The 55294-nt window shown below is 59.9% G+C and carries 56 protein-coding genes, 1 tRNA gene and 1 pseudogene (2 of these 58 only partly in view); 21 read left to right on the top strand and 37 right to left on the bottom strand.

Translation table 11 applies throughout. The features are described 5' to 3' along the window. Positions 1–557, bottom strand: partial view of a sigma-54-dependent transcriptional regulator gene (locus ACR9ZQ_RS29870; RefSeq protein ID WP_113323764.1) — the beginning only. It extends 799 nt beyond the left edge of the window; 557 of the gene's 1356 nt are visible here — the first part of the coding sequence; it begins with the start codon at positions 555–557; its stop codon lies beyond the left edge, outside the window. Then, complete coding sequence (locus ACR9ZQ_RS29865; RefSeq protein WP_481429264.1) at positions 554–2386, bottom strand: sensor histidine kinase; 1833 nt, start codon at positions 2384–2386, stop codon at positions 554–556. Before ACR9ZQ_RS29865 ends, ACR9ZQ_RS29870 begins: the two co-directional genes overlap by 4 nt. 152 nt (positions 2387–2538) lie before the next feature. Here ACR9ZQ_RS29865 and ACR9ZQ_RS29860 point away from each other — a divergent pair, with 152 nt between their 5' ends. After that, positions 2539–3201 (top strand): sulfite oxidase-like oxidoreductase, encoded by a 663-nt coding sequence (locus tag ACR9ZQ_RS29860; RefSeq protein ID WP_439016452.1) that lies wholly within the window; start codon positions 2539–2541, stop codon positions 3199–3201. On the opposite strand, the gene ACR9ZQ_RS29855 is transcribed toward ACR9ZQ_RS29860, so the two are convergent. The 3 genes from ACR9ZQ_RS29855 to ACR9ZQ_RS29845 all read right to left on the bottom strand — a co-directional run bounded on the left by ACR9ZQ_RS29855 (position 3186) and on the right by ACR9ZQ_RS29845 (position 4830). Further along, complete coding sequence (locus ACR9ZQ_RS29855; protein WP_481429263.1) at positions 3186–3788, bottom strand: hypothetical protein; 603 nt, start codon at positions 3786–3788, stop codon at positions 3186–3188. The genes ACR9ZQ_RS29860 and ACR9ZQ_RS29855 overlap by 16 nt on opposite strands. A gap of 84 nt (positions 3789–3872) precedes the next feature. After that, positions 3873–4607 carry a CbtA family protein gene (locus ACR9ZQ_RS29850; RefSeq protein ID WP_439016454.1) on the bottom strand — a complete coding sequence of 245 codons (735 nt, stop codon included), beginning with the start codon at positions 4605–4607 and terminating at the stop codon, positions 3873–3875. A 13-nt stretch (positions 4608–4620) separates the two neighbouring features. Then, the gene (locus ACR9ZQ_RS29845) at positions 4621–4830 is read right to left on the bottom strand and encodes a CbtB domain-containing protein (protein WP_113323767.1); all 210 of its coding nucleotides are present in this window, start codon (positions 4828–4830) and stop codon (positions 4621–4623) included. 230 nt (positions 4831–5060) lie between these two features. Here ACR9ZQ_RS29845 and ACR9ZQ_RS29840 point away from each other — a divergent pair, with 230 nt between their 5' ends. Beyond that, a complete protein-coding gene (locus tag ACR9ZQ_RS29840; protein ID WP_310383371.1) occupies positions 5061–5606 on the top strand; it encodes a histidine phosphatase family protein in 546 nt (181 codons plus the stop codon). A gap of 224 nt (positions 5607–5830) precedes the next feature. Here the strand turns inward: ACR9ZQ_RS29840 and ACR9ZQ_RS29835 are convergent, their stop codons facing one another. The 3 genes from ACR9ZQ_RS29835 to ACR9ZQ_RS29825 form a co-directional block, all read right to left on the bottom strand. Then, positions 5831–6097 carry a hypothetical protein gene (locus ACR9ZQ_RS29835; protein WP_481429262.1) on the bottom strand — a complete coding sequence of 89 codons (267 nt, stop codon included), beginning with the start codon at positions 6095–6097 and terminating at the stop codon, positions 5831–5833. Positions 6098–6178: 81 nt separating this feature from the next. Beyond that, a complete protein-coding gene (locus ACR9ZQ_RS29830) occupies positions 6179–6532 on the bottom strand; it encodes a hypothetical protein (protein WP_310383375.1) in 354 nt (117 codons plus the stop codon). Positions 6533–6592: 60 nt separating this feature from the next. Then, complete coding sequence (locus tag ACR9ZQ_RS29825) at positions 6593–6835, bottom strand: DUF6894 family protein (RefSeq protein WP_113323771.1); 243 nt, start codon at positions 6833–6835, stop codon at positions 6593–6595. Between the two features lie 202 nt (positions 6836–7037). Here ACR9ZQ_RS29825 and ACR9ZQ_RS29820 point away from each other — a divergent pair, with 202 nt between their 5' ends. Then, on the top strand, positions 7038–8609 hold the full coding sequence (locus tag ACR9ZQ_RS29820; protein WP_310383378.1) for a putative bifunctional diguanylate cyclase/phosphodiesterase: 1572 nt from the start codon (positions 7038–7040) through the stop codon (positions 8607–8609). A gap of 107 nt (positions 8610–8716) precedes the next feature. Here the strand turns inward: ACR9ZQ_RS29820 and ACR9ZQ_RS29815 are convergent, their stop codons facing one another. Continuing rightward, entirely contained in the window at positions 8717–10312 is a 1596-nt protein-coding gene (locus ACR9ZQ_RS29815; RefSeq protein ID WP_481429261.1) for an inorganic phosphate transporter, read from the bottom strand. A gap of 204 nt (positions 10313–10516) precedes the next feature. Here ACR9ZQ_RS29815 and ACR9ZQ_RS29810 point away from each other — a divergent pair, with 204 nt between their 5' ends. Further along, positions 10517–11692: an acetate/propionate family kinase gene (locus ACR9ZQ_RS29810; protein WP_481429260.1), complete on the top strand. Its 1176-nt coding sequence runs from the start codon at positions 10517–10519 to the stop codon at positions 11690–11692. A gap of 72 nt (positions 11693–11764) precedes the next feature. Continuing rightward, a complete protein-coding gene (locus ACR9ZQ_RS29805; protein ID WP_481429259.1) occupies positions 11765–14152 on the top strand; it encodes a phosphoketolase family protein in 2388 nt (795 codons plus the stop codon). A gap of 70 nt (positions 14153–14222) precedes the next feature. Here ACR9ZQ_RS29805 and ACR9ZQ_RS29800 read toward each other — a convergent pair whose 3' ends face one another. Beyond that, positions 14223–14609 (bottom strand): hypothetical protein, encoded by a 387-nt coding sequence (locus tag ACR9ZQ_RS29800; protein ID WP_439016463.1) that lies wholly within the window; start codon positions 14607–14609, stop codon positions 14223–14225. Positions 14610–14767: 158 nt separating this feature from the next. On the opposite strand from ACR9ZQ_RS29800, the gene ACR9ZQ_RS29795 reads away from it, so the two are divergent. Beyond that, entirely contained in the window at positions 14768–15670 is a 903-nt protein-coding gene (locus ACR9ZQ_RS29795) for a LysR family transcriptional regulator (RefSeq protein ID WP_481429258.1), read from the top strand. A gap of 104 nt (positions 15671–15774) precedes the next feature. Then, positions 15775–15963 (top strand): hypothetical protein, encoded by a 189-nt coding sequence (locus tag ACR9ZQ_RS29790; protein WP_481429257.1) that lies wholly within the window; start codon positions 15775–15777, stop codon positions 15961–15963. Between the two features lie 5 nt (positions 15964–15968). On the opposite strand, the gene ACR9ZQ_RS29785 is transcribed toward ACR9ZQ_RS29790, so the two are convergent. The 4 genes from ACR9ZQ_RS29785 to mnmA form a co-directional block, all read right to left on the bottom strand. Continuing rightward, complete coding sequence (locus tag ACR9ZQ_RS29785) at positions 15969–16406, bottom strand: universal stress protein (protein WP_113323778.1); 438 nt, start codon at positions 16404–16406, stop codon at positions 15969–15971. A gap of 106 nt (positions 16407–16512) precedes the next feature. Beyond that, positions 16513–16764 (bottom strand): hypothetical protein, encoded by a 252-nt coding sequence (locus tag ACR9ZQ_RS29780; RefSeq protein ID WP_007827016.1) that lies wholly within the window; start codon positions 16762–16764, stop codon positions 16513–16515. Between the two features lie 89 nt (positions 16765–16853). Next, positions 16854–16930, bottom strand: a tRNA-Met gene (locus ACR9ZQ_RS29775). Positions 16931–17063: 133 nt separating this feature from the next. Continuing rightward, positions 17064–18263, bottom strand: a complete 1200-nt coding sequence (gene mnmA, locus ACR9ZQ_RS29770; RefSeq protein ID WP_037103912.1) for a tRNA 2-thiouridine(34) synthase MnmA — start codon at positions 18261–18263, stop codon at positions 17064–17066. A 255-nt stretch (positions 18264–18518) separates the two neighbouring features. On the opposite strand from mnmA, the gene ACR9ZQ_RS29765 reads away from it, so the two are divergent. Next, positions 18519–19475: a DMT family transporter gene (locus ACR9ZQ_RS29765; protein WP_481429256.1), complete on the top strand. Its 957-nt coding sequence runs from the start codon at positions 18519–18521 to the stop codon at positions 19473–19475. Between the two features lie 2 nt (positions 19476–19477). On the opposite strand, the gene ACR9ZQ_RS29760 is transcribed toward ACR9ZQ_RS29765, so the two are convergent. Both ACR9ZQ_RS29760 and ACR9ZQ_RS29755 read right to left on the bottom strand, forming a co-directional pair. After that, entirely contained in the window at positions 19478–20578 is a 1101-nt protein-coding gene (locus ACR9ZQ_RS29760) for a mechanosensitive ion channel family protein (protein WP_481429255.1), read from the bottom strand. Positions 20579–20876: 298 nt separating this feature from the next. Further along, entirely contained in the window at positions 20877–22001 is a 1125-nt protein-coding gene (locus tag ACR9ZQ_RS29755; RefSeq protein WP_481429254.1) for a TDT family transporter, read from the bottom strand. Between the two features lie 107 nt (positions 22002–22108). Between ACR9ZQ_RS29755 and ACR9ZQ_RS29750 the strand changes: the two genes are divergently transcribed. Beyond that, the gene (locus ACR9ZQ_RS29750; RefSeq protein WP_481429253.1) at positions 22109–22987 is read left to right on the top strand and encodes a LysR substrate-binding domain-containing protein; all 879 of its coding nucleotides are present in this window, start codon (positions 22109–22111) and stop codon (positions 22985–22987) included. On the opposite strand, the gene ACR9ZQ_RS29745 is transcribed toward ACR9ZQ_RS29750, so the two are convergent. Further along, positions 22979–25060, bottom strand: a complete 2082-nt coding sequence (locus ACR9ZQ_RS29745; RefSeq protein ID WP_481429252.1) for a putative bifunctional diguanylate cyclase/phosphodiesterase — start codon at positions 25058–25060, stop codon at positions 22979–22981. The two genes, ACR9ZQ_RS29750 and ACR9ZQ_RS29745, sit on opposite strands and share 9 nt — an antisense overlap. Before the next feature lie 271 nt (positions 25061–25331). Here ACR9ZQ_RS29745 and ACR9ZQ_RS29740 point away from each other — a divergent pair, with 271 nt between their 5' ends. Then, entirely contained in the window at positions 25332–25550 is a 219-nt protein-coding gene (locus ACR9ZQ_RS29740) for a hypothetical protein (protein WP_113323785.1), read from the top strand. Positions 25551–25640: 90 nt separating this feature from the next. Here ACR9ZQ_RS29740 and serA read toward each other — a convergent pair whose 3' ends face one another. From serA to ACR9ZQ_RS29725, 3 genes are all read right to left on the bottom strand, one after another. Next, a complete protein-coding gene (gene serA, locus ACR9ZQ_RS29735; protein ID WP_310383403.1) occupies positions 25641–27236 on the bottom strand; it encodes a phosphoglycerate dehydrogenase in 1596 nt (531 codons plus the stop codon). A gap of 82 nt (positions 27237–27318) precedes the next feature. Beyond that, positions 27319–28497: a phosphoserine transaminase gene (locus tag ACR9ZQ_RS29730; RefSeq protein ID WP_310383404.1), complete on the bottom strand. Its 1179-nt coding sequence runs from the start codon at positions 28495–28497 to the stop codon at positions 27319–27321. A 139-nt stretch (positions 28498–28636) separates the two neighbouring features. Continuing rightward, positions 28637–29251: an NAD(P)H-dependent oxidoreductase gene (locus tag ACR9ZQ_RS29725; protein WP_481429251.1), complete on the bottom strand. Its 615-nt coding sequence runs from the start codon at positions 29249–29251 to the stop codon at positions 28637–28639. 93 nt (positions 29252–29344) lie between these two features. Here ACR9ZQ_RS29725 and ACR9ZQ_RS29720 point away from each other — a divergent pair, with 93 nt between their 5' ends. Beyond that, positions 29345–29965 (top strand): TetR/AcrR family transcriptional regulator, encoded by a 621-nt coding sequence (locus ACR9ZQ_RS29720; protein ID WP_481429250.1) that lies wholly within the window; start codon positions 29345–29347, stop codon positions 29963–29965. A 52-nt stretch (positions 29966–30017) separates the two neighbouring features. Here ACR9ZQ_RS29720 and ACR9ZQ_RS29715 read toward each other — a convergent pair whose 3' ends face one another. Continuing rightward, a complete protein-coding gene (locus tag ACR9ZQ_RS29715) occupies positions 30018–30863 on the bottom strand; it encodes an outer membrane protein (RefSeq protein ID WP_481429249.1) in 846 nt (281 codons plus the stop codon). Positions 30864–31185: 322 nt separating this feature from the next. On the opposite strand from ACR9ZQ_RS29715, the gene ACR9ZQ_RS29710 reads away from it, so the two are divergent. Then, on the top strand, positions 31186–31800 hold the full coding sequence (locus ACR9ZQ_RS29710) for a class I SAM-dependent DNA methyltransferase (protein WP_481429248.1): 615 nt from the start codon (positions 31186–31188) through the stop codon (positions 31798–31800). A 45-nt stretch (positions 31801–31845) separates the two neighbouring features. On the opposite strand, the gene glmM is transcribed toward ACR9ZQ_RS29710, so the two are convergent. The 11 genes and pseudogenes from glmM to ybgC form a co-directional block, all read right to left on the bottom strand. Beyond that, a complete protein-coding gene (glmM, locus tag ACR9ZQ_RS29705; RefSeq protein ID WP_007827040.1) occupies positions 31846–33198 on the bottom strand; it encodes a phosphoglucosamine mutase in 1353 nt (450 codons plus the stop codon). 232 nt (positions 33199–33430) lie between these two features. Then, entirely contained in the window at positions 33431–35362 is a 1932-nt protein-coding gene (gene ftsH / locus ACR9ZQ_RS29700) for an ATP-dependent zinc metalloprotease FtsH (RefSeq protein WP_310383415.1), read from the bottom strand. A 97-nt stretch (positions 35363–35459) separates the two neighbouring features. Next, positions 35460–36862, bottom strand: a pseudogene (gene tilS / locus ACR9ZQ_RS29695) (tRNA lysidine(34) synthetase TilS). Positions 36863–36873: 11 nt separating this feature from the next. Continuing rightward, positions 36874–37872 (bottom strand): tol-pal system protein YbgF, encoded by a 999-nt coding sequence (gene ybgF, locus ACR9ZQ_RS29690; RefSeq protein WP_481429247.1) that lies wholly within the window; start codon positions 37870–37872, stop codon positions 36874–36876. A 158-nt stretch (positions 37873–38030) separates the two neighbouring features. Continuing rightward, a complete protein-coding gene (pal, locus tag ACR9ZQ_RS29685) occupies positions 38031–38558 on the bottom strand; it encodes a peptidoglycan-associated lipoprotein Pal (protein WP_113323793.1) in 528 nt (175 codons plus the stop codon). A gap of 158 nt (positions 38559–38716) precedes the next feature. Then, complete coding sequence (tolB, locus tag ACR9ZQ_RS29680) at positions 38717–40027, bottom strand: Tol-Pal system beta propeller repeat protein TolB (protein ID WP_113323794.1); 1311 nt, start codon at positions 40025–40027, stop codon at positions 38717–38719. A 20-nt stretch (positions 40028–40047) separates the two neighbouring features. Then, positions 40048–40461 (bottom strand): hypothetical protein, encoded by a 414-nt coding sequence (locus ACR9ZQ_RS29675; RefSeq protein WP_481429246.1) that lies wholly within the window; start codon positions 40459–40461, stop codon positions 40048–40050. Beyond that, positions 40462–41598, bottom strand: a complete 1137-nt coding sequence (locus tag ACR9ZQ_RS29670; RefSeq protein WP_481429245.1) for a cell envelope integrity TolA family protein — start codon at positions 41596–41598, stop codon at positions 40462–40464. It lies immediately after the preceding gene. Positions 41599–41606: 8 nt separating this feature from the next. After that, the gene (tolR, locus tag ACR9ZQ_RS29665; protein WP_113323797.1) at positions 41607–42062 is read right to left on the bottom strand and encodes a protein TolR; all 456 of its coding nucleotides are present in this window, start codon (positions 42060–42062) and stop codon (positions 41607–41609) included. Positions 42063–42076: 14 nt separating this feature from the next. Next, a complete protein-coding gene (gene tolQ, locus ACR9ZQ_RS29660; protein WP_113295393.1) occupies positions 42077–42796 on the bottom strand; it encodes a protein TolQ in 720 nt (239 codons plus the stop codon). A gap of 401 nt (positions 42797–43197) precedes the next feature. Further along, entirely contained in the window at positions 43198–43647 is a 450-nt protein-coding gene (gene ybgC / locus ACR9ZQ_RS29655) for a tol-pal system-associated acyl-CoA thioesterase (protein ID WP_481429367.1), read from the bottom strand. Between the two features lie 118 nt (positions 43648–43765). On the opposite strand from ybgC, the gene ACR9ZQ_RS29650 reads away from it, so the two are divergent. The 4 genes from ACR9ZQ_RS29650 (at position 43766) to ACR9ZQ_RS29635 (ending at position 47620) form a co-directional block, all read left to right on the top strand. After that, complete coding sequence (locus ACR9ZQ_RS29650) at positions 43766–44986, top strand: NAD-dependent epimerase/dehydratase family protein (protein ID WP_113185984.1); 1221 nt, start codon at positions 43766–43768, stop codon at positions 44984–44986. A gap of 67 nt (positions 44987–45053) precedes the next feature. Next, positions 45054–45878, top strand: coding sequence for a glycosyltransferase (locus ACR9ZQ_RS29645; RefSeq protein ID WP_481429244.1), 825 nt, complete (start codon positions 45054–45056; stop codon positions 45876–45878). Beyond that, on the top strand, positions 45875–46789 hold the full coding sequence (locus ACR9ZQ_RS29640; RefSeq protein ID WP_481429243.1) for an NAD-dependent epimerase/dehydratase family protein: 915 nt from the start codon (positions 45875–45877) through the stop codon (positions 46787–46789). Before ACR9ZQ_RS29645 ends, ACR9ZQ_RS29640 begins: the two co-directional genes overlap by 4 nt. Positions 46790–46828: 39 nt before the next feature. Further along, positions 46829–47620 carry a hypothetical protein gene (locus ACR9ZQ_RS29635; RefSeq protein WP_481429242.1) on the top strand — a complete coding sequence of 264 codons (792 nt, stop codon included), beginning with the start codon at positions 46829–46831 and terminating at the stop codon, positions 47618–47620. Here the strand turns inward: ACR9ZQ_RS29635 and ACR9ZQ_RS29630 are convergent. Next, on the bottom strand, positions 47617–48684 hold the full coding sequence (locus tag ACR9ZQ_RS29630) for an FUSC family protein (protein ID WP_481429241.1): 1068 nt from the start codon (positions 48682–48684) through the stop codon (positions 47617–47619). The genes ACR9ZQ_RS29635 and ACR9ZQ_RS29630 overlap by 4 nt on opposite strands. 58 nt (positions 48685–48742) lie before the next feature. Between ACR9ZQ_RS29630 and ACR9ZQ_RS29625 the strand changes: the two genes are divergently transcribed. From ACR9ZQ_RS29625 to ACR9ZQ_RS29610, 4 genes are all read left to right on the top strand, one after another. Next, positions 48743–49204 carry a MarR family winged helix-turn-helix transcriptional regulator gene (locus ACR9ZQ_RS29625; RefSeq protein ID WP_481429240.1) on the top strand — a complete coding sequence of 154 codons (462 nt, stop codon included), beginning with the start codon at positions 48743–48745 and terminating at the stop codon, positions 49202–49204. A 66-nt stretch (positions 49205–49270) separates the two neighbouring features. Further along, a complete protein-coding gene (locus tag ACR9ZQ_RS29620; protein ID WP_481429239.1) occupies positions 49271–49858 on the top strand; it encodes a 5-formyltetrahydrofolate cyclo-ligase in 588 nt (195 codons plus the stop codon). Positions 49859–49861: 3 nt separating this feature from the next. Continuing rightward, a complete protein-coding gene (locus ACR9ZQ_RS29615; protein WP_481429238.1) occupies positions 49862–50686 on the top strand; it encodes a TIGR00282 family metallophosphoesterase in 825 nt (274 codons plus the stop codon). A gap of 96 nt (positions 50687–50782) precedes the next feature. Next, on the top strand, positions 50783–51628 hold the full coding sequence (locus ACR9ZQ_RS29610; protein ID WP_310383445.1) for an MBL fold metallo-hydrolase: 846 nt from the start codon (positions 50783–50785) through the stop codon (positions 51626–51628). A 29-nt stretch (positions 51629–51657) separates the two neighbouring features. Here the strand turns inward: ACR9ZQ_RS29610 and ACR9ZQ_RS29605 are convergent, their stop codons facing one another. Further along, complete coding sequence (locus ACR9ZQ_RS29605) at positions 51658–52161, bottom strand: pyridoxamine 5'-phosphate oxidase family protein (protein WP_113323807.1); 504 nt, start codon at positions 52159–52161, stop codon at positions 51658–51660. Positions 52162–52334: 173 nt separating this feature from the next. Here ACR9ZQ_RS29605 and ACR9ZQ_RS29600 point away from each other — a divergent pair, with 173 nt between their 5' ends. Next, a complete protein-coding gene (locus ACR9ZQ_RS29600; RefSeq protein WP_113323808.1) occupies positions 52335–53081 on the top strand; it encodes a YebC/PmpR family DNA-binding transcriptional regulator in 747 nt (248 codons plus the stop codon). A gap of 72 nt (positions 53082–53153) precedes the next feature. Here the strand turns inward: ACR9ZQ_RS29600 and ACR9ZQ_RS29595 are convergent, their stop codons facing one another. The 3 genes from ACR9ZQ_RS29595 to ACR9ZQ_RS29585 all read right to left on the bottom strand — a co-directional run. Beyond that, positions 53154–54155, bottom strand: coding sequence for an LLM class flavin-dependent oxidoreductase (locus ACR9ZQ_RS29595; RefSeq protein WP_481429237.1), 1002 nt, complete (start codon positions 54153–54155; stop codon positions 53154–53156). A 100-nt stretch (positions 54156–54255) separates the two neighbouring features. Further along, on the bottom strand, positions 54256–54750 hold the full coding sequence (locus ACR9ZQ_RS29590) for a GNAT family N-acetyltransferase (RefSeq protein WP_310383451.1): 495 nt from the start codon (positions 54748–54750) through the stop codon (positions 54256–54258). A 7-nt stretch (positions 54751–54757) separates the two neighbouring features. Then, on the bottom strand, positions 54758–55294 hold the 3' end of the coding sequence (locus tag ACR9ZQ_RS29585; protein WP_481429236.1) for a methyl-accepting chemotaxis protein. It continues 1779 nt past the right edge of the window; the window shows 537 of its 2316 coding nt (coding positions 1780–2316); its start codon lies off the right edge, out of view — the gene reads right to left on this strand; the stop codon is at positions 54758–54760.

The following is a 55294-nucleotide window of genomic DNA, read 5'->3' as shown; positions in this document are numbered from 1 at the left end:
AGCGCCCGCGCCACCACTTCCTTGCCCGCACCAGTGTCGCCGACAATAAGCGTGTCGGCATCGCTCGCCCCGATCGCACGGATGCGATAGCGCAGGTCGACCATGATCTGCGTTCGTCCCGGCAGGCGCGCCTCGATATCGTCGCGCTTGCCGGCCACCGCCTTCAGCAGCCGATTTTCCAAGACGAGGCTGCGCCGTTCCATAGCGCGGCGGATGACGCCCGCGAGCATCTGCGGCGTAAACGGCTTCTCGATGAAGTCATAGGCGCCCTCGCGCATCGCCTTGACGGCAAGCTGTACATCGCCGTGGCCGGTGACGAGAATAACCGGCACTTCGGTATCGAGTTCGCGGATCTTCTGCATCAGCGTCATGCCGTCCATGCCGGGCATGCGGATATCGGTGACGACGACGCCGGGAAAACTGTAGCCGATCAGTTCCAGCACGTGGTCGGCATTGGAAAAGGTCTCGACGCTGAAGCCGGAGAGTTCCAGCGCCTGCGCCGTCGAGCGGCGCAGTTCCTCTTCGTCATCGACGAGCAATATCTTCTGTTCGTTCATTCCGCCGCCTCCGGCATCATGCCAGCTGCCGCAGAAAGCTCGATACGGAACACGGCTCCACCCTCCGGATGGTTGGAGACGGTCAGGCTGCCGCCAAAATCCTTGATGATGTTATAGGAGATGGAAAGCCCCAGCCCGAGCCCCTTGCCGACGCCCTTAGTGGTGAAAAAGGGGTCGAAGATGCGCTCGGCAATCGCCGCCGGCACACCTGGCCCATGATCACGCACGGTCAGGATTACCCTGCCGGCCTCTTCGGACGCCGAAACCTCGATGCGCCGATCCTCCAGCCCCTCGACGGCATCAGCCGCATTCGAGATCACATTGACCAGCACCTGCTGCAGTCGCACCGAGCCCGCCTTGACCACCGGCGGCCGCGCCCCGAGATGCAGCCGGAGATCAGCCTCCGCAGCCTTGAGCCGCCAGGCGATGATCTCCAGCGTATCGCGGATCGCCTCATCGAGCGGCACGGGGCCTAGCTTCTCATTGGGCTTGCGCGCGAAATTGCGCAGATGCCGACTGATGGAAGCCATGCGATCTATCAGTCCGCCAATGCGCTGGATGTTGTCCTGCGCTTCGGCCGTACGGCCGCGTTCGAGCAGGACAGAGGCGCTGTCTGTATAGGTCTTGGCGGCGGCAAGCGGCTGGTTGAACTCGTGCGAAAGTGCTGCCGACATCTGACCGAGACCGGCAAGCTTACCCGCCTGGATGAGATCAGCCTGTGTCTGGCGCAGCTGCTGCTCGGTCAGGCGCCGCTCGGCAATTTCCTCCTCAATGCGGCTGTTGACGCGGGCAAGATCGGCCGTACGCTCATCAACCCGCCGCTCCAGCTCGTTCCGCGCCTCGGCCTGCAGCTGCAGGCGCTCGGCAAGCCGCATGCGTCGTTGCCGAAGAATGGCAAATGTCAGAGCGGCAATGCAGAGAATGAGGAAGACGACGACCAGCGCTGTACGGGCTTGCGCTCGGATGGAGCTCGTGTCCATCAGCACGTTCACCGTCCAGTCCTCGGCCGGCATGTAGTGCGAGAGCACGAGATATTCGCTTTGCCCGCGATCGCTGGCGAGCGTCATCAGGTCATGATCTTCGAAGCGATGACGGATGACCGGCAGTTCCACCAGTTTCGCGTTGGCATAACGTCGCGATGCCTCGGTGCGCGCCACCCGATCCGAACTCAGCGGCAGGATCGCCCCATAGAGCCAGTCCGGACTGTCGGACATGAAGATGATACCCTCGGGATCGGAGACGAAGATGCGGTACTCGCCGCCGCTCCAGGAGGATTCGATTACGTCGATATCGACCTTGAAGACAATGACGCCGCGGATTTCGCCATCCACCCAGATCGGCGAAGAGAAATAATAGCCGCGCTTCAGCGAGGTCGTACCGAGGGCATAGAAGCGGGCCTGATGCCCGCCGATCGCCTCCTGGAAATAGGGGCGATAGCTGAAGTTCTCACCGATGAAACTGCCGGGGCCATCATAATTGCTGGCGGCGATCGTCTCGCCATCCGGACGCACGACATAAATATCGGATGATTTCAGCAGCCCGTTGATTTCCTTGAGGTAGAGATTGGCATTGTCGCGCAGCGAGCGATCATCCGGCCGACTCACCAGCTCCTTGACATCGTCATGATCGGCGATCAGCGCCGGCAACGCCTCGTAGCGGCTGAGATGGCCACTCAGCGCCGAGGCCGCAAGCCGGAGTGCCGTGCCGGCCTGCGCCGAAGCCTCGCCCATATAGGCGCGCGTAGCGACCGCGCTCCCGTAATAGAAGAAAGCGAAAATCAGCAAGGGTGCGGCGCAGAGCGCCGCAATGACACGATAGCGCGAAGACAAAGTCTCGCTCCTCCCTTTCCGCCTCCGCTCCCCGTGGAGGCATACCCCGACGGCTTCAAGTGTAATGAGCGCGGTGGAGATTTCCAAGAGGCGCCGAAACTTGACACGTATCAGGCGCGGATGTCTGATTGCTGCACCGCAAGGAGACCGCTATGAGCGATGACCAGATCCCGGAAGACAGCAAACTCACGACGTCCAAGCGCCGCTGGGCGGTGGAGGGAAAATTTCTGACCGGCCGCATCAGCCGTCCGGAAACCGAGCGCCTGCCGCCGGGCCAGCATCTGGTCAAGAACTGGCCGGTGCTCGACCTCGGCCAGCAGCCGATCATTTCTATTGATAGCTGGCGGCTGGAAGTTCACGGTCTGGTCGAGACACCGCTCGACCTTAGTTGGGCCGCCTTCCAGGCGCTGGAACAGAGCACAATGATCACCGACATCCATTGTGTCACAACATGGTCGCGCTACGACAACAAGTGGAAGGGTGTTTCGACCCGAGACCTGCTTGATCTCGCCATGCCGAAAGCCGAAGCCGGTTACGTCATGCTGACAAGCTATGACGGCTACACGACCAACCTGCCGCTATCCGATTTCGCCGCCGAAGACGCCATTCTCGCCACCTCATGGGAAGGCCTGCCGCTCACCCGCGATCACGGCGGACCTATGCGTCTCGTCGTACCGCATCTCTATTTCTGGAAAAGCGCCAAATGGCTGCGCCGCATCGATCTGCTGCCGGCCGACAAGGCCGGCTTCTGGGAAAAGAACGGCTACCATATGTATGGTGATCCGTGGCGCGAGCAGCGCTATTCCGAGGACTGAATCCGAAGAAGCCGCCTGAGAACAAAGAACCCTGCGGCGAGGATCGCCGCAAATCCGGTCAGCGAGGCCATGCTCGCCGGATGCAGCGGAATTTCGCTCCAGTGCGGGCGCAGAACATCGGCCGTGTTGAAACCCTCACCACTGAAGCGGCAGGTCACCAGCGAGAGCCCGCGCCTGACCATATCGACATCAACAGCCGATGCGATTTCACCGGCCACTACCGCCTCCTGTGGCATGTCGCGCATGGCGAGCAGCACCGCCTTGGTCGCGGCGAGATAGGCATGGGCGCATTCGTTGAACGGACTTTCCTCATCCGTCACGCTACCGGGCATCCGACCCCAGAGACAGTAGGAATACTGGATTTCGGCATAGTTCAGGACACGCCGGAAAGGTTCGTTCGTATCGACCGCGCTTGCGGCGAGATCCATGATACGGCCGCGATAGTCGGCAATCACAGCCATTTCCCCGTGAGATATTTCGGGCACCGGCAGGCCGGCACGGCTGCCCTCGCCGCCTCCATGCGCGGATGCGCTACCAGCGATCAACAGGGCAAGGCCGAAACAAAGGAGATTGAATCCGTTTTTCACAATAGTCCAACGTCCCGACGCAGCAGCCAAGAGCCGATAGGTTTTGCAAGGAAAGAGGGAGCGGCAAGCCCCCTCTCCCGACCCTTATCGATAGGCCGGACGCAACCCGCTCTTCGCCCCGAGGCGCTTCTCCGCCAGCGCGCCGAAAGCGAGACCGAGCACTAACCAGAGGATCATATGCATGCCGAGCGTGGTCGTGCGGAAGCGCCATAGCACCATCGCCGAGAAATTCTCCGGCACTTCATTGATCGGAGGCAGCAGATATTCCACCAGACCGATGAAGACGACGAAGAGAATACCCGCAACGACCGCCGCATTCCATAAGCCGTAGCGCGCTCTCAGGCTGCGGGCAATTGCGACGGCCGCGATCAGCGAAGCAACCGAGACGACAATCATCAGGAAGAACAGCTCTGTGCGCACGCCGATCGTATCCGAGTTGCCGACAGCCGGCGGATTGGCCGGATATTTGATAGCCGGAACGATGACGATGGCGACGAAAGCTGCGATTGCGATAACGGCCGAGGTGCCGCGTGCCGAAAGGCTGCTGAAGCGGCCGTGCACGAAGGCGAAGACAAGCGCAAACAGCCCGCCAATGGCAACGCTATAGGCCATGACACCGATAAAGAGCCCAGGCCCCGCCTGGGTGGCGCGGCTGACGATTTCCGGTTCGGCTGCCGCACCGGCCGCCTGCGATGTAGCCTCTTCAAAGGCAATCGCCGCATCGACCAGCGGCTCACCGAAGACGCGCGCAAAGGCAAAAACCAGGATGCCAGCAATCAGGCCCGCGATCATGCCGCGAAGCAGAAGATTTCCAACCATGTGAGGCACTCCCTTAGTGGCAGGGGAAGCCGAGGAGGTGACGGGCGTCATGCACGAATTCGTGCACATACATGCCGTTGAAGAGCGCCATCGCGCCTTCTTCGGTGCCAACGAAATAGATGGCGATCAGCATCAGCAGGCCGCCGAAGATCGCCCATGGCAGAATCTGGCCTACGGGAATTGGGGCGGGTGACGCGACGGGCGCGAAAGTGGTGTCAGACATGTATTCCTCCTGGAATGACGCGTTCAGTCGAGAATCTTGCGTGCAGTTAGGTCTGACTTCCAACGCGAAGAATTTCGACACGCTGGTCACAGTGGCGCGACCGCGCCGGACTCTCACCGGCTTCCAAACCCGCAACGTCACGGTTATATCTGCACGCCAAAGACACTGTCAACGAAACTTCATATGCGGGCGGCGGCGATCCCGCCCCATCTCCGCAAGGCGCGAAAGACGTGACCACCCGCCTCACATGGATCTGCCACGGCGCGACAGCAGCCAATCGTACCGCCTCCTTTCCGGCGGACGAACCGCTGGAGGAAAAGGTGCTGAGCGATACCACGCTGCCGGCGCCGGGACGGGCGGATAGGGTTTTCACAAGCCCGGCCCTACGCGCCAGACAGACCGCCGAAATGCTGGGCTTCGACGCGACCGTTGCCCCGTCGCTCAGGGATTGTGACTACGGCCGCTGGGTCGGCAAACCGTTGGTCAGTCTCCACGCCGAGGAGCCTGAAAATCTTGCACTCTGGATGTCCGATCCCGAAGCGACCCCGCATGAGGGCGAGAGCCTGCAACAGCTTGGCAAGCGAATCGCCGGCTGGATGAACGAGGAGATGCCGCTCGGCGGCCATATCATCGCAGTCACCCACGCAGCCGTCATCCGCGCCACGATCCTGAATGTGCTGAAAGCACCGCCGACCGCCTTCTGGACCATCGATGTCCAGCCGCTTGGGATAGTGCGTATGACGCATGACGGTCGCCGCTGGTCGCTGCGTTTCTGAATAGTCCTCGTAAATTAGTCCAGTCTTACACAAGCAAACACAGTCATACATATTGAACCCGGAATCCCGGGCTCTACGTCCTTCCCCGAGGAGACGAAAAATGACCTATGACTGGAGTGGGGAGCGCACGTGGCGTATTCGCATCGTGCGTGTCGCAACTGTTGTCGCCGTTCTCGTCGGCGTCATGATCAGCCTGCCATTGCTGATCAACGTCGTCTGAACTGTCAGAGTACGTCAAAGGCGAGCGTGCTGCGGCTGCTCGCCTTTCTCTTTGCCAATCTATTGCGGAATCTGAATGACAGCGAAGAACAGACCGAGTTGGCCGAGGTTAGCAGGAAGCAACGCGGGCAAGTCTCGGCATCCCGCAGGGTGGAAAGCAGATCGGCTACCGCGCTGCGCACGCGACGTATCTGCGCCACATCATCGGAATAGACGTTGTTTTTCCGCACGAGCCAGAGCGGCGCTCCGATAATTTCCATCAGGATCAGCACGCCGAGCGGCGGTAAAGGCGCCCCACGATCAAGCCGATGATCGCGGGGCGCTTTCAGGCATAGCGACCATAAAAGGGTAGATCAGTGTTTGCTTCCCTTGGGGATTGCGGTGTTGGTGACCGAGACTGGATCGCTGGCGGGGAAGGTGCCTTCCAGCCCTTCGTCAAGCTGCTCTTCCATCGTTCCCGTGTCACCCGCCGCACGGGCACTCCGGAGCACGCTGGCGCCACCATCATCGTCGTCCCGGATCTTCGCCGTGGCAAAACGGCTCATCACTTCCCTCGCCTTTTCGACCGCATTCAGCCGGTTCAATTGCTGGCCGGGGACGTTCTTGATCTGCACGGAGACGACTTCGCCGCCGTCGCCCACGAACTCGACCGTGAAACCGCCTTTGCCGCCGTAGGCGGGGATGACCTGGGTGCCGACAAGTTGCATGAGATTGTCCTCTCTCGTGAATGTTCGCGGAACACGGCTTCGACGCAATATTGGTTCCGCTCAGGCCGGCCGGATGTAATCCACTTTCAGTTCCAGCCGCAGTCGCACGATCGGAGAGTGATCACCGTTCTGCACTTCTATGCCCAGCGATCCGCCCGGCCATTGCGGCAAACCGTCGAGCGCCATTTCGGCCAGCACATGCTTTGCCTCTTCCACGGCGGCGAAAAGATCGGGAAATTCGAACGGCAGATCGCCGGGAACCGTGCCGTCATTGTCTATGGTCTTGAAATAGAAGAGGGACATCTGCCTGCATCCGTTGCGAAAGCATAAAGCGGCAAGCGGCCAAAGGTTTCAAATCGCCGGTAAAATTCGGTGTTCCGCACACTCGCTTCCGATGAAAGTGCTACCGAATGCATGGCATGGTCTCCAACAATTCGCCTTCAGGTTTCAATAAACATTTCAGACTTTCATGATATTTCCGCCCCGGGTGGAGATGGAGAAGCTCATGCCGGAATTCTTCAGGAGCAGGGCGGGAAGGCAATGTCTGACGATCATGGCGCTCGGTGCAGTGCTGTGGATTTCGGCCACCCTGCTGGATGTCGATAACTGGCTCGTTTCCTTCATGAGCACCTTCGAGAATTACGGTGCCGATAAGTTCGTGCTGGCCCTCGGCATCGCCGGCGCGATGAGCTTCATCTATTCCGTGTTGCGCATTGCCGACCTTCGCAAGGAGATGCAGCTTCGCGACTCCGCCCAGGCGCGCGCCGACTGGACCGCCACCCACGATCATCTGACCAAGCTTCCGAACCGCTACGCCTTCGAACGCAAGATCCTGCCCAAGCCCGCCGATAAGGACGGCAATCTTCCCGAAGAGGCCAAGAGCAACGTCACTATCTTCTCCGTCGATCTCGACGGCTTCAAGAAGGTCAACGACCTCGTCGGCCATAAGGGCGGCGACGTTCTGCTGGTGGAAGTGGCCAAGCGCATTTGCGCGTTGGGCAATGCCGACTGCGTCTACCGTTTCGGCGGGGATGAATTCATCATCATCGCCCTCGGCATGACAGCGGCGCGGGAGGAATGGTTTGCCAAAGTGCTCATCCAGGCGGTTACCCGCCCCATCCTAATCGATGGCTTTGCCGTAGAGGTTGGCGCCAGCGTGGGCTACGACCGCTGGAGCGAAGGCGCAGAGCCGCTGGAGGATGCCGCTCACCGCGCCGACCTCGCCATGTACGAGGCGAAATCGCGCGGGCCCAATCATCAACTGATCTTCGAAACGTCCATGCAGGACAAGGTGGCGGAACGCGCATCGCTCGAAACCAAGTTGCGCGGCGCCATTCAGAACAAGGCGATCAAGACCTACTATCAGCCGCTGATCGATCTCAGGAGCGGCAGGCTCTGCGGCTTCGAGGCGCTGGCCCGATGGACCGACGAGGACGGCATGAATATTCCGCCTCCGGTCTTCATCGGCATCGCCGAAGAAACCGGCATGATCACCGAACTGTTCGAAAACCTTCTCACCCAGGCCTGCAGCGATGCCCTCGCCTGGCCTGACGATGTAAGGCTTTCCTTCAACGTGTCACCCGTGCAGATGGAGGATAAACTCCTTCCCTCGCGCATCTTCAAAGTGCTCGCTGCAAGCCGCCTGCCCGCCAGGCGACTGGAAGTTGAAATCACCGAAAACGCGCTGGTCCAGGATCCGGCGATCGCGGCCCATATTCTCGATGAGTTGCATAAAGCGGGCGTACAGATCGCGCTCGATGATTTCGGCACGGGCTATTCGAGCCTTGCTCAGCTCGCCCGTTATCGCTTCGACAAAATCAAGATCGACAAGAGTTTCATCGCCACCTGCCGGGAGGACGAGAAGCAGGAAAAGATCGTCCGCGCCATGCTCGCTCTCGGAAGAAGCCTCAACATCAAGACAACGGCTGAAGGCGTCGAGGAGCACGCCCAGCTCGCCTATCTACTGCAGCTTGGCTGCGACATCGGTCAGGGCTATCTCTTCGGCAAGGCGATGCCCGCCGCGGAGGCGGGCATCTTCATCGAAAGCCAGAATACCAATCTGGCCTCTACGGCCTGAATAAAGCAATTCCAGCAAAAGTGTGAAGCGGTTTTGCGTCCGGAATTGCGTGAAAACAAAGAGATAAAGCATTTCCGTGTTTCGAAGAAAAACGGAAATGCTTTAAACTAGAAGACTTGCCGCAGGATCACGAACAGCAGGAAGGCGATCGCGATCGAGGCCGGCAGCGTCAGCACCCAGGCCATGAGCATGTTGCGCACGGTGGACCATTGCAGGCCCGAGCCGTTCGCAGCCATCGTGCCCGCCACACCGGAAGACAGAACATGCGTGGTCGAAACCGGCAGGCCGAGATGGTCGGCCGAGGCGATCGTCACCATGGCGACGACTTCCGCGGCGGCACCCTGGCCGTAGGTCAGGTGCGTTTTGCCGATCTTCTCACCAACCGTCACGACGATGCGCTTCCAGCCGACCATGGTGCCGAGGCCGAGCGCCAGCGCAACGGCGACCTTCACCCACAAGGGGATGAACTTCGTCGCATTGTCCACCGCCGCGTGATAGCCGGTGACGGCCTTGAGATCGCTGGCATCCATCGGCAGCAGCTTCTGCTTGTCGATGAGCTTCAGCGCCTCGCCGATCAGGTAAATGTCGTTGCGGACGTTGCTGACGAGATTGGTCGGAACGGCTTCCAGCGTCGGGAAAGCGGCGACTTCGGCGCTCGTCTGATGGATATACTGCTGCAGCGCCGGCGTGGTCGCATCCGTCCAGACCTTGTTCTTGACGGCATTGCCGACTTCAGCCTTGAAATCGGTAACGGTCACACCCGGCTTTATATATTTGCCGAGCGCCGTTTCCACCTGCGCCGAAGCCGACTTGTAGGCTTCGAGATAGTTGACGTCAGGCGTGCGGTTCAGCGCAAAGGCGGTCGGCACCAGACCGATCAGGATGAGCATGATGAGACCCATGCCCTTCTGGCCGTCATTCGAGCCATGGGCGAAGCTGACGCCCGTGCAGGTAAAGATCAGGATGGCGCGGATCCATAACGGCGGCGGCTGGTTGCCCTTCGGCTCCTGATAGAGCTCGGGTTTGCGCACCAGGAACTTCATAACGACGAGCAGGATGGCCGAAAGGCCGAAACCGATGATTGGCGAAATCAGGAGTGACAGGCCAATGTTGGTCGCCTGCGACCAGTCCACACCGCTGGTGGCCGAGCCTGCCGGCGCCAGGAACTGGTTGGCGAGGCCGACACCGATGATCGAGCCGACCAGCGTATGCGAGCTCGATGACGGCAGGCCGAGATACCAGGTACCAAGGTTCCAGACAATCGCTGCTATCAATAGAGCGAAGACCATGGCCAGACCCGAGCCGGAGCCGACCTGCAGGATGAGCTCGACCGGTAACAAGGCCAGGATGCCGAAGGCGACGGCGCCCGTCGACGTCAAGACACCGAGAAAATTGAAGAAGCCCGACCAGATGACGGCAAATTCCGCCGGCATGGAGCGCGTATAGATAACGGTCGCCACGGCATTGGCCGTATCGTGGAAACCGTTGACGAACTCGAAGCCGAGCGCGATCAGCAGCGCAAGGCCGAGAAGCAGCCAGGGAACGGCAACTGCGGCGGTCAGATCACGGGCGAGGGCATAGCCGACATATCCGAGACCGCAGACCACAACGAGCCCGAACACCGGCAGGAACCATTTGCCGGCGGAGTTCGAATGATGCAGCGGATGGGAAGCGTCGCTATGGCTGGGGGCAATGTCGGCCATGGCATAGTTCCTTGTTCCATTTGCAAATTGCCGTTTGTTAATAAATCCCTAGCGTGAAGCTCTCATGACGCGACCATTCCCGCCATCCGGATCCGGAACCGAATCAGCAACCAAAAATTGCCTGCCGGGACGCAAAAGACTTCCCACCCGGCACGATGACGCTAAGTTCGTCACCGTCACGCTCGCAGGGGAGCATCAAGCAAAATGCCGTCGACCGACCTTCTCCTGACCTTCAATGCCGGCTCGTCGACGGTGAAGATCGGCATCTTCGCAATCGAGGATGCAAAGGTGCGCCGCATCGGCAAGGGCGTTATCGACTTGCGAGCCGAGCCCCTCGCCTTCAGCATCATGGAAGGCCCGAAGACCTTCGATACGCCGCTCAAGGCCGAGCTTACCGACGATTTGCACGCCGTTATCGACGAAACGTTCCAGTTGCTCTCGGAGCATTTCGATATCGGCGCCGTCCGCGCTGCCGGCCACCGCGTCGTCCATGGCGGCGACCGTTTCACCGAAGTGACAGCGCTTGATGACGCCGCAATCGACGCAGTCGATGCGCTGACGCCGCTCGCTCCCCTTCATCAGCCGCAGGCGCTCCGCTTCATCCGGGCACTGAAGCACCTGAAGCCGCATCTGACTCAGACGGCCTCCTTCGATACCGCTTTTCACGCCACGCAGACCGAACTCGTTCGCCGCTTCGCCATCCCCCGCGCGCTTCATGACGAGGGCATCAAGCGCTACGGCTTTCATGGCCTCTCCTACAAATTCATCGCAGGGGAGGTAAGCCGCAGGCTGTCGAACAAAGCGAAAATCGTCGCCGCCCATCTGGGTAGCGGCGCAAGCCTCTGCGCTCTGGAACAGGGCATCAGTCGCGATTGCAGCATGGGCTTTTCCACGCTGGACGGCATTCCCATGGCCACAAGGCCCGGCTGGCTCGATCCCGGCGTGATCTTGCATCTGCTGCAGCAGAGGAAGCAGTCCGCCGATCAGGTGGAACATCTGCTCTACCATCGCTCCGGCCTGCTCGGCGTCTCCGGCATCAATGCCGATACCCGCGATCTTCTCGAGGATGACCGCGCAGAAGCCCAGGAGGCGCTCGACCTCTTCACATTGCGCATCGCAGGCGAGATCGGCCGCATGTCGGTGACGCTCGGCGGGCTCGACGCCATCGTCTTTACGGCCGGCATCGGCGAGCATCAGCCGCAGATCCGCGCAGCAGTCCTCCAGCGTCTGGGTTGGCTCGGCCTCGCAGTCGATGAAAAGGCGAATGCCGCCAACGGCTTCACGATCACGACACCCGCAAGCCGCATAACGGCGCATGTCATTGCCACCGACGAGGAACAGATCATCGCGCAGGAAACGCTCTCTATTCTTCGCTCCTGATGATCCAGATCAAATGCACGCCAGCGCCAGCCGCTAGAATTGACGTTGAACAAGTTTAAACGGGAGAAATCCATGGAAAAGCATGTCTCAACTCCAGCAGTTCTGTCAGACGCCGAACTCACACTCATCGACCGCTACTGGCGTGCCGCCAATTATCTCTCGGTCGGCCAGATCTATCTCCTGTCCAATCCTCTCCTGCGCCAGCCCCTGCAGCCGGAACACATCAAGCCCCGCCTGCTCGGCCACTGGGGCAGCACGCCCGGCCTCAACTTCATCTATGCGCATCTGAACCGCGTCATCCGTGCCCGCGACCTCGACGTCATCTATATGTGCGGTCCCGGCCACGGCGGACCGGGCATGGTCGCCAATACCTATCTCGAAGGCATCTACAGCGAGATCTATCCCGACATCGCCGAGACCGAGGACGGCATGCGCAAGCTCTTCCGCCAGTTCTCCTTCCCCGGCGGCATCCCGAGCCATGCAGCGCCGGAAACGCCCGGCTCCATCCATGAGGGCGGCGAACTCGGCTATGCGCTCGTCCATGCCTACGGCGCAGCCTTCGATAATCCCGATTTGATCGTCGCCTGCGTCATCGGCGACGGCGAAGCCGAGACCGGGCCGCTGGCGGCAAGCTGGCATTCCAACAAGTTCCTGAACCCCGCCCGCGACGGTGCCGTCCTGCCGATCCTGCATCTCAACGGTTACAAGATCGCCAATCCGACCATCCTCGGCCGGGCGAGCGACCAGGATCTGACGCATTTGTTCGAAGGCTATGGTTATGAGCCCTTCTTCGTCGAAGGCCACGAGCCGGCAAAGATGCATCAGCAGATGGCCGCCACCTTCGACAAGATCTTCGACCGCATTCGAGCAATTCAGAAACAGGCACGCGACGGCAAGGCTCCGCAGGCCTGCCCGCGCTGGCCGATGATCGTGCTGCGCAGCCCCAAGGGCTGGACCGGCCCGAAGGAAGTGGACGGCAAAAAGGTCGAAGGCTTCTGGCGCGCCCATCAGGTGCCGGTTTCCAATTGCCGAGAGAACGACGGACACCGGAAAATCCTCGAAGACTGGATGCGCGGTTACGATCCCGAAGACCTCTTCGATACCTCGGGCGCGCTGAAGCCTGAATTACGGGCGCTGGCCCCCTCAGGCAAACGCCGTATGGGTGCCAATCCGCACGCCAATGGTGGTCTGCTGCGCAAGGAGCTGATCACGCCCAATATCCGCACCTATGAGGTAAAGATGGAGAAACGCGGGGCTGAGATGGTGCAATCCACCGAAATCCTCGGCCATTACCTGCGCGACGCGATGAAGCTCAATGAAGCCAACGCGAACTTTCGCATCTTCGGCCCCGACGAAACGGAATCAAACCGTCTCGGCAGCGTCTTTGAAGTCACCGATCGCGTCTGGATGGAGAAGATCGAACCCTATGACGTGAGCCTCGCCAGCGACGGCCGCGTCATGGAAGTACTGAGCGAACATCTTTGCCAGGGATGGCTGGAGGGCTACCTGTTGACGGGCCGGCATGGCCTGTTTTCCTGCTACGAGGCCTTCATCCACATCATCGATTCCATGTTCAACCAGCATGCCAAGTGGCTGAAGGTCACCCGCGAACTGGAGTGGAGGAAGCCGATCTCCTCGCTCAACTATCTCTTGACCTCGCATGTCTGGCGGCAGGACCATAACGGCTTCTCGCATCAGGACCCCGGCTTCGTCGATCTCGTCGCCAACAAGAAGGCCGATATCGTCCGTATTTACCTGCCGCCGGACGCCAACACCCTGCTCTGGGTCGGTGATCATTGCCTGAAGACCTACGACCGCATCAACGTCATCGTCGCCGGCAAGCAGCCAGAGCCACAATGGCTGACCATGGACGAGGCGGTGAAACACTGCGAAACCGGCATCGGCATTTGGAACTGGGCGAGCCACGAGGACGATACGGTCGCGCCCGATGTCGTCATGGCCTGCGCCGGCGACGTACCGACCATGGAGACGCTCGCTGCCGTCGATCTGCTGCATCGGCATACTCCGGAGCTGAAGATCCGCACTGTCAACGTGGTCGACCTTCTCGCCCTGCAATCGCAGGATCAGCATCCGCACGGCCTGACGGACGAGGCCTTCGACGCAATCTTCACGAAGGACAGGCCGGTGATCTTCGCCTATCACGGCTATCCCTACCTCATCCACCGGCTGACCTATAAGCGCACCAACCACCGCAATATCCATGTGCGCGGCTTCATCGAAGAGGGCACGACAACCACGCCCTTCGACATGACAGTGCTCAACGAACTCGACCGCTTCCACCTCGCCATCGAGGCGATCGAGCGCGTTCCGGGCCTGAAGGAGAAAGTGCCTGAAGTGCTGGAAAGCCTGAGGGCCAAGCTCGTCGAGCATCATGCCTATGTCCGCGAATATGGTGAAGACATGCCGGACGTGCGCAACTGGAAATGGCCCGCAGCCTGAAAGGGATGCTCCCTGATATGAAAAGGGCCGCGCGGAAACCGCGCGGCCCTTCCCCAGCCGTGATGCGAAGTTACTGGCCGTTCTGCGTGCCGCTTGGTGCAGTCGCGCCCGTCGGCCCGCTGCCATCAGGCGTCGGGTTGCGATCTGTCGGCTCCAGCGGCTTGATGGAGCCGGTCGCCGGATTGTTGTCTAAAGTACCGGCACCCGAAGGCTGCCCGGTGATCGCATTGGGCGTTGTGGATGCGGTCGAAGCCGGTTCTGTGGTCGTACCAGGCCAGATGGCAAAGCTCACCGCAGCGATCAGAATGACCAGAATGCCGGCTGCGAGCACACCCCAGAGCGAGACGCTACGCCGCTCATCGGCAAGCACTTTCTCCTCTTCATAGGATGCCTGCCCAAGTGGCATGCCGGTATTCTCATCCACGATTCGGTTCTTGTCGTCACCATATTGGGTCATCGCTTGATCCTCCAATCTGTGCGGAAGAAACCAAATTGGAGGGAAGATGTTCCATCAAGCCGGTTTTTGGATCCATACGGGCAGCGATAAGGTGTCGACGTTCTTGACTGGCCTGCACTTCCTTAACATCATCAATGACATCAAATCAGGAGTGACCCATGGCATTCGACGGCCGCCTGCTTTCCGGTGTCAGCACGCTTGCCGCGGTGGTCGAAAGCGGCAGCTTCGTCAGGGCAGCCGATGCGCTCGGCCTTTCAGCCTCCGGCGTCAGCCGCGCCATATCGAGGCTGGAGGCGCGTGTCGGCGTGCGCCTGCTCGACCGCACCACCCGCTCGGTACGGCTGACGGACGAAGGCGCCCGTTTCTACGAACAGGTCGCTCCGCATCTCGATGGGATAGAGGAGGCCGCGACGCTTGCATCAGGTGCGTCTCTGACCGTGCGCGGCCGGCTGCGCGTCGATGTCGATCCGATCTTTTCCCGCATGGTGCTGGCGCCGCATCTGAAGCGGTTCATGACCCGCTATCCGGCGCTGGAACTCGAATTGATAACCCGCGACCTGATGAGTGATCTCGTCGCCGACGGCATTGATATCGCCATCCGCTTCGGCCAGCAGCCGAACTCGTCACGCATCGCCCGCAAGCTGATGGAAACCCGCGTCCTCACGGTCGCCACACCTGCCTATCTCGCCGAGCATGGCACGCCGAGGACACCTGCCGAGATCGCCAGCCACTCCTGCATCCAGTTCCGCGATCCGCTGACGGGCCAGACTTTCGAATGGGAACTGCACAGGGGCAAGAAGATCGTGCCGCTCGACGCTCGTGGATCGCTTCTGATGAGCGACCCCGGTACCATGCTCGATGCCTGCCTTGCCGGCGCCGGCATCGCCCAGGTGCTTGCCCTTAGCGTCAAGGACCTGCTTGCCGACGGGCGCCTTGTAGAGCTCTATCCGGACTGGCCGAGCGAAACTTTCCCCCTCTACGCTGTCCACCCTTCCCGGCATCATGTACCGGCCAAGGTCAACGCCTTCATCGAGTTCTGCCTGGAACTTATCCGCGACTAAATGCCGATCTTCGAAAGTTGGTGACAACCTTTCGGCCCTTGTTCCAGACCGGCCTGAACGTAGGCTATGAAATTTCACAACTGGAAACACCGCCGAGGAAAGCCATGAAGGGTTTCGCCACCAGCCTCACTGCCTCCCGCCTGGAGGAAATGCTGGCCTTCTATATGACACCGACGGCCGGTAGCCCTGACGAAGCCGACGACGGCGGTGAGGAAAGCGGAGCAGTGTCCACCAAGACGGCAGATCACACTGCCGAGCGCATGGCGCCTCTCGCCGCACTGACGGAAAACTAAGCCGCTTACTTTACCACCAGCACCGGGATACCTGCCTCGGAAAGGACCTCGGACGTCTGGCTGCCGAGCATGAGCCGCGAGATCCCGCGGCGGCCATGCGAGGAAATAACGATCAGGCCGCAGCCCCGCTCTGCTGCCGTTTCCAAAATGGCGACTGCCGGCGAAAGATGCACCTTGCTGACGAAGTCGGCGACGACACCGGCGCTCTTCGCTTTTTCCCCGATGATCTTTTCCAGATCCTCGATCTCCTTCCGGCGGCCCTCATTATAGCTGTCCATCGCCTCAGCCTGCACGATCCCTTGCAGCGCAAAACCGGTCAGCGGCACGATGACGCTGATAACGGTCACGGGAAGGTTGAGCGCCTTGGCAAGCGCAAGACCATGATCGACACCCCGACCGGCAAGTTCCGAACCGTCGGTGGGCAGCAATATGCGATTGTACATGGGAGATCCGTTCTGCTGGCTGAATTCAAATAAGAAGGGAATTCACCAGTGATCGTAATCCCGCGCCTTGACGCAGGTCAACATCAGGCGAAGCTGACACCCCTCTTCAGTTCCAGAGGAAATCTTCGCTTTCAATACGGGAGGCAAGCTTGAGCGTGCCGTCAGGCTGAACGACATAACGTTCGAACTGCCGAACGCCAAATTTGCCGAGGAAAGTATGCTTCACCACCGTGCCGGGCTTATAGGGCGAATGGATAACCTTGCCGCCATAGGTCAGGCTGCCTGGGATAGGCTGGTCTTCCGTCGTCGTGCTGCAGCCAGCAGCGAGAAGAAGAATTGCGACAACAGCATATTTCATCACGCACCCCCGATGACGAAGCGTCTTCCGGCAAAATTATATCGCCTGCGCGACAGGCGCGCACTGATAGTTTTGATTTCGGGGACAAGTGGTAGCGGAGGAGGGATTTGAACCCCCGACACAAGGATTATGATTCCTCTGCTCTGACCTACTGAGCTACTCCGCCACTGGTCAAACGATACCGTTCGCGAAGCGCTTCCGGTCCGTGGGATGTGCGGCTTATAAGGTGCGCTTCCGCTTTGTGTCAAGCATATGATGGAGAAAAACGGTGGGCTTTCCGAAGTGACGTTTTCGCTGTTTCAGGCCATCGCGTAGTTGGAAAGCAGCGCCTTCAGCGAGGCTTCTGCGTCAGGCTCGCGCTCGGAACGTTCGATGAAGCCGCCGCCGAAGACGCGGGCGTCATCGCCGGGTGCCGAATAGAGCGCGCAGGCCTGGCCCGGCGCAATGCCTGCCTCGCCGACCGTCAGGTCGACATAGACGCCACTTGCATCGATGTGCAGCACGGCAGGCGCCGGCGCGCGGGTGGAGCGCACCTTGGCGTAGCAGGCAAAGCCTTCGCCTGACGCCGCGACCTGAAGTGTCTCGTCACCCAGCCAGTTGACGTCGCGTAGATAGACGCGATGCGTTTCCAGCGCTTCCTTCGGACCGACGATGACGCGGCGCGAGCGGGCGTCGAGAAAGACGACATAGAGCGGCTCGCCGGTGGCAATGCCGATGCCGCGGCGCTGGCCGATCGTGTAATGCAGGATACCCTCGTGCTGGCCGAGGATGCGACCGTCGAGATGAACGATATCACCGGCCAAAGCCGAATTCGGCTTCAGCTTGGTGATGATGTCGGAATACTTGCCCTGCGGCACAAAACAGATGTCCTGGCTGTCGGCCTTCTTGGCGACAACAAGGCCCATCTCTTCGGCCAGTCGGCGGGTTTCCGACTTTGGCAGACCGCCGAGCGGGAAGCGCAGATAGTCGATCTGCTCCTGCGTCGTGGCGAAGAGGAAATAACTCTGGTCGCGGTCGGCATCAGCAGGGCGATAAAGCGCGCGGCGGCCAGGATTGCAGGAGGACGGGTTCGGACGCGAGCGAATATAATGGCCGGTCGCCAGCGCATCGGCGCCGAGTTCCTTGGCTGTCGCCAGAAGATCGGCGAACTTGACCGTCTGGTTGCAGGCAACGCAGGGGATCGGCGTCTCGCCGGCTACATAGCTCTCGGCAAAGGGATTGATGACGGTTTCGCGGAACCGCTTCTCGTAGTCGAGCACGTAATGCGGAATACCGAGCGTCTCGCAGACACGGCGTGCGTCGTCGATATCCTGGCCCGCGCAGCAGGAGCCGGCGCGGTGGACCGCAGCGCCATGATCGTAAAGCTGCAGCGTGATGCCAAGCACATCATATCCCTGGCGTTTGAGAAGCCCGGCCACGACGGAGCTGTCAACGCCGCCAGACATGGCGACGACGACACGGGTGTCTTCCGGCTTCTTGTCAAAATCCAGTGTGTTCACGGAGTACTGCCAAATTCTGTGCTGTTCGATCCGCCTTTTCTCACGTCGGAATGTGGCGGATTTCCTGTGTTCCGGCGGGATCGGCCGCCAGCTTGCATGGGTGACGGATATAGAAACTATTGCGTCTCCGCGCAAGGGCCCGTTTCCGACAGCGTCATGCGCGGGTCACGCATTGCAGCTATTCGCAATCGACCTTTGATGGGCCGTATTTCATCACGTAGATGAAATGACCCACCTCTTAAAAGATTCGGATAAATGACAGCCGCCTCCACCACGCTTCGTGGCGTCCTTGTCGCATTTGCGGCCTACGCCGTCTTTGCCTTCAGCGATGCGTCCATCAAGGCCCTGCACGGCACGGTTCCTTCCTTCCAGGTCGCCTTTACGGGTGCGATCCTCAGCCTGGCAGCCCTGCCCTTCATCAAGGGGCCAGGCGATTCATGGCTGGACATTTTCAGGACGACGAACCGGCCGCTCTGGCTGGTGCGCTTTGCCGCCGGTGCAACCGGCGCAATCGCCTCCATCATCACCTTCACCAAGCTGCCGATGGCAGAAGCCTTCTGCCTGCTCTTCCTGCTGCCCTCCTTCGTCACCATCCTCTCGGTGATCTTCCTGAAGGAAGACGTGCGCTGGCAGCGCTGGGCCGCCGTCATCGTCGGCTTCCTCGGGGTGCTCGTGGTTCTCAGGCCGGGTTTCCGCGAACTGTCCGTCGGCCATCTGGCTGCGACTATTGGAGCGATCGCGGCAGCCATTGCCATCGTCATCCTGCGCAAGCTCGGCCCGGCCGAAAAGCGCCTCTCGCTTTATGGCGCCTCGCTGCTCGGCACGCTCATCGTCAGCGGCCTGCTCATGCTGTCGCAAGTGGTCGTGCCAACGCCGCAACAATGGTTGTTTCTCGCAAGCTACGGCTTGCTTGGTGCCGCCGGCAACGTCATGCTGATGACGGCAGCCCGCCTCGCCCCGGCAACGCTGGTCGCGACACCGCAATATAGCCAGATGATCTGGGCAATCGCCTTCGGTTATTTGTTCTTCAACGACAGCGTCGACCTGCCTATGGCTCTCGGCATCGTGCTCATCATCTGCTCAGGCCTCCTGACGCTGATCCGCGAACGCAAGCGCCAGGTGCCTCTGCCCGCAGCCGTCGCCTCCGGTGATGCGCAATCCCAGATCGCTACGACGCCGGTGGAAGGCGAAGCAGAAGCGCCGGTGCGGTAGATCTATTCTGCCGCCTCGCGCCGGTCTCGAGCGGGTGGCTCGCTCATCACTGCCCGCATGCGCGGCAAGGATGCCGGATATTCGCGCTGGATGAAATCGATCAGCTTCTCGCGAACCTCGCAGCGCAGATCAAAAGTGCGGCCGGAATTCGATGCCGATACGAGAATGCGGATTTCCATCACCGCTTCGCGGAAATCGGTCACTGCGATATTGACCACACGGCGATCCCAGAGCTTCGAGCCCTGCGCGATCTCCTCGACCTTCTTTCGGATGGCGGCGACGGGCACGCTGTAATCGAGATAAATCATGACAGTGCCGATCAGCGCCGAGCTTTCGCGCGTCCAATTCTGGAACGGGTTCTCGATGAAGTAGCTGAGCGGCAGGATCATCCGCCGCCAATCCCACAATTGCACGACAACATAGGTCGAGGTGATCTCTTCCACCCTGCCCCACTCGCCTTCTACCAGCAGCGCATCGTCGATGCGGATCGGCTGCGTGATGGCGAGCTGAATGCCGGCAAACAGGTTTTTCAGCACAGGCTGGAGCGCGAGACCGACGACGATACCCGCCACACCGGCGGAGGCGAGCAGGCTGACACCATATTGCCGGACCGCATCGAAAGTCATCATGCAGGCCGATATCGCCACGACGACGATCAGCAGATCGGCGACGCGCTCCATGATACGCGTCTGCGTCACGTGCTTGCGTGCCAGAAGATTATCCTCGGCATCGAGCTTGAAGCGCCTGAGATAGACCGTCATCCAGATATGTTTGACGATCCTGGCCATCCAGGCGACGAGCACGATGAAGAAAATGAGCAGGATGTGACGAACGGTTGCCGACTGCATGTCCGTCAGCGGCGCGACCGTCGCCCCAAAGGAAAGGCCGGCCACCAGCATTGCAAGCCGCACGACACGCTTCAGGCGCGAGACGAGCGAACGCCAGAAGAGATCCTTGCTTTCAACCAGCCGCGTCAGCAGGCGGAAGAGAATGCGATGCGCAAAAAGCGCAACTGAGGTGACCGCGGCGAAGATGATGGCACTTGCAAGCCAGTCCGGCAGCCAGACGCCTTCTGCGCGGATATCGTCCAGAAACTCCGTCATGCGCGCACAGTTAGGGTGCAACGCAGCATGGAAAAGGGAAAGGCATCAAAAAAGGCGCAGCCGGAGCTGCGCCTTTAAGAAAAGGATGGGTGGTATCGGCTCAGGTGCCGATCAGTTTGTTGCAGGCAAGTGCGATGCCCGGATTGGCGATGAGGGCAGTCACGAGCGCCAGACCGATCATCGACAGCGTGTAGCGTTTCATGTGATCCTCCTTTTTCAGCCCCGCCGAGAGTATGCAATGCTGACTAGCATTCTCAAAATAACGAATGATTGAGGCAGTTGTGTAAGCGCCAAGCGATCAACTCTCCAGGCTCGGATCGACGAAGAGCGAACCATTATAGGCACCGCAACTCGTGCGGATGGCGACGACGACCCAAATTACGGCAAGGGCTGCGATCAGAACCTCCCCGAACCCTGTCAGCGCCGGCAACGGAAAGATACCGGCAAGCCGCAGCGTCGCGACGGCATAGACGCCGATCGGGAAGGTGTAACCCCACCAGCCGAGATTGAAGGGCAAGCCCTGCCGCAGGTGGTTGATGGTGATGGCGACCGCCAGGCCAAGCCACCAGAGGCCATAGCCCCACAGCAGGACAGCACCAAGCAAAGCCGCACCCGAGATCGCCGGAGCCAGCGTACCAAGGCCGCCGGTTGCAAGAGCTTGCCCGCCATTGGTGGAAAACAGAGCAAGGCCGAGTGCGCCGGTACCAACAGGACCGAGGGCAAGAAAACTCGTCGCTGCCATGCTGGCGTGCGGCAGCTTGTGCAGAGCCAGGCGCAGGAAGAGGATGACGAGAATGCCGAGCGCCAGCGGCACCGAGCAGGACCAGAGCACGAAGCTCGCAAAAAGCACCGGAAGCTGCGCGCCTTCGGCAAGATGCGGCACCAATAATCCGCCGCTTGCAGCTGCGACCTCAGAGGCCACGATCGGCAACAGCCAAACGGCGCTCATATGCTCGATTGCATGCTGCTGCCGCGTGAACATGACCAGTGGAATGGCAAGACCCGCCAGAACCGCCAGCGCTGCATCCAACCACCACAGCTCCGCTGCGATAGAGACGCTCGCCTCACCTAAAAGGCCCGGTCCGAAGATCAAGAAACCGTTGACGATGGTCGCAAGGCCCATCGGAATGCAGCCGAAGAACATCGAAACGACGGGATGGTCGAATGCCCTGAGTGCAGCGCCGGGATACAGCAGCCACTTTCCGGCATAGATGCAGGTCAATGTTGCAAACAGGCCGATATTCGCGAGCCACAGCATCTCGCCTGCTGCGTGGACTGTCGGCAAATCCGGAAACTGACCGAAGCAGACGGCAAGGATGCCGGTCCCCATTGTCGTCGCAAACCAGTTCGGCGTGAAGTGGCGCAGGACATGCGTCCGCAAGCGAACAGTCGGGACAGAAGGAGATAGATGCAGCGCGGTCATGGCGAATTCCTTTCGTTGACCGCTTTCATACCGGCATCAAATAATCGCTTCCAACGATTTATCTTTGTCATTTCGTTCGATAAAATCGAATGATTAATGGAGGCGACATGACACTGGAGCAGCTGAGAATATTCGTAGAGGTGGCAGCGCGTCAGCACATCACGAAGGCGGCAGCTCACCTGAACATGACCCAGTCGGCCGTCAGCGCCGCAATCACCGCATTGGAGACACGACACGGCGTCACCCTCTTCGACCGGGTTGGCCGTTCGATCGTGCTGAACCGGACCGGCCAGTTGTTCCTGAAGGAAGCACAGGCCGTACTGACCAGCGCAAAGGCGGCGGAGGCCGCCCTGATGGACCTCTCCGGCCTCATGCATGGAGAGCTCACGATCATGGCGAGCCAGACGATCGGCGGCTATTGGCTATCGCCGCGACTTGCCACGTTCCGCCGAAATTATCCCGGCATCGAACTGGCAATCCGCATCGGCAACACTGCTGAAGTGTCTGACGCCGTTGCCAATGGCGAGGTGGAGGTAGGCCTCATCGAGTGGCCGAGCGACAGGCGCGGCGTTTCGGCAAGGCAGATCGCCCTGGACGAGATGATCGTCGTCGTTGCTTCCAACCACCCATGGGCTGACGGCAAATCACGCGCCCCGACCGATTTTTCTCAGACGCAATGGGTCCTGCGCGAACAGGGGTCCGGCACCCGCCTCGCCTTCGAAAGCCTTCTGCAAAGGGCGGGCCTCGATATCGATGCGCTTGATGTGGCGATGGTGCTGCCGGAGAACGAGCCGCTCGTCGGCGTCGTTGAAGCTGGCATCGGCGCGACGCTGGTGTCGCGGAGCGTGGTTTGCATGAAGCTGCGCAACGGTCTTCTCACCGAGGTGAATGTGCCGCCCCTGCCCCGTCCCTTCTTCCTCCTGCGCCATGAGGAGCGCTATCGCAGCAAGGCGGGCGATGCTTTCGATGCTATGATCTCAGGCTGATGCCTTCTTGAGTTGGCGTCCGTAGATCAGTGCTTCGGCCTCATGCTGCGGCATGGGTCTGCCGAGAAGATAGCCCTGCACTTCGCCAAACCCTTCGGCCCGCAGCTGCTGCAATTGCTCCTCGGTCTCGATGCCTTCGGCGAGCGTAACCGCATTGAAGCCGGAGCCGATGCCGGCCACGGCCCGCACGATGGCCAGATTGCCGGGATCGGTCTCGATGCCGGACACGAAGCTGCGGTCGAGCTTGATCTTGTCGAAGGTGAAGGCGCGCAGATAGCTGAGCGACGAATAGCCCGTGCCGAAATCGTCGATCGCGATGCGCACACCGAGTTCCTTCAACGCCCGAAGCAGCGGCAGGCTCTGCGCCACATCGGCCAGGAAGACGGATTCAGTGATTTCGATTTCCAGCCGTTCGGGACGCAGACCCGCCTCATCAAGCGCGCCAACAACGCTGGAAAGCAGGCTCGCATGGCGGAACTGGCTGACGGAAAGATTGACCGCGATCTTCAGATGGCCCGGCCAGGAAGCGGCCGTACGGCAGGCCTCCCGCAGCACCCAGTCGCCGATCGGAATAATTAGCCCCGTCTCCTCCGCCAGCGGAATGAATTCCATCGGCGGCACAAGACCACGCACCGGATGCCGCCAGCGGATCAGTGCTTCGAAACCGCCGATTCCATCATCCTCGAGCTGGACGATGGGCTGATAGTAAAGCTCGAACTGCCCGTGTTCCAGCGCACTACGCAGTTCGCCGGTCAGATGATGGCGACGCTCGGCCTCGAGCCGCATCGCAGGCTCATAGAAACGATAGGTCGAGCGGCCGCTTTCCTTGGCGGCATAGAGCGCGAGGTCGGCATGGCGCATCAGCACATCGGCCTCGCCGGCATCGACAGGCGCCAGCGCAATGCCGATGCTGCAGGTGACATGCTCCCGGGTGCCATCAAGATCAAAAGCTCTGGCAAGCGACTTGAGCAGCAGATCGGCGAAACGCTCTGCCCGATCGGGCTCGACAAGCTGCAGCACGACCGCGAATTCATCGCCGCCGAGACGCGCCACGAGGTCGCCGTCATCGCCAAGTGCCAGCAAGCGCTCCGCCACCTGGCAGAGAAGCGCATCGCCTGCGGCGTGGCCCTTGCTGTCATTGATCGTCTTGAAGTGGTCGACGTCGATGTAGAGCAGCGCCACCGGCTTTTCGATAGAAGCGGTAATGGCCTGCTTGCGGATATGTTTGGAGAAGGCGGCGCGGTTCGGCAGGCACGTCAGCGAGTCATGCATAGCAAGATGCGCAAGCCTCGCCTCCACTGCGCGCTCTTCCGTCACATCGTGAGAGATGCCCAGCAGATAGCGCGGCTCCTTCCCTTCAGGCGCCGGCAGGGCACGCTTGACGGTGCGAAGGATCCGCTGGCCACCGTCGGCTCGCTCCATTGTCTCCTCGAAGCTGATCGTCGCACCGGCGACGAACGCTTCGTGATCCTGTTCGCGAAAGATGTCGGTCTGCTCAGAGGGGAAGAAATCCCGGTCCGTCCTTCCAACCACGTCGCCGGTACGAAAGCCCATGATCTCGCCGCACGCCTCGTTCAGCAGGATGTAGCGGCCATCCTCTTCCATATCCTTCACGAAGACGCCAACGGGCAGGTTGTCGACGATGCTGTCCAGTAGCGAACGTGTATCGGTGATCTGGCGCTGCGCGGCATTCACCTCGGTACGGTCCTGCACGATCGCCAGGATCGCAGCCCTTCCTTCGAAGCGCACTTCCCGGCCGTAGGTCAGAACCTCGATGGCCTCGCCATTGGCCTTCAGATGCGTCCAGCGCTCGGCCTTCTCCATGTCAGTGCGATCATGAACGGCGCTGAGCATCCGCTCGCGCTCGGCAGCTGGGCGGATATCGAGCACGGTCATGCCCTGATAGTCCTCTGCGCTGTAGCCATAGAGCATGAGCGCCGCATCATTGACGATCAGGAAGCGTAGCGTATCCGGATCGTAGACCCACATTGGAGAGGGATGCGTCGTAAACAGCGAACGGAAATCATCAACAAGAGCTTCGGACTGCCCGGATATCGTCTGAAACGAGGCCATTGAGAAATTCACGCAAAATTGGAACCAATATTGAAAGTGGTATAGCCGAGAAAGCTAAATAAAATCACAATCATAAGGGGCCTAAACTTTGAGCGCACGCCCTTAAAATAAGCAGTGAAAGTTTCTCGAACCGGCCATTTCGCGGCTCAGTTGAAAATTTCAGTGGCCGGCCAAGCCAAGGGCTCGGCCACGCGGCTGATTGTCGGGCGGAACCAAATCATTTCCAAAGAGTTATTTTCGATTGAAAATACAACCCATCGGCAGGGAGGCGATGATGGGCACACCCGCAATGACAGATCATGATAAGATCCGGGAATGGATCGAAGCACGCGGCGGCCATCCAGCCCGGATGAAAAGCGGCCTGGTCGGCGTTGATTTCGGCAGGCAGGAAAGCTCTGTCGAGAACATTTCCTGGGACGAGTTCTTCAGGGTTTTCGACGCGAGCAGAGACACTTTCCTGCATCACGACACCAACGCCACCCGCCACTGATCACAGGTTACTAACGACATGCACTGAACCATGCAAAAAACCGGCCCAGAGACCGGGCCGGTTTTTCATGTCTTTCCTTGGGAGGAAAACTCAGTCGACGTTGAAGGCCAGTAGCTTTGCCTGGCGGATCGCAGCATTGGCCGTGAGTTTGCCTAGAACGACATCGTCAACCGCGGCGTCAACATAGAGCAGAGCAATAGCATCGCCCCCCTGTTTGTCGCGGCCGAGCTGGAAGTTGGCGATATTGACGCCGGCAGCACCAAGCGTCGTGCCGATGAAGCCGATCATGCCGGGAACGTCGGTATTGGCGATGTAGATCATGTGGCTGCCGACATCGGCGTCGAGGTTGATGCCCTTGATCTGGATGAAGCGCGGCTTGCCGTCGGAGAAGACCGTGCCGGCAATCGAGCGCGTCATGGATTCAGTGGTCACCGTCAGCTTGATGTAGCCGTCGAAGACGCCCGACTTGTCGCGCTTGACCTCGGAAAGGATAACACCCTTTTCCTTGATCATGATCGGTGCCGAAACCATGTTGACATCGGCCACCTGCGAACGGATCAGGCCGGCGAGAACCGCCGAAGTCAGCGCGCGGGTGTTCATGTTGGCCGTGACGCCATCATAAAGGATTTCGATTTCCTTGATCGGCTCTTCCGTGACCTGGCCGACGAAGGCGCCGAGAACATCGGCAAGCTTGATGAACGGCTTCAAGATCGGCGCTTCTTCAGCGGTAATCGACGGCATGTTGATGGCGTTCGAAACCGCACCCTTGACGAGGTAGTCCGCCATCTGCTCGGCAACCTGCAGAGCGACGTTTTCCTGCGCTTCGGTGGTCGAGGCGCCGAGATGCGGCGTGCAGACGACGTTCGGCAGCCCAAAGAGCGGGCTTTCCTTGGCGGGTTCGACTTCGAAGACGTCAAAGGCGGCACCGGCGACATGGCCGGACCTGATGGCATCGGCAAGGGCTGCCTCATCGACGAGACCGCCGCGAGCGCAGTTAATGATGCGAACGCCGGGCTTGGTCTTGGCAAGCGCTTCCTTGTTCAGGATGCCGCGCGTCCTGTCGGTCATGGGCACATGCAGCGTGATGAAATCGGCTTGGGCCAACAGTTCGTCGAGCTCGACCTTGGTGACGCCCATCTCCTCGGCGCGCTCCTTGGAGAGGAACGGGTCATAGGCGATGACATGCATCTTCAGGCCAATGGCGCGGGCACAGACGATGGAGCCGATGTTGCCGGCGCCGATGACGCCGAGCGTCTTGCCGGTGATTTCGACACCCATGAACTTCGACTTTTCCCACTTGCCGGCCTGCGTGGACGTATCGGCAGCCGGAAGCTGGCGGGCAACCGCAAACATCAGGGCGATCGCATGTTCAGCCGTCGTGATCGAGTTGCCGAAGGGCGTGTTCATGACGATGATACCGCGGCGCGATGCGGCCGGGATATCGACATTGTCGACGCCGATACCAGCACGGCCGACGACCTTGAGGTTCTTGGCCGCTTCGATGATCTTCTCTGTCACCTTCGTGGCGGAACGGATGGCGAGACCATCATAGTTTCCGATGACTTCGAACAGCTTGTCCTTGTCCTTGCCGAGCTGCGGCTGGAAATCGACTTCGACGCCGCGATCGCGAAAAATCTGGACAGCGGTTTCCGACAGTTCGTCGGATACGAGAACGCGAGGTGCCATGAGGGCCTCCTTCAAAGAGTTCAGCGATGAATGAATTCGGAATGCGAGGCTCCGCCATCAGGCGGAGCCGGATGCGATCACGTCAGGCAGCAGCCTGGGAAAGCGTTGCTTTCTGGGTTTCAAAGGCCCAGGAAAGCCAAGGCATCAGCTTCTGCATGTCAGCGGTTTCGATCGTGGCACCAGCCCAGATGCGTAGGCCGGACGGAGCGTCACGGTAAGCGCCGATGTCGTAAGCGACGCCTTCCTTTTCGAGGAGAGCGACGAGACCCTTGGCGAAATTCGCCTGACCATCGGCATCGAGAGCAGCCACATCCTTGTCGACGATCTTCAGGCAGATCGAGGTGTTGGATTCGGTCTCCGGCTTGACAGCCAGATTGGCGATCCAGTCGTTTGCGGCGACGAAATCGGCAATAGCCTTTGCATTGGCGTCAGCGCGGCCGATCAAAGCCTTGAGACCGCCGAGCCGCTTGGCCCAGAGAAGCGCATCGATATAGTCCTCGACGCAGAGCATCGACGGCGTGTTGATCGTCTCGCCCTGGAAAATGCCTTCGATCAGCTTGCCGCCCGAAGTCAGGCGGAAGATCTTCGGCAGCGGCCATGCCGGCTGATAGGAGACGAGCCGTTCGACGGCACGCGGCGACAGGATGAGGATGCCATGCGCACCCTCGCCGCCCAGAACCTTCTGCCAGGAGAAGGTGACGACGTCGAGCTTGGCGAAATCGAGGTTTTGCGCGAAGGCGGCCGAGGTCGCATCGCAGATCGTCAGGCCCTTGCGATCAGCCGGGATAAAATCGGCATTCGGAACGCGGACGCCAGAAGTGGTGCCGTTCCAGGTGAAGACCACGTCACGGTCGAAATCGACGGTGGAAAGGTCGGGAAGTTCGCCGTAACCGGCTTCGATCTTGCGCACGTCCTTGAGCTTGAGCTGCTTGACGACATCGGTAACCCAGCCGGCGCCGAAGCTTTCCCAGGCGACCATATCGACGCCGCGCTCGCCGAGCAGCGACCAAAGCGCCATCTCGACGGCACCGGTATCGGAAGCCGGCACGATGCCGATGCGGTAATCCGCAGGCACTTCCAGAATTTCGCGGGTGAGATCGATCGCCTGCTTCAGCTTGGCCTTGCCGACTTTCGCGCGGTGCGAACGGCCAAGGGCCGCATCGGAAAGGGCTTCGAGCGTCCAACCAGGACGTTTCGCGCAGGGGCCAGAAGAAAAATGAGTGTTTTGCGGACGCACGTCCGGCTTTGCGGTATTTGCCATATTGCTACCCTTCCAGATAGATGGCTCCTCGTTGGGGAGGAGTGTCCCGCCGCCGTGTTTATGGGTGAAGCCGGTCATAGTCAAGCGGGAGATGTCGTTTCTGGAGGCTATTTTGCCGCAGCAGCGATCACAGCTCGGGTTAAACCGCGCCGCTGGCGGCGCGATGGCCTGCGTTGAAGATATCGCTGCCAATGCGGCGCGCCATCTCAATATGCGCGGCACCATTTCCTGCATCCGAGTCGAGAAGCAGTTCCGACGTCACCACAGGAGCACCGCAATAGTCGAAAATGCCATGATTGATCTGCGTCTTGATGGCGCTGAAATAGCCGTGCCGCTCATAGGTGCCGGCATCCGCACCGCCGATGCCAACGAGATGGACTGGTAGATGTCTAAGCTTTTTCACAACCTTGCCAGACGTGTCGTCATAAGCCCAGCCATTGGCAAAGACACGATCGATCCAGCCCTTCATCAATGCCGGCATGGACCACCAATAGACAGGGTAGACCAATACGAGCGCATCGGCGCGATCGATCCTTGCCTGCTCGGCGGCGACATCGGCAGGTGCCGCGGCTTTCCGGCGATGAGCCGCAATATCGGCCTCGTTAAATCTGGGATCGAAAGCCTCTTTCGTCAGGTCTGCGATCTCGAAGGAGTTAGCGGCATCTGAAGCCGTTATACCTTCGGCAATCCCCACGGCAATGGCGTGACTGAGAGAGCCGAAATCGGGATGAGCGAGAACGATGAGTGCATGCATGTCGAAACCTCCTGATCGGCGATTGCGAGCAAAGCCAATCGCCTATATACTTTTCGTAGGCTACTTTTAGTAAGTTACTTTTCGTAGGTTACGATGTCAAGCACCGACAAAGACCACATCGACGCTCTTCCTCGCCCCCGTCGCCGGCTTTCGAGAGAAGAACGCCATCGCCAGCTGATGGATGTCTCGTGGCGATTGATCAGGGCGGAAGGAACGGACGCGCTGACGCTGGGGCGCCTCGCCGAACAAGCCGGTGTGGCAAAGCCTGTCGTCTATGATCACTTCGGCACGCGGCCGGGATTGCTTGCGGAACTCTACCGCGAATTCGACGATAGGCAGACGGCGCTGATGGATACTGCGCTTCGCGAAAGCGGACCTGCATTGAGCGACAAGGCCAAGGTCATGGCGGCCGCCTTTATCGATTGCGTTCTCACACAGGGGCGCGAAATTCCTGACGTCATCGCCGCTTTGGCAAGTTCTCCGGAGCTGGAAAAGGTCAAGCACAAGTGTCAGGTGGTTTTTATGGACCAGTGCAGATCCGTGCTTACTCCCTTCGTTGGTGCAGGGACAATCGCGTCAGCCAGCCTTTGGGCAATGCTCGGCGCTGCGGAAACTCTCTCCTATGCTGCGGCAACCGGCGAGATCAGTGCCAGCGAGGCTGAAAGCGAACTTTTCGAAATCATTCTGGCAATGGTCGCCAGAAACACCCGTTGAAACGAAAAAGCCGCCCTTGCGGGCGGCTTTCGATAATCCTTGAAGCTATGGCTTACTTGTAGACCGGCTGCTGCAGCGGAATTTCCGGCGGTTCGTAGGCAACCGGCTGAGCGCAGCCGCCAAAGAGATAGCGCGCGCCGACACGGGCTTCGTGGACGTTGACGCCACGGTCGCGACCCGGGCCGCCGTTTTCGTTGTAGCCGAACATGTTGCCGCCATCGATATGCAGATAGCGGTAGCCGACATCGGCCTTGACGTTGCAGGTCACGTCGATCGAGGCGCCGGCCATGAGGGCGTAGCTGAAGCGCCAGCCGCCGCGACCGCCATGGACGACTTCATCATCGCACCCGCTGCCATCATCGGCGCAGGCGACGTTGTGGAGGTCCTTCCACTTGACGTAGGAACCGCCGATACCGGCGCCGACATAAGGCGTGAAGTATGCGTAGGTGCCGAGATCCACATAGGCGTTGGCGAGCAGCGTGTAGGCCGTCATCGACGATACGTCTCTCGACGTACATGCGATCACGCAGGCGCCGAAGTCAGCGCCGCCGCCGACCGTCGAACCACGGAAGTCAGACTTGGTGAGATAGTCGAAGGTCAGGTCGGTGCGCAGATAGCTGTTGATCTGGTAACCGACACCACCGCCGACCGTCCAGGCATCTTCAAGGTCCGCATCGTCGAAGTCGGCTTCGAGAGCATTGCTGCCCTGGAAGAACTTCGCGCCACGCAGGTCGGTGAAGGCGTAGCCGACATCACCGCGCAGATACCAGCCGGTCGATTCGCTCACGGCGACTTCCGGCGGCTGTTCCGGGATGGGTTCGACCGGAGCAAGATCGGCAGAATAGGCATTCGACGCGATCAACAGCGCGGCGAAGATACCGGACAAAGTTCGTTTCATGGATTCACTCCAGTCGGTTGCGTCGGCGCGTTGCAGGCCGCCAAAACGGATATGCTTTTTATGGATAATGAATCGGAAACGTTAAAAGCTGCTTAACCATAAGAAGTAATGCGAATATTCACAGCAGAACATGTTTCGAAAAGTAACCTGCCCGTCTCGACTTCCCAGATCGGGAAGACAACGAATAAAAAGCCCGGCGAACGTTCACGCTTGCGAACGACGGATGAGCAAAGACGAGCAAACCGCATCACCCCGCATGTTCATCTGGGATCGAACCGCTTAAGACAAATCGAAGATTTTTCCACAGAGGATCAGCCAGCGTATGCAGAACAGCAACAGGCAGGCCGCCGAAACCATTACCGATCTCTACGAACGGCATGCCAAAGTCTGGGATACAAGCCGCGGCAAGACCCTTTTTGAACGGAGCTGGCTGAATCGCTTCACCACGCTGATACCACAAGGCGGGTCAATCCTCGATATCGGCTGCGGTTCCGGCGAACCTCTCGCGCGTCATTTCATCGAAAGCGGCCACGCAGTGACCGGTATCGATTCCTCGCCCAGCCTGATCGACATGTGCCGGACGCGCTTTCCAAACTCCGACTGGCAGGTCGCAGATATGCGCCGCCTGTCGCTCGGCAGAAGTTTCGATGGGCTGATTGCCTGGGACAGTTTCTTCCATCTGCCCTTCGAGGACCAGCGGCGCATGTTCCCGCTGTTTCGCACGCATTCGAAGCCGGGAACCGCGCTGATGTTCACCAGCGGCCCAGCACATGGCGAAGCTATGGGCGTTTTCGTCGGTGAACCACTTTATCACAGCAGCCTCGGCCCGGATGAATATCGCGCCCTGCTCACCGAACACGGCTTTACAGTCGTCGCCCACAAGGCGGAAGACCCGGCCTGCGGCAATCACACGGTCTGGCTCGCGCAACGCCAATAAAAAAGCCGGCGCGGAGGCCGGCTTTCAATCCTTTTTGCGGCGCTTTCAGGCGGCGCTGCGTACGCTAGAAATCGTGCCGATGAGATCGTTGACGATCCGCTCGATCTGCGCACGGTCGTCGCCTTCCGCCATGACGCGGATCAGCGGCTCGGTGCCGGACGGGCGAATGACGAGGCGGCCGTTCTTGGAAAGCTCGGCTTCCGCATCGGCAATCGCCTTGACCACCTGCAGATCCTCCAGCGGCTTGCCGCCGGTAATGCGGACATTGCGCAGAAGCTGCGGCACCGGCTCGAAGCGGCGGCAGATTTCGCTGACCGTTTTACCAGTACGTTTGACAGCCGCCAGAATCTGCAGGGCGGCAACGAGACCGTCGCCTGTTGTGCCGTAATCCGAAAGCACGATATGGCCAGACTGCTCGCCGCCGACATTGTAATTGTGCTGGCGCATATGCTCGACGACGTAACGGTCGCCGACCTTCGTACGGGCAAGGCCGAGGCCCTTGTCCTCGAGGAAGCGCTCGAGGCCGAGATTGGACATGACGGTCGCAACGATACCGTTGCCGCGCAGCTGCTGGCTCTCTGCCCAGCTTTCGGCGATGACGGCCATCAGTTGATCGCCATCGACGATCGAGCCGTTTTCATCGACGATGATGACGCGGTCCGCATCGCCATCGAGCGCAATGCCGATATCGGCGCGCACCTCGTCGACCTTCTTCTGCAGGGCGACCGGGCTGGTAGAGCCGCAATTCAGGTTGATGTTCGTGCCGTTCGGATCGTTGCCGATCGTCACCACGTCGGCGCCGAGCTCCCAGAGAACGGCGGGCGCCACCTTGTAGGCCGCACCGTTGGCGCAGTCGACCGCGACGCGGAGGCCCTGCAAGGTCACGTCGCGCGGCAAGGTGCGTTTGACGTGCTCGAGATAGCGGTAGATATCGCCATCGACACGCTTGGCTCGGCCGATTTCCTCAGCCTTGGCAAGCTGTCCCGATAGATCCTTGTCCAGCAGGTCCTCGATCTGCGCTTCGATATCATCGGAGAGCTTGTAACCATCAGGGCCGAAAAGCTTGATACCGTTATCTTGGAACGGATTGTGCGAGGCCGAAATCATCACGCCGATATCGCATCGCAGCGAACGCGTCAGCATGGCAACCGCAGGTGTCGGAATAGGACCGAGCAGGAACACGTCCAGTCCCGCCGCGGTAAAGCCGGCCACGAGGGCATTCTCCAGCATGTATCCCGACAGGCGCGTGTCCTTGCCGATCACCACACGATGACGGTGGGCGCCGTTACGGAAGATCGTTCCTGCAGCTATGCCGACCCGCATCGCGAGATCCGGCGTCATGGGGAAGATATTGGCTTGGCCTCGGATGCCGTCCGTCCCAAAATAGCGTCTTTTCATATGCACTCCTGCGCTTTCCGCGCGCCGTAGAAGCTTAGGCATTCCTCAAACAAGAATCCGGCTTCAAAGAATGGTGCTGCGCCCGAAACCTTGTCTTTAGTCAGCGGAATGCCACAAAATCGCGTAACCGGCACGTAAATTACCAAGAAAACTGATTATATCCTGTTACTAATATTAAAAGGGCCGGATTCCCTGTGGAAATCCGGCCCTTTAAGCAAATTCCTGTTCAATTTCAGTGAGGCTGTGGTTCCAGCCCACCCTCGGGTTCATCACCCTTGGAAGCAGGGCGCGCACCGGCCTTCGGCACGGCCGAGCCGCGGCTCGGAGGCGAATCATCGCCAAGATCGCGCGCAGGCTTTTCGCCACGGATCAGAGCCTTGATCTCTTCGCCGGTCAGCGTCTCGTATTCGAGCAGCCCTTCGGCGAGAGCGACGAACTCGTCATGCTTTTCCGTCAGGATCGTGCGAGCCTGCGTATAGGCCTCGTCGATCAGACGGCGCACTTCGTTGTCGATCTTCTGCGCGGTCGCTTCGGAGACGTTCTTCGACTGCGAAACAGAATGACCGAGGAAGACCTCCTGCTGGTTCTCGCCATAGGCAACCTGGCCGAGCTCGTCGGAGAAGCCCCATTGGGTGACCATCGCACGGGCAAGCTTGGTCGCCTGCTCGATGTCGGAGGAAGCACCCGAAGTGATGTTCTCCTTGCCGAAGGTCAGTTCTTCGGCAACGCGGCCGCCCATCATGATGCAGAGGCGCGAGATCATCCACTTGTAGCTCATCGAGTAGCGGTCGCCCTCGGGAAGCTGCATGACCATGCCGAGTGCACGGCCGCGCGGAATGATCGTTGCCTTGTGCAGCGGATCGGCGACGGCGACGTTCAGCGCGGTGATGGCATGACCGGCCTCGTGATAGGCGGTGAGCTTCTTTTCCGCTTCGGTCATAGCCGAAGAGCGGCGCTCCGCACCCATCATGATCTTGTCCTTGGCGTCTTCGAATTCCTGCATGGTCACGACACGCTTGTTGCGGCGGGCGGCCATGAGGGCGGCTTCGTTGACGAGGTTCATCAGGTCCGCACCGGAGAAACCGGGCGTACCGCGAGCCAGAACCTTGAGATCGACATTCGGTGCCAGCGGAACGTTGCGGGCATGAACCTTCAGGATGCGTTCGCGGCCGACGATGTCAGGGTTCGGAACGACGACCTGGCGGTCGAAACGGCCCGGACGCAGCAGCGCCGGATCGAGAACGTCAGGACGGTTGGTCGCGGCGATCAGGATGATGCCTTCATTGGCTTCGAAACCGTCCATCTCGACCAGGAGCTGGTTCAGCGTCTGTTCGCGTTCATCGTTACCGCCGCCGAGACCGGCGCCACGATGGCGGCCGACGGCGTCGATTTCGTCGATAAAGATGATGCAGGGTGCATTCTTCTTCGCCTGCTCGAACATGTCGCGGACGCGGCTTGCACCGACACCGACGAACATTTCAACAAAGTCCGAACCGGAAATGGTGAAGAACGGCACGTTGGCTTCGCCGGCAACCGAGCGGGCGAGCAGCGTCTTACCGGTACCCGGAGGGCCGACAAGCAGCACGCCGCGCGGGATCTTGCCACCGAGGCGCTGGAACTTCTGCGGATCGCGCAGGAACTCAACGATCTCTTCCAGGTCCTGCTTGGCTTCATCGACGCCGGCAACGTCGTCGAAGGTCACGCGGCCATGCGCCTCGGTCAGAAGCTTGGCCTTGGACTTGCCGAAGCCCATCGCGCCGCGCGAACCGCCCTGCATCTGCCGCATGAAGAACAGCCAGACACCAAGGATCAAGAGCATCGGCAGCAACGTTCCGAGATAGCTCAGGAAGCCGGAGGAACCATCGGTTTCCGGGCGCGCAGTGACAGCGACATTCTTGGATTGCAGGCGCTCCAGCAGATTGTCGTCGATCACAGGCGAATAGGTCTGGAAGGTATTGTTATTCTCCAGATATGTTCCGGTCAGCCTGTTACCGGTGACCACAACATCCTTCACGCGGCCCGCATCGACCTCACGCAGGAACTGTGAATAAGGAACTTCACGCGAACCCGTCTGCGCCGGAGCCGTCTGGAACATACTGAAGAGGGCGATCAGCAGAAGCGCTATGATCGCCCACAAGGCGAAATTACGTAAGTTAGGGTTCATTGAACTCCCCAGCACTGGACAGTCGCCTCATGGCGGCCGTCATATTTGGTCTCTAACATAGGGTTGCGCCAGGCCATTGCCAAGGCGATCCACTCTGTCAGATCGTTTTTCCGTCAATACTTCTTAAAGGCGGCTCCGCATAGGGCACCCTTGAGAAAACTGCCGAAAGCCTCTCGGCAAAGGTGAAATCAAATCGTGTCAAAAAGCGGTCGAAGGCTGCAAAATGGGGCGTCAAATCGACGGATCGGGCGAATTCCGGCAATAAAAGGCCTTGCCCTGCGGATATGGCCGGCCCAGAAGCCGCAGCCCGTTTCCACGCCGCCTTGGGAAGACCCTGGCTCCAATCCCCATTGTCCTGCCTGTCATCGGAATCCGGCGAGCCCAAGTCGGGCGCGGAAGACCCTCTACGCATCGTTGCCTCATTCACCGAGCCTGCGCGCGTCGTAATTTCTATGGTCTCTGACGACCTGTTTCTCGCTTCAAATCTTCCATCCCAAACACCGGCTTCTCCCGACCGAAGCACCAGAGGCAGGATTCCGCGGCTCTCACGTGCCAGATAAAGCCCGTCACGCCGCAAATCGAATACCACACGGCCGACAGTCATTCGCCCCGGCTTACCACCTGTGGCGAATGCAAGAAGCCGCTCCATCTGTTTCCTTCCCGGCACAAACGACTGCCCGCCAAAAACGGCCGTCAGACGGCCAAGCGCATAATCAAGAACTCTGCGATCCTGCTTCAACCCACCGGGCATCACCTGCCCGAGTAAACCGCCATGAAGCCTGAAATGGCGATGCACCCATCCGGCTCCGTCAGAAGAAAGAGCCAGCCGCTCTTCCCAAACACGACAGATATCCGTCTCGGCAGCGCCCTCAGCGGAAAGTTGCCGGCGCGTCCGCACACGCTCGTATTTCACATCTTCATTGCTGGGATCGTCGATCCACGCCACGCTGCGCGCGGTTAGAAAGCGACGGATATCTACCCGGGTGGAAAAAGGAGCGGCCGCAGGATCCAGAAATGCCGGTCGAACAGCACTGCATCCGCAATGCCGGTCGAAATCTGCTCCGTCCGCATTCCACGCATGTGCAGCGTTTCGCGCTGATCGTCCAGCGTATGTCCTGTCACGATGAGATCAGCATCGAAGGCTTCCGCCGCCTCGGCAAGAAGACCGTAACGCGCCTCGCGGGCAGCCGCCATCATACCGGTTTTCGGCTTTTCCCCCTGCCAGACCATCGTCCGGTGCGGAATGCCTATTGATGCGCAGAGAGTTGCGACCCGGCAGGCCTCATCCGCGGATTCGCGGCGCAGCGCATGGTCGACTGTCGCAGCACAAAGGGAAATGGAAAGATTGGGTGCGGCCTTCAGCGCTTCATGGAGCAAGAGGAGCAGGCCACTGGAATCGCTTCCGCCTGAGATCGCGACAAGAATGCGCGCGGGTGTCTTCAGCGAAGCAAGGAAACGGTCGATTGCCGCCTCGGGAGAAATCGGATCTTCCGGAAACAAACCGGAAGACCCTAGCAGGCGAGACGCTTCTGTTCGCTCGCAACCTTGTTTATGACGGCGCGGGAGGCTTTCGGATACCGCTTGCTGACTTCGCGCAGGGTCGCGCAGGCAGTATCGGTATTGTCGAGTGCGGCAAGCGACATGCCGAGCTTCAGCAGCATCTCAGGCGCCTTTTCGGATGTGCCGTATTTTTGATGGGCATTCAGAAAAGTCTTGGCCAATTCGTTGAACTTGCCCTGCGAATAAAGTGCTTCGCCGAGCCAGAAATTGGCATCCGGAGCGCGCGAGCTGTTCGGATAACGGGAGATGTACTGCGTGAATTCCTGCTCCGCCGTAGCGTAGTCGCCGGAAAGCACGTGGCCATAGGCCGCCTTGTACTGGTCGGACTCGCTGCCGAGCGAAGCGGTCTGCTGCGGCGCGGCCGCATCCGGCAGCGGTGCGGAACCGACCGTCGCATTCTGGTTCATGGAATTGCCGACAGGATTGCCGTTCTGGTCGAAATCCATGGAGCCCAGCTCGCGCGGCGGCTGGCCGAGGCCTTCATTGGCCGGCACGCCGGTGGAGGGAGCCGTTTCGGCTCCCCGCGGGGCTTGAATGACCTTCGCGATATCATCGCCACCGCCTGATGCCGGTGGAGCGACGTCGGCTTCACTCTTCTTCACCGGCGTCTTGGCAGCACCGCCGGCTCCTGCGCCGCCTCCGGTTTTTTCGAGCTGCTGGAAGCGGAATTCATTGTCTTCCTGCTGCTTGCGGATTGTCTCCTGCATCTGGAGAAGCTGATAGCTCATCTCCTCGATACGGCCGTTCAATTGCCGCATCTGCTCTTCCATCTGCTGGATGCGGATTTCCGCGTCGCTGCCCTGCACCTTGACAACAGGCGCTGCCGGCTGGCTTTGTTGCGCGGATTGGCCGCCGATGTGCAAGCCGAAGAACGAAGCGGAATATGCCGCTCGCTCGCTCCCGGTCACGGCCGCAAGGCACAGCATGCCTGCCACGACTAGTTTCTTCATTTGTATCGTCCTGTCCCAGTGATTCTTCGCGCCCCGATGGCACGACAGGAGATTTTTCCAATTGCTCTCAAAAAGCAACGGAGTCTGGCCAAAGTGTGGTCAAAAAGAAAGGCGGCCCGCAAGGAGCCGCCTCGTCAAATTCCGGCTTTTGCCGTGAATTACATGCCTGCGCCGCCGAGAACGGTGACGGCACGGCGGTTCTGCGACCAGCAGGAAATGTCGTCGCAGACGGCGACCGGACGTTCCTTGCCGTAGGAGATCGTCTTCATGCGCTGGGCCGGAACGCCGCGCGAAGCGAGATAATCCTTGGCGGCTGCAGCGCGGCGAGCGCCAAGAGCGAGGTTATATTCGCGCGTGCCGCGCTCGTCGGCATGGCCTTCGACCGTGATCTGGTAGTTCGGGTAGCGACCGAGCCACTGAGCCTGACGGTCGAGCGTCTGGGCAGCATCGGCGCGGATCGAAGTGGAGTCGGTATCAAAGAAGATGCGGTCGCCGACATTGACCGTGAAGTCCTGGGTGGAGCCAGGTGTTGCCGCACCTGCACCGAGGCCGAGCTCGCCGGCACTGTTCGGCACGTTCTTCTTGGCGCAGCTTGCGAGAGCAAGGCCGGCGACAAGCGCGATCATGACGGGGTTACGGGCGAAATTCTGCATGCGGCTCATTGCCGGGGTGTGAATTCGGCTCATGGCCGGGTCTCCTTGCGACTTCAATCAGGGTTTCCGGACAGTAACCGCACTCGGTTAACCGGCCATCAAAGATTATGGTTAACGATTCGTTGATTTGTCCCTGCATCGCCCATTTTCAGGACTTTGCGGCGACATGAAGGCGATATTCTCCCCCTCCACTACTCCAGAAGCGGCGACCAGGCCGGGTCCGAGCCGTAGGCCGGCGTCTTGATGGCCTGTTCATTGTAGCCAGTCAGGTCGATCGAATAGAGTTGCGGACCGCCCGCACCTGCCGCCTGGCGGAAGAACATGATGACGCGGCCATTCGGCGCCCAGGTCGGGCCTTCATTGTGGAAACCGGTCGTCAAAATGCGTTCACCCGAACCATCCGGCTTCATGACGCCGATCGAGAATTTGCCGCCCGACTGCTTGGTGAAAGCGATCAGATCGCCACGCGGCGACCAGACCGGCGTGGAGTAACGGCCATCGCCGAAGGAAATACGGGTCTGGCCCGAACCGTCGGCATTCATGACATAGATCTGCGACTGTCCGCCGCGGTCACTTTCGAAGGCGATGCGATTGCCGTCTGGCGAATAGGAAGGTGACGTATCGATCGCAGCCGTGGATGTCAGACGGGTCGTCGTGCGCGAACGCAGGTCCATCGTGTAGATGTTCGAGTTGCCTTCCTGCTGCAGGCTCATGATGACCTTCTGGCCATCAGGAGAAAAGCGCGGCGAGAAAGTCATGCCCGGGAAGTTGCCGACGACTTCGCGCTGTCCGGTTTCGAGCTGCAGCAGATAGACGCGCGGCTGCTGGTTGGCGAAGGACATGTAGGTGACTTCCTGCCGGTTCGGCGAGAAGCGCGGCGTCAACACGAGGTCGCTGCCGTCGGTCAGCATGCGCACGTTGAAGCCGTCCTGGTCCATAATCGCCAGCTGGCGCTTGCGCTGCTGCTTGGGGCCGGATTCGGAAACGAAGACGACACGGGTGTCGAAATAGCCCTCCTCGCCGGTGATCTGCTTGTAGATCGCGTCAGCGATGATATGGGCGACGCGCCGCCAATTCTCAGGCTGCGTGTAGAACTGCTGGCCGGTCATCTGCTGGCCGGCGAAAGTATCCCAGAGACGGAATTCGGCGCGAAGGCGACCATCCGCTTCCTGGGTGACACGACCGGTGACCAGCGCTTGCGCATTGATGACTTTCCAATCTTCGAAGCGCGGCGAGGCATCGGGGTTAGAGATCTTTTCGATGAAGGCCGTCTTATTGACCGGCGCAAACAGACCGGAGCGCTGAAGATCCGCCGCGATGACCTGAGAAACCTGCGCACCCATGTTGCCCTGCAGGAAGTCCGTCACCGCAATGGGCAGCGGCTGAACGTTACCCTTGTTGATGTTGATCTCAACAAGGGCGTTGGCTGGCGTCGCAAAGGCGGCCGCAGTCATCAGACCGGCAGCGACCATGATGGCGCGGAAGAAGGAACACTTTGTCATACCAAACAGCCTTTCAGCATCTATGGAGTCGGATCGCCGGGTTCGAAGCGCAGGACGACTTCTTTCCAGGATTCGTATTTTTCTTTCGGAAGCATGGTGAATGGCGATGCGCGTAGCACCGCGCGAAGAGCCGCGGCCGACAGACCTTTTCGCTGAGCGTCGCTGCCGCCCTTGGCTGTCACCTCAGGCGAACCAACGACCGCGCCAGCCTTGTCGAGTCTTACGTGGACTGTGATGAGGCCTTTGGCACCGTCCAGCAAGTCCGGAGGAACATTGAAATAGGTCGTTACCAATTGGCGCATTTCTGCTGCCGGACTATCGGAGGTGGCTCTGATGGATGACTGTGCCGCAGCGTCGCAGGCGCAACCCAAAATCGCGCCGAGCGCGATGGCGGCTGCAAGGTTCTTGTTGCCGTGGGACAGGTCCGTCAGCATCTAGATTCCCAGATCGCTCGGATCAAAATTGACGACGACTTCGTTCCAGGCGTCGTATTTGTCTTTTGGCAGGCTTGAGAATGGTGCTGACTTCATGATGGCGCGATATGCACCGCCGGCGAGCGCGCGGCGGGTCGAGTCATTATCACCGCCTGTCGCCTCGACTTCCGGCTCGCCAATAATGTTACCGTCCTGATCAAGCTTCATGTGAACCTTGATGCGCACATCCGCCATGCCTTCCATGCCGGGAATGACTGACCAGTTGCCGGCGATTGCGCTCTTCAGAGCATCCATTTCGCTGAGCGACAGTTTCGACGCGCCGTTCGTGGCCTTCTTCGCACCAAGAGACGCTTCCTGCGTTGAGCGCTTGGCGCCACCGGCAGACGGATCAGTCTTATTGAGCAGTGCCGAGATTTCATCCGCGTTGAAGTCGCTCTTCATCGACGAAGCGGATTTGGCCACTTCGCGCTTCTGATCGTCCTTCTTTTTGTCGGTGGGCTTTTCAGCGGCCTTCGGCTGGTCCTGAGGCTTCTCCGGTGGTTTCTCAGCAGGCTTCTGCTCCGGCGGTTTTACCTGCGGCTTGACGACAGGCGTCGGCACTTTGTCCGGCAAAGCTTCCGCATCCGGCTTAGGTGGTTCCTCAGGCTTGGCCTGTTCTTCCGGTGGCTTTTCCTCCGGCTTCGGCGGCGTCACATCCACAGGCTTAGTCTGCGGAATGGAAGCGACTTCTTTCGGCTGTTCGATGTCGGTTTCTTCCTTATTGACTTCCTTGACATCGTTCGGCGTCGGATCGATCTGCGGCAGCGGTTTTTCGCTCGACTTCGCGGCGGCGGCTTCGCTGTTGCTCGGCTTAGCATTCGGAACCGGCGTCGTCTTCAGGTCGACATTGTTGTCGCCGGCATTTTCGGCCGGCTGCGGGATCGGCGGCCGTGTCGTCGGTACAGGCGCAGACGTCTCCTTCTTCGGAGCCTTCTTGTCGCCCTGCTGCATCTGCGTGATGGATTCCACCGGCACGAGGTCGACCGGCATCGCCTCGAAATCCTCCACCTTGAAGGATTCCGGCGCGCCGAGCGACACCAGCGCCCAGGTAAGCACCAGCCCGTGCAGAACCGCAGATGTGACGACGCTGGTCTTCATCTTGAGCGTTACTGGTCCTTCTTCTGCTGCGTCACGAGGCCGATATTCTTGAAGCCTGCGCCCTGGATGCGGGCCATGACGTCAGCAATCACGCCATAAGGCGCCGTCGCATCACCGCGCACGAAGATGCGCTCGTTGTAGCCAGTAGTGGCGATCGCCTCCAGCTTTGCAGCAATTTCTTCGGCCGGGATCGGCGTTTCCTGCAGATAGACTTCGCCGCTGTTCTTGACCGAGATCGTGATCGGCTGCGTCTCAGAATTCAGTGCCTTGGCCTGCGTTTCCGGCAGATCGATCGGAACGCCGACCGTCATCATCGGGGCCGCCACCATGAAAATGATGAGAAGCACCAGCATGACGTCGACGAGCGGCGTCACGTTGATTTCGGAGATAACTCCCTTGTTGCGGCTACCACGGCGGCGGCGTCCGCCGCCCCCTCCGCTATTGCCGCCTACAGCCATACCCATGATCGTCTACTCCGTTACTGCGCAGCCTGGCGCGGCTGCAGCTTCTCGTCGATCTGGCGCGAAAGGATGGCGGAGAATTCATCCGCAAAGCCTTCCATGCGACCTGAGAGCTTGCCCGCGTCGGCGGAGAACTTGTTGTAGGCGATAACCGCCGGGATAGCGGCGACGAGGCCGATGGCGGTTGCGAGAAGCGCTTCCGCGATACCGGGTGCGACGACCGCGAGGTTGGTGGACTTCGAACCGGCGATTGCCTGAAACGAGGTCATGATACCGACAACCGTTCCGAAGAGACCGATGAACGGACCGGCCGAACCGATCGTCGCCAGTGATCCGAGACGGGCAGAGAGAAATTCGGATTCGCGGGCGAGCGTCACGTCCATGGCGCGGTCGATACGCATCTGCAGGCCGATCGGCGAACGCGCGCCGCGCTCGAAGGACTTCTTCCATTCGCGCATCGCCGCGACGAAGATCGCCGCGAGGCCTGTATTTGTACGCTCCGAAAGCGTCCGGTAGAGTTCTTCCAGCGACTGGCCAGACCAGAAGACCTGTTCGAACTTGTCGAACTGGCGACGGGCGCGGCCATAGGCCAGATATTTGTCAATGACGATAGCCCAGGTCCACACCGAAGCGGCGATAAGGCCGAGCATGACCAGCTTGACGACGATGCCGGCCTGCATGAAAAGCGACCAGAGGCTGACGTCGGTCGTGGCTGCTGCCAATCCTACTTGTTCCATAGATCCAAAATCCCCGAATCCAAACGCCCGGCGCTTGACCGGGCGGCACGAAGTGATCACGCAAGAATGTCTGGCGGCCGCCGCCCAAAGCCCTGGTCAAGCTTCCAAGCTCTTCTTCCGCCTTCTTGCCGTCAAATTTGGTCAAAGGAAGGCGTGCGTCGCACAAACTCCGACTCCGCAAGTAAGACACCATTATGGTTAATAGATCGTTAGTGCCAGACTATGACAGCGGGAATGTCGCGGGAGATTTTGTTCCTGGATAACTTGACCGGACATTGTCCGGTTGCTGAACACAGCGCTCATCTTGCAGCGCGGCAATTCCTTCACATAAAATTCAAGTTTTTACAAGCCCTCGATTCCGGCAGTTTGACGCAGGAAACGCAGGCATATCCCGGCTATTTTCAGCTTTCGGGAATGAGCATTTGCCTTGCCAGTGTCTCCGGCAACCGGCGCGGCCTGCCCTTGGCATTGATCACCGCGATGATCACCTTGGCTGATATCAGCAGCGTATCGTCGCGGCGGATTTCCTGGTTGAGCACCATCTTCGCGCCGCCGGCCTTTTCTGTGTGTGTGATCACGGTCAAAATGTCGTCCATGCGGGCCGGGCTTTTGAAGTCGATCTCCATGCGATGGACGACGAAGACGAGTCCTTCCTCGTCCGCATTCACGAGCTCTCGCTGCTCCACACCGAGACAGCGCAGGTAGTCGGTGCGGCCCCGTTCGAGGAAATGCAGATAGCGTGCGTGATAGACCAGACCGGAGAAATCCGTATCTTCATAATAGACCCGCTGGACGAGTCGATGCCCCACGTCGGTGAGCTCGCCGGAAATAGAAAAACCGTGTTCCGCCATAATTTTCTCCAAACTTTCCGGCCCTCTTTGACGCAACACTTCTCGACAGGCAAGCATTGAACAATTGTCATATTTCCTAATTATCCCGATGGAAAACAACCGATGAGGAGCCAGTGGCATGAAGATTGCGGTGATGGGTGGAGACGGTTTCATCGGTTGGCCAACCTCGCTGCATCTCTCCGATGCCGGGCATGACATCCACATCCTCGACAATCTCTCCCGCCGCTGGATCGACACCGAGCTCGGCGTCCAGTCGCTGACGCCGATGGACTCCATTCAGGAGCGCACCCGCATCTGGCATGCCGAGACCGGCCGCCGCATTCATTTCAATCTGATCGACCTCGCTCGGGACTACGAGCTCCTGAAGAAGTGGCTCGCGGAAAACCGGCCGGATGCGATCATCCATTTCGCCGAGCAGCGCGCTGCGCCCTATTCGATGAAGAGCGACCGGCACAAGAATTACACTGTTAACAACAATGTCAGCGCCACACATAATCTCTTGAATGCGTTGGTCGAGTTGCAGCTCGATGCGCATCTGGTCCACCTCGGCACCATGGGCGTCTATGGCTATTCGACAGTCGGCGCCGCCATCCCGGAAGGTTATCTGCCTGTCGGCATCGAGACGATGGATGGCGAAACTGCCTCCCAGGAGATTCTCTATCCATCCAATCCCGGCTCAATCTACCACATGACCAAGTGCCTGGATCAGCTGCTCTTCCAGTTCTATGCCAAGAATGACAGCCTCAGGATCACTGATCTGCATCAAGGCATCGTGTGGGGCACGCATACGGAACAGACGCGCCGCCATCCGCAGCTCATCAACCGCTTCGATTATGATGGCGACTACGGCACGGTACTGAACCGGTTCCTCATTCAGGCCGCCATCGGCTATCCGCTGACCGTCCACGGCACCGGCGGCCAGACGCGTGCCTTTATCCATATCCAGGATTCCGTCCGCTGCATCGAACTGGCACTCAAGAATCCCCCCGCCCGCGGCTCACGCGTCGAGATCTTCAACCAGATGACGGAGACCCATCGCGTGCGCGATCTCGCCGAGATGATCGCCAAGATGGCTGGTTCCGAAGTCGTCTGGCTACCCAATCCGCGCAAGGAAGCTGCCGAAAACGATCTGGTCGTCAGGAACGACAAGTTCCTCAGCCTCGGCCTCGATCCGATTACCCTGAAGGCAGGCCTGCTCGACGAAATCGTCGAAGTCGCCAAGAAATTCGCTTACCGTGTCGACCGCTCCCGCGTCCCGGCCGTCTCCGCCTGGACGAAGGATATCGCCGCGACAATTAATCACGACCCGGAAGGCAAGCGGCTGAAGTCCGTATCATGAGTGGTGCTTTCTTCTCGAAGCAACGGCCTTGCCGGAGCGAGGCCGTTCAGGAAAGTACCCCGCATCCATGACCCCTGCCCCGCACTTCGCCTACGTCACTCTCGTCACCAACGCCGATTACGCCATGGGCGCGACGGCACTGGCAAACTCGCTGCGTCGCACCGGCACGGACGCCTCCATCGTCATTCTTCATACCGGCGGAGTCGACGCGGCCACCCTCGCCCCGCTGGACGCTCTCGGCTGCCGGCTGATCGAAGTCGAGCATCTGCCGTTGTCGGATGCTTTCAACGAGCGGCATGCGCGCGGCAATCTCCACTCCGCAGCACCTTTCACCAAAGGCCGCAAGCCGACCTTTCATTCGCCGCTCGACAATTTCTGCAAGCTCCACCTCTGGCAGCTTGTCGAATATGAGCGCTGCGTTTTCATCGATGCCGATGCGATCGTCTTGAAGAATGTCGACAAGCTCTTCGCCTACCCGGAATTCTCCGCGGCGCCGAATGTCTATGAAAGCCTTGCCGACTTCCACCGCATGAACTCCGGCGTCTTCGTTGCCCGCCCTTCGCAAGAGACCTTCCGGCAGATGCTTGCAGTTCTGGATCAGCCCGACATCTTCTGGCGGCGCACAGACCAGACCTTCCTCGAGACGTTCTTCCCCGGTTGGCATGGTCTGCCGGTCTATTTCAACATGCTGCAATATGTCTGGTTCACGATGCCGGCCCTGTGGGATTGGAAGAGCATTTCTATCCTGCACTATCAGTATGAAAAACCTTGGGAAAAAGATCATCCTAAGGCAAAGAGGCTACAACCTTTGATCGATTTGTGGCATTGTTTCCATATTGGCGGCCACGTGCCGGAGATTGCATCTCTGGTCAATCCGGATGAGGCGGCATGAAAGTACTGGTATCAGGCGGAACGGGCCTCGTCGGACGTTATATCGTCGAAGAGCTGCTTTCTGCTGGATATCAGGTCATTATCGGCGGACGGCGTGCGCCACTTCCCCGGTTCTTCTCTCGTCCCGTCGATTTCGCCCCGCTTTCGCTCGATCCGGACGAGGACGATATCGGCGCCTTCGATGATGCCTATTTTTTCGTACACGCCGCCTTCAGCCACATCGAAGGAAAATACCGCGGCGGCGAAGGCGATGATCCAAAGGCGTTTCACCGCCTGAATCTCGATGGCACAGTGAAACTCTTCGAGGAGGCAAAGCGCGCAGGCACCCGCCGTTGCATCTTCATGTCCAGTCGCGCCGTCTATGGCGAGCATGCACCGGGCACCGAGCTTTTCGAAACCATGTCCGCCACGCCGGAAACCCTCTACGGGCAGGTCAAGCTCGATGCGGAGCGGGCGCTCGCCCATCTTTCCGGCCCAGGCTTTGCAGGAGCAAGCCTGCGGGCAACAGGTGTTTACAGTGACGGTTCTCCAAACAAATGGGATCGACTGATCGATGACTATCTGAGCGGCCAGCCTGTTTCCTCACGCGCGGGAACCGAGGTGCATGGACGCGATCTCGGCCGTGTCGTGCGACTGATGCTAGAAACGGAAAGCGCCCGAATCTCCGGCGAAGTCTTCAACGTTTCGGATATCGCCGTCGATACGAGGGATATCCTTTCGCCGATCCGCCATCACGTCGACTGTCCCTTCTCGCTGCCCGAAGCAGCGGACAAGGCAGAGCTTTGCACCATGAACACGAGTAAGATCCGCGCGCTCGGCTGGAAGCCCGGTGGCATGCCCCTTTTCGAACAAACGATGCAGCAATTGGCTGGGAAACAAGGGGTTCCGCGCCCCAGTTCCACGCAAGTCTGATCTGGCAGAGTGCGCCCCAAATGTAATCGGGGGTATATTATGCAGCTCGCAACCGTTTCGGCGTCCACCCTTCTGCGCGGCACTCAGCCGGCACAATCCGGCGTTTCGTCCACGAGCAACGAGCCCGATACCGGCGTATTGAAGATCCAGCGGCAGTCGCTGGCGCTGGAACAGGTGCGTAATTCGCTGGCAAGCTCCGCCGACGATGCGAAGAGCCGCGCCCAGCGCAAGCTCGAAGAAGCCAAGCAGGAGCTTCAGGCGCTGAAGACGGCGGGCTTCCCGCCTGAAGTGATTGCGCGTCTCGCCGCCGAACTCGCACGTAAGGTTGGCGCCGCGGCCTCCGAATTTGCCTCGGCCGTTGCAACCGGCGGCTCTTCCGATGCAAGTGCTGCGACCAGCACAGCAGCCATATCAGCTTCCACCGCTGCGACGACCGATGCCACCACCAATGCAACGGCCGACGTTGTCGCAAGCGATGCAGCAGCTTCCACCGAGGCAGCGCAGGGTGCCGAAACGACAACGGAAGCAGTGGAAGACGGCACGGACACGGCGGAAACAGACGGTGCGGCTCATGCCCGCAAGGCCTATCAGGAAATCGTCGAAGACGGTCCGAAGTCGTCGGCAATTTCCGCCGATGACCGCAAGACGATGCAAGAGTTCAAGTCCGTCGTCCGCGAGCTGAAGCAAATCCTCGAAAAGGCCATGCGCGATCTGCGCGAGAAGAACCGCGACGCCGCCGCCGAAGGTGCAATCGGAACAGCACAATCAGCCGTGACCGGCCTGTCGGCTGCCGTGCCGACGGCGACCATTCCCTCGAGCATCGTCGTCTAAGCCTTAGGCGCTGCCGTCTGTGGCAGAAAATGGATCGTTGCCTGGTTGACGAGCAGCACGAGGCAGGCGGCAAAGACAGTCGCAAATAGCCTATCCAACAGCGCGGAAGCCGGCAGGGCATGATCGGCGGTTCCCATGGCCATCATCATCAGCGGCGTCATCACGATCGAATAGGCGAGATAATTCCTGGCCCGCAGGAAGGGCCTGCTACCGCCGAGCACGGCGACAACAAGCACATCGGCCCAGGCTGGCAAGGTAAGAAACGACAGCAATCCCGCACAACAGACACCGAAGAGAACGCCGATCACTCTTTGCGTCGTCTTGAGTGGCAAACGTTCCGGCCGCCGCTCGATCAGCAGCACCAGCGCCAGCGCCGCCCAGTGAACATCGTGATCGGGAAAGAACAGGTGGATGAGCGAGACGGCGCCCAGGCAGGAAACCAACCGGACGGGATATTGCCAGCCTGCTGGCTCCGTCAGAGAACGCCGCAGCCTGTTGAATTTCTGTCTGGCGGTCGGCTTGCGTTCATTCTCGACCGGCTCTGCCGCGCGACGGCGGATATGCGCGACGACCCCAGCCATCATCATGTGGAGAACGACAGCGAAAAACGCGCCGCCGATGACAATGGCAAAGATGAGCAGCGGATCTGCCGTGGTGGTAGAGACGATGCCGCCGACCATGACGAGATAGAAGACGAAGCGCATAGAGGCGGCGACCATAGCGCGATCGAAACCACCGACGATACCGGCAATGCCGGCAATCACCAACAGGCCCATCTGCCAAGCACAGCCAAGCCGTCCGAGCGCGCAGGCAAGCCCCGTCGCAAACACTAGGACCAGCAATGCGGCCCCTGCGCTCGCAGCTTGCGTCCTCAGTCTGCCATGCGCTACCGTCCCGCTCATCGCCATGCCGCCGATCAGGCCAAGCCCCGTATGATGGCCCCTCGCCGCAAGCAGCGCCGGAACGGCCATGGCAAGCGCCGATACGGCGATTTCGATCGCCGTCACTTCCTTTTCAGTCGACCAGCGAAAGGCTCCGGCTACGTGATTGAGTGTCTTTTCCATCAATCGTTTCTCAGACCCGGAATTGGGCATCAAAGAAATAATACGCACTGCGTACGATATGTCTAGTAACAGCGACGCACCTGCGACACGCATCTTGCGTTCCGTCCTCCTGCTCGGCCGCCGCTTGCGGGCTGCGCGCCCCGAAGGTCCGCACAGCCTGTCGACCATTGCGATCCTCGCCACGCTTCATCGCTTGGGGCCGATGCCCGCCTGGCGGCTGGCCCTGGAAGAACATCTGCAGCCTCAATCGGTCACCCGTATCATCGCGGCCCTTGAGCGCGACGGGCTGATCAGCCGCATGCGTAGCGAGACCGACCGCCGCGAGATCGAACTGTCGATCACTCCTCACGGCCGCACGGTGTTGTCCGAGGACATAGGCGCTCGCCGCGCCTGGTTGGAAAAAACGATGGACGACCACCTGACGCCGGAAGAGCGCAGGACATTGATGGAAGCGTCGGAAATCATGCTGAAACTCGCCTATGCCCATATCGAGAACGAGGCGCAATCAGGCGAGGAATAGACCCTTTTCACCTGTTGCAATCAGCCACAAGCGGTTATGTTCGCCGGACAACGATATGGAATTGAGATGACGCCCAAGGAATTGAAGGCTCAATTGCGCGCTGAGCGTCTGGCACTCAGGGATGCGATCCCGACGGATCTGCGCGCAGCCAAAAGCCTCGACATGGCAGCCCATGCCGGCGATGCGATTGCTTTTACGCCCGGCACGATCATCTCCGGTTTTCTGCCGATCCGTTCGGAAGCCGATCTGCAGCCGCTGATGGCGCGGTGGCGCGGACGCGGCGCCCGCCTTTGCGTGCCCGCAATCGTCGACAAGCAGACCATCGTCTTCCGCGAACTCGTCCACGGCGCGGCACTGATCGGCACCGGCTTCGGCACGGTCGGCCCAAGCGAAGACGCTGCTATCCTCGACCCCGAAATCATGCTCGTGCCGCTGTCGGCTTTCGATTCCCGCGGCCACCGCATCGGCTACGGCGCCGGCCATTATGACCGTGCAATCGGCCGTCTCCGGCAAAAAGGCCTGTCGCCGAAGCTGATCGGCATTGCATTTGACTGCCAGGAAGTGGCAGAGGTACCGGCTGAGCCGCATGACATAAGCCTGGATGCCATCCTGACGGAAAGCGGCCTGCGCCATTTTACCTCACGGATTGGATAGGGAATGCGACTGCTATTTCTGGGTGACATGGTCGGCAAGACGGGACGCACGGCGGTCTGGGACCGCCTGCCCGGTCTGGTTTCCGACCTGAAGCTCGACTTCGTCATCGTCAATGGCGAAAACGCCGCCGGCGGCTTCGGCATCAACGAAGACATCTTTTTGGAAACGATCAATGCCGGCGCCGATGTGGTGACAACCGGCAATCACGTCTGGGACCAGAAGGATGCCGTCGCCTTCGCAGGCCGCCATGACCAGTTTCTGCGTCCGGCAAATTACCCGCAGGGAACGCCCGGCCGTGGCTCCGGTCTTTTCTATGCGCGCAACGGCGCGCGCGTGCTCGTCGCCAACATTATGGGCCGCGTCTTCATGCATCCCGAGCTCGACGACCCCTTCAAGGCGGCTGAGACGATCCTTGCCGCCTGCCCACTGAAGGAGCAGGCCGATGCCATCATCTTCGATTTCCATGCGGAAGCGACGAGCGAAAAGCAGTGCTTCGGCCATTTCGTCGATGGCCGCGCCAGCTTCGTCGTCGGCACCCACACGCACGTGCCGACCGCCGATGCGCAGATCCTGAATGGCGGCACCGCCTATATGTCGGATGCCGGCATGTGCGGCGATTACGATTCCTCGCTCGGCATGGACAAGGAAGAACCGCTGAACCGCTTCATCTCCAAGATGCCGAAGGGCCGTATGGAAGCGGCCACCGGCCCCGCCACCATCTGCGGCGTCGGCGTGGAAATTTCGGACGCGACGGGTCTGGCCGAAAAGATCGCCCCGCTGCGCCTTGGCCCGCGGCTTGCCGAAACGATCCCGGAGTTCTGGCGCTAGGCCACTGCAACACGCAATTGTGAGCATGCGCCGGCTGGACCGCTGCGACCGCATGCCGCATCCTCGCGGGCGTCGTGAAAGCGCCGGAGGGGTGGCATGAAGCCGCATTGTCTTGTCCTCGCTATCGCATGCCTAGCGGTTTTCACCGCACCGCGCCTTGCCGCAGCCCAGGAAAACCGCAGACCTGTCAGCCAGTGCCAGGCTATCGCGCAGACTATCCCCAAGGCGACCTTCGCCAGCTTCTCCGTTACGGCGCCGATAATCCCGGCGGTGTCCGAGGACGAAGATGTTAAATTTACCTACCTTGGCCATTCTACCTTCGAGATCGACACACCCGGCGGCATTGTCATCGCCACCGATTATAACGGCTGGTACAAACCCGCGGTGACACCCGATGTCGTGACCATGAACAAGGCGCATCAGACGCATTACACGCTGACGCCGGACCCGGGCATCAAGCATGTTCTGCACGGCTGGAGCGATATTCCCGGCGACAAGGCGAAGATCAATCTTGTCGTCGGCGATGCCTATATCCGCAATGTGACGACGGATATCCGCTTCAGCTACGGGCTCGGCGGATCGCAGCAGGACGGAAATTCCATTTTCATCTTCGAGATCGCCGGCCTCTGCATCGGCCATCTCGGCCACCTGCATTATGAGCTGACCGACACACATTACACTGAAATCGGCAGGCTGGATGTGGTCATGGTGCCGGTCGATGGCGGCCTGACCATGGGTGCAGACAGTATGAGCCGCGTCATCAAGCGGCTGCGCTCGTCGCTGATCTTGCCGATGCATCGCCGCGGCCCGCCGGTCAACGCCTTCATCTCGATGTTCGGCAATGGTTTCGACATCAACTACGCGCCCGACAACAGCATCACCGTTTCGCTGCGCACGCTGCCGAAAAAGCCTCTGATCTATGTGATGAAGGACGTGCAGTAAAAGGCCCGGACCATGCCGGGCCTGTTTGCTCACGCAAATTGCAGATGCCGTTTGATGCCGACGTCAGGCATCTTCTCCTCATCGAAATTGGCCTTAGCAATTTCCCAGCCGAATTTCAGCTTGCTGCCGGTCGAGACCCAGATGTCGGCGTCATCGACATGCATGGAGAGCATCGTCAGCTTTGGATCCTTCTTGCCACCTTCGTACCAGGCGGCAACGACCGAGTTCCAAAACTCCTCGATTTTCGAGGGATCAGGGTGCACCTCGATAACCCCGGACAGGCAGGCATGATAATCATGGTTCTTGCCGATGACGCAGAAATGCGCGCGGCTGCCTGGTTTGATCATCTGCACGAGTTCGGCATCCGTCTTGGTATAGAACCAGATCGTATTGGTGGTCGGATCGACGTTGGGTGCCATCGGCTGCATGTGCATATCGATGCCTGAAAGACCAAGCATGCCGGCATTGATATCGTTGATCTGATCCCAGAGCTGACGTGCCGGTTGTTCCCGGGCTTCAGTGAAGCTTGCCATTGCCGTTCCTTTCCTGCTGGTGTTGTCGGTTGAAAACGTCATCTCCTCGGCTTTGTTCCGCCCACCACCACGCCGCCAGGGAAGGATCGAAAAGCTGCTTTTTCCTTGAATATCGCCCTTTCCGATCTTATAAGGCGGCCCATTCCGAACAATGAGACGTGAACAGGGGTGCCATGGCTGGCCATTCACAGTTTAAAAACATCATGCACCGTAAGGGCCGTCAGGATTCCGTGCGCTCGAAAATGTTCTCCAAGCTCGCGCGCGAAATCACCGTTGCCGCCAAGGCCGGCCTGCCCGACCCGACGATGAACGCCCGCCTGCGCCTGGCGATCCAGAACGCCAAGGCCCAGTCCATGCCAAAGGACAATATCGACCGCGCCATCAAGAAGGCTTCCGGCGCCGATACGGAGAACTATGACGAGGTCCGCTACGAAGGCTACGGCCCAGGCGGCACGGCGATCATCGTCGAGGCCCTGACCGACAACCGCAACCGCACCGCCTCCAACGTCCGCTCGATCTTCACCAAGGCCGGCGGTGCACTCGGCGAAACCGGCTCGGTTTCCTTCTCCTTCGACCACGTCGGCGAAATCACCTACAAGCTGTCCGCCGGCGATCCCGACAAGGTCATGGAAGCCGCGATCGAAGCCGGCGCCGATGATGTGGAGACCGACGAGGAAGGCCACTACATCACCACCGCCTTCGAAGCCCTCGGCGAAGTCGCCAAGGCGCTCGAAGCATCCCTCGGCGAAGCCGATACCGTGAAGGCAGTCTGGCGCGCCCAGAACAACGTACCGGTCGACGAAGAGAGGGCGCAGTCGCTGCTGAAAATGATCGACTCGCTTGAAGACGATGACGACGTCCAGAACGTCTATTCGAACTTCGAAGTCTCCGAAGAAGTTCTGGCCAAGCTCTCGGCTTAAAGCCATCCAGGATATTGAATCGACAAACCCGGCCATTCCGCCGGGTTTTTGTTTGCTGGGATGCTCTGGCGGCTAGGCCGCAGCCCGCATGAAGTTGCCAAGCCCAGCAAAGAGCTCCACCGATTTCAACCGCGCCTCGATATCATGGATCGGCATGGAGATGATGACCTCATCGGCCTGCGTCTCCCTGAGGAATTCATTGAGCTGGGCTTCGGCCGTGACCGGCGAACCGACGACGGCGTAGCGTAGCGTGTGCTCGACATTCATCTTTTCCATCGGTGACCAGAAGGCATCCATATCCCTGACCGGCCGTGGGAAAGGCCCGCGCACATTGCGCCGCAGATTGACGAACTGCTGTTGAGCCGAGGTGAAGTGATACTGCGCCTCCTCGTCCGTCTCAGAAACCGCACCCATGACGCCGACCATCACATAGGGCTTGTCGAGTTCCGACGAGGGCTGGAACCGGTCGCGATAGATCGCGATGGCATCAAGCAGCATGTCAGGCGCAAAATGCGAAGCAAAGGCGAAGGGGAGGCCGAGCATGGCCGCAAGCTGGGCGCTGTAGAGGCTGGAGCCGAGCAGCCAGATCGGGATGTGTGAATCGTTGCCGGGTACGGCGAGGATCGCCTGGTTTTCGATCGGCGTACCGAGAAGCTGCTGGAGTTCCACCACATCATTGGGGAAGCTATTTGCACCGGCGTCGAGGTTGCGCCTGAGCGCCTGCGCCGTGCGCATGTCCGTTCCCGGCGCGCGGCCGAGACCGAGATCGACGCGACCGGGAAACAAGGCTTCGAGCGTGCCGAACTGTTCGGCGATGACGAGCGGCGCATGGTTCGGCAGCATGACGCCACCCGAGCCGATGCGGATGGTCTTCGTCACCGCCCCGATCTGCCCAAGGATGACTGACGTCGCCGCACTCGCGACGCCGGGCATGCCGTGATGCTCTGCCATCCAGAAACGCGTATAGCCGAACTCCTCGGCCTTCTGTGCCATGCGCTTCGACGCTGCAAAGGATTGGCTGATGGTCGTGCCTTCGGCCACAGGGGATAGATCGAGAATGGAAAAGGGAACCATGGAAACCTGCCGCGCAAGAATGGGGGTGTGGTCTATGTAGGTTCGCCGTGGCGCTATTCCAAATCGCAGCGCAAACAAAAGCAGCCGCAATGAGTGGCTATCATTCGTCGAAAGCAGGTGCGAATTTCAGTGCGCCAGAAGGTGGCGGCCCCTTGAAGACGATCCGCTGCACATATCGCGTATCGAGGTCGCCATATGTCAGCTTTCCATCGCTCTCGAAGCCGACGCCGCGATAAACGGCGGGATTACCGATCAGCGCACAGCCCGTCGCGTCACGCTCTCTCAGCAGATCGAGCCCTTTTAGGATCAGCTCTCTGCCGATCCCCTGCCGCTGCCGCTCCGGCTTTACCGAAATCGGCCCGAGCCCATACCATCCATCCTCGATATCACCGATCGTGATCGGCGAGAAAGCGACATGGCCGATGATCTCCCCGCCCTCTTCCGCGACGAGAGATAGTATCAAATCACCAGACGCGCGAAGATCCCTGACAATCCGCGCTTCGGTATTGTTGCTGTAAGGCATCGGCTCGAACGCCACCCGCGTCAGCTCGTGAATGGCATCCGCATCCTCGGGTCTTTCGAACCGGATCAGCATGATGCGATCACGCCCGTTTGCGCAGCAGATGCATGTCGGCGCTCTGCTGCTGATACCCTTCAGCAAGGGTGAAATTGCCGAGCTGGCGGTCCATCTCCACAGCTTCGGTTGCCAGACGGTGGATTGCAGCCGTCGTCTCCTCGACCATCGCCGCATTCTGCTGCGTCATGGAATCGAGCTCGGCGACTGAGCTGTTGATCTGCCGCAGGGTGTCGGCCTCTTCACGGGTGGATTCCATGATCTCGTTGATCTGGCCGTTGATGGATTCAACATGACCACCGATGCCGGTCAGCGCAACGCCGGCCCTTTCAACGAGCGCCACGCCGCTTTCCACCTCATGCGTGGATTTCTGCAACAGGCTGGAGATTTCCTTGGCAGCGCTCGAAGACCGCTGCGCCAGTTCGCGTACCTCCATGGCCACGACCGCAAAGCCCTTGCCGCTTTCGCCGGCGCGTGCCGCCTCGACGCCGGCATTCAGTGCCAGCAGATTGGTCTGGAAGGCGATATCGTCGATGACCGAAATGATGGTGTTGATCTGCCGTGA

Source organism: Rhizobium sp. KNZ14-9A (assembly GCF_056755015.1).
This window is presented reverse-complemented; position numbering and strand designations above follow the sequence as displayed.

Excerpts from the sequence above, each read along its gene's own strand:
- ACR9ZQ_RS29860 (WP_439016452.1), top strand. The coding sequence starts at position 2,539 with ATGAGCGATGACCAGATCCCGGAAGACAGCAAACTCACGACGTCCAAG.
- ACR9ZQ_RS29850 (WP_439016454.1), bottom strand. The coding sequence starts at position 4,607 with ATGGTTGGAAATCTTCTGCTTCGCGGCATGATCGCGGGCCTGATTGCT.
- ACR9ZQ_RS29845 (WP_113323767.1), bottom strand. The coding sequence starts at position 4,830 with ATGTCTGACACCACTTTCGCGCCCGTCGCGTCACCCGCCCCAATTCCC.
- ACR9ZQ_RS29830 (WP_310383375.1), bottom strand. The coding sequence starts at position 6,532 with ATGCAACTTGTCGGCACCCAGGTCATCCCCGCCTACGGCGGCAAAGGC.
- ACR9ZQ_RS29825 (WP_113323771.1), bottom strand. The coding sequence starts at position 6,835 with ATGTCCCTCTTCTATTTCAAGACCATAGACAATGACGGCACGGTTCCC.
- ACR9ZQ_RS29820 (WP_310383378.1), top strand. The coding sequence starts at position 7,038 with ATGCCGGAATTCTTCAGGAGCAGGGCGGGAAGGCAATGTCTGACGATC.
- ACR9ZQ_RS29815 (WP_481429261.1), bottom strand. The coding sequence starts at position 10,312 with ATGGCCGACATTGCCCCCAGCCATAGCGACGCTTCCCATCCGCTGCAT.
- ACR9ZQ_RS29810 (WP_481429260.1), top strand. The coding sequence starts at position 10,517 with ATGCCGTCGACCGACCTTCTCCTGACCTTCAATGCCGGCTCGTCGACG.
- ACR9ZQ_RS29805 (WP_481429259.1), top strand. The coding sequence starts at position 11,765 with ATGGAAAAGCATGTCTCAACTCCAGCAGTTCTGTCAGACGCCGAACTC.
- ACR9ZQ_RS29800 (WP_439016463.1), bottom strand. The coding sequence starts at position 14,609 with ATGACCCAATATGGTGACGACAAGAACCGAATCGTGGATGAGAATACC.
- ACR9ZQ_RS29795 (WP_481429258.1), top strand. The coding sequence starts at position 14,768 with ATGGCATTCGACGGCCGCCTGCTTTCCGGTGTCAGCACGCTTGCCGCG.
- ACR9ZQ_RS29790 (WP_481429257.1), top strand. The coding sequence starts at position 15,775 with ATGAAGGGTTTCGCCACCAGCCTCACTGCCTCCCGCCTGGAGGAAATG.
- ACR9ZQ_RS29785 (WP_113323778.1), bottom strand. The coding sequence starts at position 16,406 with ATGTACAATCGCATATTGCTGCCCACCGACGGTTCGGAACTTGCCGGT.
- ACR9ZQ_RS29780 (WP_007827016.1), bottom strand. The coding sequence starts at position 16,764 with ATGAAATATGCTGTTGTCGCAATTCTTCTTCTCGCTGCTGGCTGCAGC.
- ACR9ZQ_RS29765 (WP_481429256.1), top strand. The coding sequence starts at position 18,519 with ATGACAGCCGCCTCCACCACGCTTCGTGGCGTCCTTGTCGCATTTGCG.
- ACR9ZQ_RS29760 (WP_481429255.1), bottom strand. The coding sequence starts at position 20,578 with ATGACGGAGTTTCTGGACGATATCCGCGCAGAAGGCGTCTGGCTGCCG.
- ACR9ZQ_RS29755 (WP_481429254.1), bottom strand. The coding sequence starts at position 22,001 with ATGACCGCGCTGCATCTATCTCCTTCTGTCCCGACTGTTCGCTTGCGG.
- ACR9ZQ_RS29750 (WP_481429253.1), top strand. The coding sequence starts at position 22,109 with ATGACACTGGAGCAGCTGAGAATATTCGTAGAGGTGGCAGCGCGTCAG.
- ACR9ZQ_RS29745 (WP_481429252.1), bottom strand. The coding sequence starts at position 25,060 with ATGGCCTCGTTTCAGACGATATCCGGGCAGTCCGAAGCTCTTGTTGAT.
- ACR9ZQ_RS29740 (WP_113323785.1), top strand. The coding sequence starts at position 25,332 with ATGATGGGCACACCCGCAATGACAGATCATGATAAGATCCGGGAATGG.
- serA (WP_310383403.1), bottom strand. The coding sequence starts at position 27,236 with ATGGCACCTCGCGTTCTCGTATCCGACGAACTGTCGGAAACCGCTGTC.
- ACR9ZQ_RS29730 (WP_310383404.1), bottom strand. The coding sequence starts at position 28,497 with ATGGCAAATACCGCAAAGCCGGACGTGCGTCCGCAAAACACTCATTTT.
- ACR9ZQ_RS29725 (WP_481429251.1), bottom strand. The coding sequence starts at position 29,251 with ATGCATGCACTCATCGTTCTCGCTCATCCCGATTTCGGCTCTCTCAGT.
- ACR9ZQ_RS29720 (WP_481429250.1), top strand. The coding sequence starts at position 29,345 with ATGTCAAGCACCGACAAAGACCACATCGACGCTCTTCCTCGCCCCCGT.
- ACR9ZQ_RS29715 (WP_481429249.1), bottom strand. The coding sequence starts at position 30,863 with ATGAAACGAACTTTGTCCGGTATCTTCGCCGCGCTGTTGATCGCGTCG.
- ACR9ZQ_RS29710 (WP_481429248.1), top strand. The coding sequence starts at position 31,186 with ATGCAGAACAGCAACAGGCAGGCCGCCGAAACCATTACCGATCTCTAC.
- glmM (WP_007827040.1), bottom strand. The coding sequence starts at position 33,198 with ATGAAAAGACGCTATTTTGGGACGGACGGCATCCGAGGCCAAGCCAAT.
- ftsH (WP_310383415.1), bottom strand. The coding sequence starts at position 35,362 with ATGAACCCTAACTTACGTAATTTCGCCTTGTGGGCGATCATAGCGCTT.
- ybgF (WP_481429247.1), bottom strand. The coding sequence starts at position 37,872 with ATGAAGAAACTAGTCGTGGCAGGCATGCTGTGCCTTGCGGCCGTGACC.
- pal (WP_113323793.1), bottom strand. The coding sequence starts at position 38,558 with ATGAGCCGAATTCACACCCCGGCAATGAGCCGCATGCAGAATTTCGCC.
- tolB (WP_113323794.1), bottom strand. The coding sequence starts at position 40,027 with ATGACAAAGTGTTCCTTCTTCCGCGCCATCATGGTCGCTGCCGGTCTG.
- ACR9ZQ_RS29675 (WP_481429246.1), bottom strand. The coding sequence starts at position 40,461 with ATGCTGACGGACCTGTCCCACGGCAACAAGAACCTTGCAGCCGCCATC.
- ACR9ZQ_RS29670 (WP_481429245.1), bottom strand. The coding sequence starts at position 41,598 with ATGAAGACCAGCGTCGTCACATCTGCGGTTCTGCACGGGCTGGTGCTT.
- tolR (WP_113323797.1), bottom strand. The coding sequence starts at position 42,062 with ATGGGTATGGCTGTAGGCGGCAATAGCGGAGGGGGCGGCGGACGCCGC.
- tolQ (WP_113295393.1), bottom strand. The coding sequence starts at position 42,796 with ATGGAACAAGTAGGATTGGCAGCAGCCACGACCGACGTCAGCCTCTGG.
- ybgC (WP_481429367.1), bottom strand. The coding sequence starts at position 43,647 with ATGGCGGAACACGGTTTTTCTATTTCCGGCGAGCTCACCGACGTGGGG.
- ACR9ZQ_RS29650 (WP_113185984.1), top strand. The coding sequence starts at position 43,766 with ATGAAGATTGCGGTGATGGGTGGAGACGGTTTCATCGGTTGGCCAACC.
- ACR9ZQ_RS29645 (WP_481429244.1), top strand. The coding sequence starts at position 45,054 with ATGACCCCTGCCCCGCACTTCGCCTACGTCACTCTCGTCACCAACGCC.
- ACR9ZQ_RS29640 (WP_481429243.1), top strand. The coding sequence starts at position 45,875 with ATGAAAGTACTGGTATCAGGCGGAACGGGCCTCGTCGGACGTTATATC.
- ACR9ZQ_RS29635 (WP_481429242.1), top strand. The coding sequence starts at position 46,829 with ATGCAGCTCGCAACCGTTTCGGCGTCCACCCTTCTGCGCGGCACTCAG.
- ACR9ZQ_RS29630 (WP_481429241.1), bottom strand. The coding sequence starts at position 48,684 with ATGGAAAAGACACTCAATCACGTAGCCGGAGCCTTTCGCTGGTCGACT.
- ACR9ZQ_RS29625 (WP_481429240.1), top strand. The coding sequence starts at position 48,743 with ATGTCTAGTAACAGCGACGCACCTGCGACACGCATCTTGCGTTCCGTC.
- ACR9ZQ_RS29620 (WP_481429239.1), top strand. The coding sequence starts at position 49,271 with ATGACGCCCAAGGAATTGAAGGCTCAATTGCGCGCTGAGCGTCTGGCA.
- ACR9ZQ_RS29615 (WP_481429238.1), top strand. The coding sequence starts at position 49,862 with ATGCGACTGCTATTTCTGGGTGACATGGTCGGCAAGACGGGACGCACG.
- ACR9ZQ_RS29610 (WP_310383445.1), top strand. The coding sequence starts at position 50,783 with ATGAAGCCGCATTGTCTTGTCCTCGCTATCGCATGCCTAGCGGTTTTC.
- ACR9ZQ_RS29605 (WP_113323807.1), bottom strand. The coding sequence starts at position 52,161 with ATGGCAAGCTTCACTGAAGCCCGGGAACAACCGGCACGTCAGCTCTGG.
- ACR9ZQ_RS29600 (WP_113323808.1), top strand. The coding sequence starts at position 52,335 with ATGGCTGGCCATTCACAGTTTAAAAACATCATGCACCGTAAGGGCCGT.
- ACR9ZQ_RS29595 (WP_481429237.1), bottom strand. The coding sequence starts at position 54,155 with ATGGTTCCCTTTTCCATTCTCGATCTATCCCCTGTGGCCGAAGGCACG.
- ACR9ZQ_RS29590 (WP_310383451.1), bottom strand. The coding sequence starts at position 54,750 with ATGCTGATCCGGTTCGAAAGACCCGAGGATGCGGATGCCATTCACGAG.